Source organism: Amycolatopsis suaedae (assembly GCF_004214935.1).
Lineage (GTDB): Bacteria > Actinomycetota > Actinomycetes > Mycobacteriales > Pseudonocardiaceae > Amycolatopsis > Amycolatopsis suaedae.
This window is the reverse complement of sequence record NZ_SFCC01000020.1, coordinates 112,481-155,412: the sequence shown is the minus strand read 5'-3', so window position 1 is coordinate 155,412 and position 42,932 is coordinate 112,481. Positions and strand designations below refer to the sequence as shown.

Here is a 42,932-nt window from a genome sequence, read left to right as displayed (position 1 = left end):
GCCTGATCAGACCGGTGACAAACTCGATGGTGGACTTCGATACCGGCAGGGCGCTCTGGTAGACAGTGGGGCCGGAGCCCTCAGAGTGCTGATCTTGGGTCACATCTTGATCAACATCTGAGGGCTCCACCTCGTTCCAGCGAGCACCGCTGACACCCCTCCACCCCGTTCCCGCGCAACGGTTACCGCGAATGTCACCGCACTGACCAGCACAATCAGGATGAAAAATCCCCATTGGGGGAGGTTGCCGGGTCTCTTTCGTGGTGGCTGCTGGGTCTGCTGGGTCGGGTGTGACTGGTGAGGCCGCGACCCCAGGACGGGATGTTCGTGAAGGCCACCTTCATCACGTGAGACGACAGAAACTCGGCCTTCACACCGAACGACGGGCTATCCGCCCACGTGTCCGTGGCAAGCATGCCGTGAAGGGGGCCCTCACGGCATCAGACGCCGTGAGGGCCCCCTTCACGGCATCACGTGTGCCGGGCCGCCGGGCAGCTCCGGCCGGGCCGCTCGTTACCCTTGAGGCATGCTGAACCGTGCCGACCTGCGTGGTCGTATCCCGTCCGCCGCCGAGCTGCGCGCCACCCTGCCGCGCGCCGAGGTCGACGTGGACGCGGTCCTGCATCAGGTCCGGCCGGTCGTCGACGCGGTTCGTGACCGCGGCGTCGAGGCGGTCCTGGAGTACACCGAGCGGTTCGACCGGGTACGGCCCGGCCGGATCCGCGTCGAGCCCGCCGAGCTGACCCGGGCGCTGGACGAGCTGGACCCGGCCGTGCGCGAGGCGCTGGAGGAGTCCATCGAGCGGGCCCGCAGGGTGCACGCCGACCAGCGGCGCACCGACGTCACCACGACCGTCGCCGACGGCGGCACGGTCACCGAGCGCTGGGTGCCGGTCGAGCGGGTCGGGCTGTACGCGCCGGGCGGGCTGGCCGTGTACCCGTCCACGGTGGTGATGAACGTCGTGCCCGCGCAGCAGGCAGGCGTCGACACGCTGGTGGTCTGCTCACCGCCGCAGGCGGAGTTCGGCGGACTGCCGCACCCGACGATCCTGGCCGCCGCCGCGCTGCTCGGTGTCGACGAGGTGTGGGCCGTCGGCGGGGCGCAGGCGGTCGCGTTGCTGGCCTACGGCGGCACCGACACCGACGGCGCCGAGCTGACCCCGGTGGACATGGTCACCGGCCCCGGCAACATCTACCTCACCGCGGCCAAGCGCCTGCTGCGTGGCCTGATCGGGATCGACTCCGAGGCCGGTCCCACCGAGATCGCCATCCTCGCCGACGAGACCGCCGACCCCGGCCACGTCGCCGCCGACCTGGTCAGCCAGGCCGAGCACGACACGCTGGCGGCCAGCGTGCTGGTCACCACCTCGGAGGAGCTGGCCGACGCCGTCGACGCCGAGCTGGTGCACCGGGTGAAGCAGACCAAGCACACCGAGCGCGTCACCGAGGCGTTGCGCGGCAGGCAGTCCGGCATCCTGCTGGTGTCCACTGTGGACGACGGACTGCGGGTGGTGAACGCCTACGCCGCCGAGCACCTGGAGATCCAGACCGCCGACGCCGCCCGGGTCGCCGAGCGGGTACGCAACGCGGGCGCCGTGTTCGTCGGCCCGTACTCGCCCGTGTCGCTGGGCGACTACTGCGCCGGGTCGAACCACGTGCTGCCCACCGGCGGCTGCGCGCGGCACTCGTCCGGGCTGTCGGTGCAGAGCTTCCTGCGCGGAATCCACGTCGTGTCCTACGACGAGACCGCGCTGCGGGCGGTCGCGGACAAGGTGGTCGCGCTGGCCGACGCCGAGGACCTGCCCGCCCACGGCGAGGCCGTGACGGCCCGCTTCGGAGGTGCCTGATGGACGCCGTGACACTCGCCGACCTGCCGCTACGCGAGGACCTGCGCGGCCGCACGCCGTACGGCGCGCCGCAGCTGGAGGTGCCGGTCCGGCTCAACACCAACGAGAACCCGTACCCGCCGCCCGCCGAGCTGGTCGCCGACGTGACCGAGGCCGTCCGCGAGGTGGCCGCCGGCCTGCACCGTTACCCCGACCGGGACGCGGTCGCGCTGCGGCAGGACCTGGCCGCCTACCTCGCCGGCTCGACCGGGGTCGCGCTGACCGAGCGGAACCTGTGGGCCGCCAACGGTTCCAACGAGGTGCTGCAGCAGATCCTGCAGGCGTTTGGCGGTCCCGGCCGGACGGCGCTGGGGTTCGAGCCGTCGTACTCCATGCACCCGATCATCGCGGCCGGCACGCGCACCGACTGGGTACCGGCGCCGCGGCGCGCGGACTTCAGCCTGGACACCGAGGCCGCGGCCCGGATCGTCACCGAGGCGGCGCCGGACGTGGTGTTCCTGACCAGCCCGAACAACCCGACCGGTGGCTCGATCCCGCTGCCGGAGCTGGAGAAGGTGCTGCGGGCCGCCCCGGGGATCGTCGTCGTCGACGAGGCCTACGCCGAGTTCTCGTCGCGGCCCAGCGCGGTCACGCTGCTGGAGCGTTACCCGGCGAAGCTGATCGTGTCCCGCACGATGAGCAAGGCGTTCGCGTTCGCCGGCGGCAGGCTGGGCTACCTCGCCGCCGCACCGGCCGTGGTGGACGCCCTGCAGCTGGTCCGCCTGCCCTACCACCTGTCCCTGCTCACTCAGGCCGCGGCACGGGCCGCCGTGCGGCACGCGGAGGCGACGCTGGCCAGCGTCGCGAAGCTGGCCGCCGAGCGGGACCGGGTCGCCGAGGCGCTGGCCGGGTTCGGGTTCACCCCGGTACCCAGCGACGCGAACTTCATCCTCTTCGGACGGTTCGCCCACGCCAGGGCGGTGTGGCAGTCCTATCTGGACGCGGGTGTGCTGATCAGGGATGTCGGAATCGAAGGGCACCTGAGGGTGACCGTCGGGACACCGGAGGAGAACGATACGTTCCTCGAGGTGTCCAAGGACGTAGCGAGCACGGAGGTGCGCGGATGAGCCGCGTCGGCAAGGTGGACCGGACCACCAGGGAGTCGTCCATCTCGGTCCAGCTGGACCTCGACGGCACCGGTGAGGTGGAGGTTTCCACCGGCGTGCCGTTCTACGACCACATGCTGCACGCGTTCGGCGTGCACGGGTCGCTGGACCTCAAGGTGGAGGCGACCGGCGACGTCCACATCGACGCCCACCACACCGTCGAGGACACCGCGATCGTGCTCGGCCAGGCCATCCGGCAGGCGCTGGGTGACAAGAAGGGCATCCGCCGCTTCGGCGACGCGTTCATCCCGATGGACGAGACGCTGGCGCATGCCGCCGTCGACGTCTCCGGCAGGCCGTTCTGCGTGCACCTCGGCGAGCCCGAGCAGTTCAACGCGTTCACCATCGGCGGCAACTACCCGTTCGTGCTGACCCGGCACGTGTTCGACTCGCTGTCGTTCCACGCGCAGATCGCGCTGCACGTGCGGGTGCTGCACGGGCGCGACCCGCACCACATCGCCGAGGCGCAGTACAAGGCGGTGGCCAGGGCGCTGCGGGCGGCCACCGAGGCCGACCCGAGGGCGGCAGGCGTTCCGTCGACGAAGGGTGTCCTCTAGCGATGTCGAAGGAGCTGGTGGCCATCGGCCTGCTGGCGCTGGCCGGGTTCCTCGCCGGTGGCGTGTACAGCACCTGGAAGACCGCGCGGGTCATCTCCGTCCTGCTCGCCGTCGCCGCGGCACTCGCCATCGGCGGCGGCGTGGTCTGGCTGCTGAGCTGACGGGGTCGTAGCGTCTGGATTATGGCATCGAGCGGTTCGGCCATGGACCGTCTCGCCGCCGTGTTGTTGACTCGGTTCCGGTCCGGGCGCACTGGGCGCCGGACCGCGAACCGAGGGAGCCGACCATGTCCGGGCTGCACAGTGCCGTGCTGGTGATCGCCACGCTGACCACCGGCCTGTCCGCGGGGTTGTTCTTCGCGTTCTCCTGCTCGGTCATGCCGGGCCTGCGGCACAGCGACGACCGCTCGTTCGTCCAGGTGATGCAGTGGATCAACCGCAAGATCCTCAACCCCTGGTTCCTCGGCGTCTACCTGGGCGCGCTGATCCTCGACGTCCTCGCCGTGGTGCTGCGCTGGGGTACCGCCGAGCTGCCGTGGCTGCTGGCCGGGGCGGTGCTCTACCTCGTCCTCGTCGTGATCACCGCCGCGATCAACGTCCCGCTGAACAACCAGCTCGACGCCGCCGGTGAGCCCGAGCGTCCCGCCGAGGTGCGGGCGGCCTACGAACCGCGCTGGGTGCGCTGGAACCTGATCCGCACGGTCGCGGTGGTGGCGTCGTTCGCCGCGATGCTCGCCGGGCTGGTGGCGGCATAGAGACCTGGATCACACCCGCCGCCGGTCACACTCCCGCGATCCACCGTGTCAAGGAGGTAGAGACACACCAACGATCGCAAGGAGTTCACAATGGACGCTCGACTGAACCTCTTCGAGAACCCCGTGCTGAGCGAGGTCGTCAAGCGCATCGTCGCGGCCGGTCAGCCCGTCGCCGAGTCGTCGCTGCCGATCGAGGTGCGGCACCTGGTGGAGATCCGCGCGAGCCAGATCAACGGTTGCGCCTTCTGCACCGACATGCACACCAAGGAGGCCGCGCACCACGGGGAGAGCTCGGTCCGGATCAACCTGGTCGCCACCTGGCGGGAGGCCACGGTGTTCACCGAGGCCGAGCGGGCGGCGCTGGAGCTGACCGAGGTGGCCACCCGGATCGCTGACGCCGCGGGCGGCGTCAGCGACGAGGTGTGGGCGAACGCGGCCAAGCACTTCGACGAGGAGCAACTCGGTGCGCTGACCGCGAGCATCGCACTGATCAACACCTTCAACCGGCTCAACGTCGTGCTGCAGCAGCCCGCGGGGGACTACAAAGTCGGCCAGTTCGGCTAGTCGCCACCTTCCATCGACGGCTTGAGGCCGCGGGCTCCGGAACCGAAGGCCGCGGCCCTGTCGTCGGTGTTGTACAGCCCGCAGACCCGCAGCGAGAGGCAGCCGCAGCCGACACATCCGGTGAGGCGGTCGCGCAGCCGCTGCAGTGCGTCGATGCGGGCATCCAGCTCGTCCTGCCAGTTCCGCGACAGCCGCGTCCAGTCGGCCTTGGTCGGCGCGTGGTCGCTGGGCAGTGTCGCCAGTGCGTCGCGGATCTGCTCCAGGCTCAGGCCGACCCGCTGGCCGGCGCGGATGAACGCGATGCGGCGCAGCACGGACCGGGAGTAGCGGCGCTGGTTGCCCGCGGAACGCTCGGAGGAGATCAGTCCCCTGTCCTCGTAGAACCGCAGCGCGGTGTGCGGAACCCCGCTGCGCTCGGACACCTGTCCGATGCTGAGATGGTCGGCGAGCCTGGTCACGGCGTCAGGCTACCCGAACTTAGACCTAGGTAGAGCTGTGATGTGGCTCAGCCCTCGTAGTCGATCACGACGCAGGTGATGTTGTCCGGTCCGCCGCCGTCGTTGGCCAGCTCGACGAGCCTGCGCGCGGCGGCCTCGGGGTCGTCCTCACCGGCGAGCGGGCCGACGATCTCGGTGTCGGGCACGACGTCGGTCAGCCCGTCCGAGCACAGCAGGTACCGGTCGCCTGGCACGGCCTCGTCGTGCAGCAGGTCGGGTTCGGAGGCCGAGCCGGCCTGCAGTGCGCGCACCAGGATCGCCCGGCGGGGGTGGTGGAAGGCCTCCTCCGCCGTGATGCGGCCCTCGTCGAGCAGGTCCTGGACCAGCGTGTGGTCCCGGCTGAGCTGTTCGAGGTCGCCGTCGCGCAGCCGGTAGCACCGTGAGTCGCCGAGGTGGGCGAGCACGAACCGCGGCCCGGACCAGAGCAGGGCGGTGAGCGTGGTCCCGGCGCCCGCCGGGGCCTGTTCGTCCAGCCTGCGCCCGATCTCGGCCACCGCCTCGGTGAGCGCGGCGGCCGGGTCGGCACCGTCGTGTCCGTCCAGTTCGGACAGAACGGCGATGGCGATCCCGCTGGCCACCTCGCCACCCGCGTGCCCGCCCATGCCGTCGGCCACCGCCTGGAGCCGCTCGCCGACGTAGGCCGTGTCCTCGTTGTCGCGTCGGCGCCGGCCGACGTCGGTGACGACCGCGGTGCGCAGCACGTGTGTCATGCCTCCAGTAGACCACCTGTGAAGTGAGTTCACAAGATGGTTGGCTGTGCATTATGCTCCGAAACATGACCGACGACTCCCTGGTGAACGCGGGGGACATCGCGCGGCTGGTCGACGTCGGCCGCGCCGCGGTCAGCAACTGGCGCCGGCGGCACTCGGACTTCCCCCGCCCGGTGGGCGGCACGGCGTCCAGCCCGCTGTTCTCGCTCGGCGAGGTCGAGCTGTGGTTGCGCCGTAACGGAAAGCTCGACCGGGTGTCGCTCGCCGACCGGGTGTGGCAGCGGCTGCGGGCGTCCGGGGACGATCTCGACCTCGGCGGGCTCGTCGCGGCCGCGGGTGCCCGGCTGATCGACGGCGTGGCCGACGCGGATCTCGCCGAGCTGGCGGCCGAACGCGGCGAGCGGGCGGCGTTCGAGTTCCTCTGCGACCGCTACCTGCAGGCACACTCCCGGCGGATCTCGATCACCCCGCCTGAGCTGGCCGCCGTGATGACCCGGCTGGTCGGCGCGGGTCCCGGCACCGTGTTGTTCGACCCGGCCTGCGGGCTGGGCACGCTGCCGCTTGCCGCGCCGCTGGCCCGGGTGTGGGCGCAGGAGGCCGACCCCGCGGCGGCCGGGATCACCCGCGTACGCCTGCGGCTGCATGGGATAGCGGCCCGGGTGGTGGCCGGGGACTCCCTGCGGGACAACGGGTTCGGCGGCAGGCAGGCCGACGCGGTGGTGTGTGATCCGCCGTTCGGCGACCGGGCGTGGGGTTACGACGACCTGGTCGGCGACCCGCGCTGGGAGTACGGCCTGCCGCCGCGTGGTGAACCGGAGCTGGCCTGGGTCCAGCACTGCCTCGCCCACGTGCGACCCGGCGGGCGGGTGGCCGTGCTCATGCCCGCCGCGGCGGCCGGCCGCAGGCCGGGCAGGCGCATCCGGGCGAACCTGCTGCGTACCGGGACACTGCATGCCGTGCTGACCCTGCCGGAGCAGGGCAGGGACCTGTGGTTGCTGCGCCGCCCGGCGCCGGGTGACCGGACGCCCTCCACCGTGCTGCTGCTGGAAACCGAACAGTCCACACTGGACTCGCTGCGGCCGTGGGACCGGGCGCTCGGGGTGCCGATCGTCGACCTGCTCGACGACGACGTCGACCTCAGCCCGGCACGGTACCGGCGTTCCGACGACGCCGCGGCCTTCGCGGCGGCCAGGGACGGCTTCGGCGCGTTGTCGCTGGCCGCGCCCGCGGTCCGGGTGGCGACGGCACCGGCCGAGTGGCCGGTCAGCAGCGTCGCCGACCTGCTCAAGGCCGGTCTGGTGACGCTGGTCGACGGCGAGGTGCGCAGCACCGACCCGGACCGGCTCGACCCGGACTTCCTCGCCGGTGTGCTGCGGGCCGGCCTGGAACGGGCGGCGACCGGTTCGACCAGGGTGGACGTCCGGCGTACCCAGGTCCCCCGGCTGCCGCCGGAGCGGCAACGACGGCTCGGCGCGGCGTTTCGCAGGCTGTCCGAGCTGGAACGCGAGCTGGGCGACGCCGCCGCGCTGGGCGAGACACTGGTCCGGTTAGGCTTCGCCGGGCTGGCCGACGGCCGCCTCGAGCCCGAGCTGTAGGAGGGGTCCGTGCTCATCGCCGATCGGTACGAGCTCGACGAGCTGCCGCTCGGCCAGGGCGGGATGGGAGCGGTGCACCGCGGCCACGACCGGCATCTCGACCGGCGGGTGGCCGTCAAGTTCCTGCGCCTGCCCGGCGGGCCGGACGACGAGCTGGAACGGCGGTTCACCAGGGAGGCCCGCATCCTGGCGCGCCTGGAGCACCCCGGCGCGCCGGTGCTCTACGACTTCGGCCGCACCGACCACCGGCTGTTCCAGGTCATCCAGTTCATCGACGGGGTCACGATCGCCGATCTGGTCGGGGAGTACGGCCCGCTGCCGGTGCCGTGGGCGGCCAGCGTCGCCGCGCAGGCCTGCGCCGTCCTGTCCGCGGCCCACGCGCTGGACATCTGCCACCGCGATCTCAAGCCCACCAACCTGATGCTCTGTCCCGACGGCAGTGTGAAGGTGCTCGACTTCGGGCTCGCGCTGCTGCGGGAGGCCGACGTCGCGCAGTTCACCAGGGCCGGGCAGCTGCTCGGCACCCCGGCGTACATGGCGCCCGAGCAGATCCAGCGTGGTGCGGCGGGCCCGCGCAGCGACCTGTACGCGCTGGGGTGCGTGCTGCACGAGATGCTCACCGGGCGTCAGCTGTTCGCCGGACCGACCGCGTACGCCGTGTTCGACCAGCAGGTCAACCGGCCGCCCGACCCGGTGCCCGGCGTGCCGGACGGGCTGGCGGCGCTGCTGGAGCGGGTGCTGGCCAAGGACCCGGCCGCGCGTCCCGCCAGCGCCACGGAGCTGTTCGACGCGCTGCAGCCGTTCGCGGTCGACCTGCCGCCGCTGCCGGGCTTCCTGGAGCCGCCGGACCAGCCGAGCCCCGGGCGGATGTACGCCTACGTGGCGGGCAGGGCGAACGTGCGGCGGTAGTCGCTCGGCGTGACGCCGACGACGCGCTGGAAGTGGTGCCGCAGCAGGGCCGCGCTGCCGAACCCCGCCTCGGCGGCGACCTGTTCCATGCTCAGCGTGGTGTCCTCCAGCAGGCGGCGTGCGTGCAGTACGCGCTGCGTCGCCAGCCAGCGGGCCGGTGTCGTGCCGGTCTCCGCGGCGAACCGGCGGGCGAACGTGCGCTCGGACATGTTGGCGCGCCTGGCCAGTTCGGGGACCGTGTGCTCGCCGGCGAGGTTGCCGAGCAGCCAGTCCAGCACCGGCTGCATGCTCTCGCCCGAGCACTCCGGGATGGGCAGTTCGACGAACTGGCGCTGACCGCCCTCGCGCTGCGGCGGCACCACCATGCGGCGGGCGATGACGTTGGCCGCCGCCGAACCCAGCTCGCGGCGGACCAGGTGCAGGCAGGCGTCGATGCCCGACGCGGTGCCCGCGCTGGTGACGATGTCGCCGTCGTCGACGAAGAGCACGTCGGGATCCAGTGCCACGGTGGGAAAGCGCTCGGCGAACCGGGTGGCCTGGCGCCAGTGCATCGTGCAGCGCCTGCCGTCGAGCAGGCCCGCCGCGCCGAGCACGAAGACCCCGCTGCAGACCGACAGCAGCGTGGCGCCACGGGCGTGGGCGGCCCGCAGGGCGTCGACGATCGCGGGCGGGTACTCGTCGCGGACCGTCGTCGCGGGTACGGCGATCAGGTCGGCGCCGTCGAGGGCGTCGAGGCCGAGCGGCGGCGTGACCGACATGCCGACGCTGGCGGGCAGCGGCACCCCGGGGTGCTCGCCGCAGACCCGGTAGTCGATAGGCGGCACACCGTCGTCCACCCGGTCGACGCCGAAGACCTCACACAGCACGCCCAGTTCGAAGGGCGCGACATCGTCCATCAACACGACGGCGACCGAACGCAGCATGCCGGCCAGCGTACGTGGCGGGATTTTGTGGAACAAGGGCGGATCCGCCACTCGTGGCAGAAAGTCTATGTTGCGAAGATTTCTGCCATGATGACCTGGTTGATTCCGTTGCTCCTGCTGGTGCTCGTCGCCTACGGACTCCAGCGCAACCGTGTGCGGCCCCTCGGTACGGGACCGTGGCCGCCCGTCGAGGACCGTGACGCCGAGCGGGTGGAACACGACCTGCGCGCGGCCCGCTGACTGTCGGTGGGCGTGGCTACTGTGGCGTCATGGCAACGATGGTGACGTTCCACGCCCACCCCGACGACGAGTGCATCCTGTGCGGTGGCGTCATGCGCAAGGCCGCCGACGAGGGGCACCGCGTGGTGCTGGTGGTGGCGACGAGGGGTGAGCTGGGGGAGGTGCCGGACGGGTTCCTCGCCGACGGCGAGCAGTTGTGGCAGCGGCGGGTGGCCGAGACCCACGCGGCCGCGGAGGTGCTGGGCGCCCAGCGCGTGGAGTTCCTCGGCTACACCGACTCCGGGATGATGGGGGAGCCGACCAACGACGCGCCCGGCACGTTCTGGACCGCGCCGGTGGAGGAAGCGGCGCAGCGGCTGGCCGAGATCCTGCGTGAGGAGAACGCCGAGGTCCTCACCATCTACGACGACAACGGCGGGTACGGCCACCCGGACCACATCCAGGTGCACCGCGTCGGCCGTCGCGCGGCCGAGCTGGCCGGGACGCCTCGCGTCTACCAGGCCACGCAGAACCGCGACGACATGCGGCGGCATCTGGAGGCGGCCGCCGCGGCAGGCGAGGAGTTCCCCGACGAGCTGCTGGAGATGGAGATCGGCAAGCCGGAGGCGGAGCTGACCGCGCGGGTCGACGTCGCCGAGTACCTGCCGGCCAAGCGTGCCGCCATGCGGGCACACGCCAGCCAGATCGCCGAGGACTCGTTCTTCCTCGCCCTGCCCGACGAGGCGTTCGCGGCCCAGTTCGGCGTCGAGTGGTTCATCCGCGAGGGCGAGGGCCCCGGCGTCACCGAGAAGGACCTGCTGGCGGGCCTGTAGCCCCGCGCGAGTCGTACGTTCTCCCGCGCGAGTCGTAGGTTCCCACGCGCGAGTTCGCGATTCCCGCCGCGCGAGCGGACCGTTCGTGCACGCCGGAACGTACAACTCGGCCGTCAGAACGTACGACTCGCGCGCCGGAACGTACGACTCGTGGCTAGCGGAACGCCGGGATGCCGGTGACGGCCTGGCCCAGCGACAGCGCGTGCATCTCCTCGGTGCCCTCGTAGGTGAGCACGGTCTCCAGGTTGGCCATGTGCCGCATCACGGGATACTCCAGCGAGATCCCGTTCGCGCCCAGCATCGAGCGGGCCGTCCGGGCGACGTCCAGCGCCGAGCGCACGTTGGCCAGCTTGCCGAAGCTGACGTGGTTGTGGTGCAACGCCCCGGCGTCCTTCAGCCTGCCGATCTGCATCGCCACCAGCCCGGCCCGGTTCACCTCCACCAGCAGGTCGGCCAGCTTGCGCTGGGTGAGCTGGAACGCGGCCAGCGGCTTGCCGAACTGCTCGCGGCTCAGCGTGTACTCCCGCGCCGACTCGTAACACGCCCGCGCCGCGCCGACCACGCCGAACAGGATCCCGAACCGGGCCTCGTTCAGGCAGGACAACGGTCCGCGCAGTCCGGTCACGTCCGGCAGCGCCGCGTCGGCGGGCAGCCGCACCCCGTCGAGCACCAGCTCGGCGGTCAGCGACGCCCGCAGCGACAGCTTGTGCTTGACCTCGTTGGCGGTGAACCCCGGCGTGCCGGTCGGCACCACGAAGCCACGCACGCCCTCGTCGGTACGCGCCCAGACCACGGCGACGTCGGCCACCGTGCCGTTGGTGATCCACATCTTCGTGCCGGTCAGCACCCAGTCCGACCCGTCCCGCACCGCCCGGGTGCGCATGCTGGCCGGATCGCTGCCCGCGTCCGGCTCGGTCAGCCCGAAGCAACCCAGCTTCTCGCCCGACGCCATCGCGGGCAGCCACTGCCGCTTCTGCTCCTCCGAGCCCCAGCGGTGGATGGCGTACATCGCCAGCGAGCCCTGCACCGACACGAAGCTGCGCAGGCCGGAGTCGATCGCTTCCAGCTCGCGGCAGGCGATGCCGTACGCGACCGCGCTGGTGCCCGCGCAGCCGTAGCCCTCCAGGTGCATGCCGAGCAGCCCGATCCCGCCGAACCCCTTCGCCAGCTCGGCAGCGGGCAGCGTCCCGGTCTCGTACCAGTCGGCGACGTGTGGCGCCAGCTGCTCGGCCGCGAAGTCCCGCACCGCGTCGCGGATGTCGCGCTCGTCGCCGGACAGCTGGCTGTCCAGATCGAGGAAGTCGTGCGGATCGGGTCCGGCGCTCAAGCTCATGGTCTGGCAACTCCCTCGTTCGCCTCCGGTGACCCCTCATAATGGACCCGATGTACTTCCAGCCGGCAGTGGCCCCGACCACACCCACCCCGGAACCGAAGCCACCCCGGCGGACGTCGCGCTGGCTGGTGCCCGCGTTGCTGCTGCTCGTCTGGCTCGCGGTCGGGGCCGTCGGCGGGCCGTTCGCCGGCAAGCTCAGCGACGTCGCCGAGAACGACAGCGCCGCGTTCCTGCCAGCCTCGGCGGAGGCCACCGAGGTCGGTGAGCTGCAGCGACGGTTCGCGGGCAGCCAGGCGATCCCTGCCATCGCCGTCGCCGAACGGTCCGGTGGCGTCACCCCGGCCGACGAGACGTTCCTCACCGAACGGGCCGACGCGCTGGCAGGCATCCCCGGGGTGGCCGCGCCGCCGGTGCAGCCGGTCACCTCCCCGGACGGTCAGGCACTGCAACTGGTCGTCCCCATCGCCGCCAACGGCAATCCCGCCGACACCGTCGACGAGGTCCGCGCGGCACTGGCCGGCGCACCCGACGGCCTGACGGTGCTGGTCACCGGACCAGCCGGGCAGATCGCCGACCTGGTCGAGGCGTTCAGCGGCGTGGACGGACTGCTGCTCCTGGTCGCGGGTGGGGTCGTCGCGCTCATCCTGGTACTGGTCTACCGCAGCCCGCTGCTGCCGGTGGCCGTGCTGCTCAGTGCCGTGTTCGCGCTCGGCCTGGCCAGCCTCGTGGTCTACCTGCTCGCCGACTCCGGCGCGCTCGAACTCAACGGCCAGAGCCAGGGCATCCTGTTCATCCTCGTCTTCGGCGCCGCGACCGACTACGCGCTGCTGCTGGTGTCCCGGTTCCGCGAGCAGCTACGCGACACCGAGGACCGGCACACCGCGCTGCGCATCGCCTGGCGCGCCACGATCGAGCCGGTCGCCGCATCGGCTGGCACCGTCATCCTCGGCGTGCTCTGCCTGCTGTTCAGCGACCTCAACTCCAACCAGAGCCTCGGCCCGGTCGCGGCCATCGGCATCGGCGCGGCCCTGCTGGCGTCGACCACGTTCCTGCCGGCCGTCCTGGTCCTGCTCGGCAGGGCGGCGTTCTGGCCGTTCTCCCCGAAACCGGGCTCGGCGCACCCCGAACGCTCCGGGCTGTGGGGCCGGGTGGCCGCGGCGGTCGGCAGGCGGCCGAGGGCCGTCTGGTTCGGCACCACGCTGATCCTGCTGCTCGGCGTGGCGTTCGTGCCGCAGCTCAAGGCCGACGGCACCAACCAGTCCGACGTCTTCCTCACCGACGTCGACTCGGTCGCCGGCCAGCAGGTGCTGTCCCGGCACTTCCCCGGCGGCGCGGGCTCGCCGACGGTCATCATCGCCGCCGCGGACAAGGCCGACCAGGTGGTGGACGCCGTCCGCATGCCCGGCGTCGCGCAGGCGACCCTGGGTGGCGGCAGGCAGATGATCGACGGCCTGGTGCAGATCGACGTCGTCCTCACCGATCCCGCCGACTCCGGCGAGGCCAGGGAGACGGTGCGGCGCATCCGCGACGTCGTGCACGACGTGCCCGGCGCGCAGGCGAAGGTCGGCGGGCCGACGGCCGTGCAGCTGGACACCCAGGACACCTCCGCCCGCGACCGGGCGGTGATCATCCCGATCGTGCTGGTGGTGATCTTCGCTGTGCTGGCGCTGCTGCTGCGGTCACTGCTCGCGCCGTTGCTGCTGATCGCCACCGTCGTGCTGTCGTTCGCCGCCACCATGGGCGTGTCGGCGCTGGTGTTCAACGACCTGCTCGGCTTCCCCGGCGCCGATCCGGCCGTTCCGTTGTTCGGGTTCGTGTTCCTGGTGGCGCTGGGGATCGACTACAACATCTTCCTGATGACCCGCGTCCGCGAGGAGGCACTGCGGCACGGCACCCGCGAGGGCACGCTGCGTGGCCTGTCGCTCACCGGCGGGGTGATCACGTCGGCCGGGGTCGTGCTGGCGGCGACGTTCGCCGCGCTGGCCGTGCTGCCGATCCTGTTCCTCGCCCAGATCGCGTTCATCGTCGCGTTCGGTGTGCTGCTCGACACGCTCATCGTGCGCTCGCTGCTGGTGCCCGCGCTGAGCGTGGACATCGGCAGGCGGGTGTGGTGGCCGTCGCGGCTGGCCCGGACGGGCGCCGACTAGGCTGGTGGGCGTGCCACGTGTCGTGATCCTGGACTACGGTTCGGGCAACCTCCGCTCCGCCGAGCGCGCCGTACGCCGCGCCGGTGCCGACGTCGAGGTCACCGCCGACGCCGACGCCGCGCTGAACGCCGACGGCCTCGTCGTGCCCGGCGTCGGCGCGTTCGCCGCCTGCATGACAGGCCTGCGCTCGGTGCGCGGCGAGAAGATCATCGGTACCCGGCTCGCCGGTGGACGGCCGGTGCTCGGCATCTGCGTCGGTATGCAGATCCTGTTCGAGCGGGGCGTCGAGCACGGCGAGGAGGCCGAGGGCGCGGGCGAGTGGCCGGGGACGGTCGAGCAGCTGCACGCCGACGTCCTGCCGCACATGGGCTGGAACACCGTCCGCGCACCCGCGGACTCGGAGCTGTTCGCCGGCCTGGACGCGGACACCCGGTTCTACTTCGTGCACTCCTACGCGGTGCGGAAGTGGCAGCTGGAGTCCGGGCTGGCCGGCCGCCAGCCGAAGGTCACCTGGGCCCACCACGGCGAGGACTTCGTCGCCGCGGTGGAGAACGGTCCACTGTGGGCGACCCAGTTCCACCCGGAGAAGTCCGGCGACGCGGGCGCCCACCTGCTGCGGAACTGGATATCCACCTTATAGTGGCGCCGTGACTTTCACCCTCCTCCCGGCCGTGGACGTGGCCGACGGCCAGGCCGTGCGGCTCGTCCAGGGCGAAGCCGGCACCGAGACCTCATACGGCGACCCGCTGGACGCCGCGCTGGCGTGGCAGCGTGACGGCGCCGAGTGGATCCATCTGGTCGACCTGGACGCGGCGTTCGGGAAGGGGTCCAACCGCGAGCTGCTGGCGGCCGTGGTCGGGAAGCTGGACGTGCAGGTCGAGCTGTCCGGTGGCATCCGCGACGACGAGTCGCTGCGCGCGGCGCTGGCTACCGGTTGCCGCAGGGTGAACCTGGGCACGGCCGCACTGGAGAACCCGGCCTGGTGCGCGAGGGTCGTCGCCGAGCACGGCGACCGGGTGGCGATCGGCCTCGACGTGCGCATCACCGAGGCGGGTCACCGGCTCGCGGCGCGGGGCTGGACCTCCGACGGCGGCGACCTGTGGGAGGTGCTCGACCGGCTGGACGCCGACGGCGCCCAGCGTTACGTCGTCACCGACGTCAGCAAGGACGGCACGCTGCAGGGGCCGAACCTGGAGCTGCTGCGGGACGTGACCGCCCGCACCGACGCCGCCGTCATCGCCTCCGGCGGGGTGTCCAGTGTGGACGACCTGCGGGCACTGGCCGGGCTGGCCCGCGACGGGGTCGAGGGTGCGATCGTCGGCAAGGCGCTCTACGCCGGCGCGTTCACCCTGCCCGAGGCGCTGGCCGCCGTTCGCTGACGGGCTGACCACTTTCGTGGCGTTTCGCGATCCACGAAAGTTGATTCGACCGCGCCTGCGGGCCTCCTCGGCGCTAGCTTGCCGGTATGAGGCTGTTCACATCAATGCTGGTGGCGTCGCTGGCGCTGGCGGCGTGCTCCGCAGAGTCCACTTCGGACCCCACGCTGGTGCGTGTCTCGGCGGGTGAGGTCCGTGGGACGGAGAGCGGGAACGTCCGGACGTTCCAGGGCATCCCGTACGGCGCCGCCGGACGGTGGGAGCCCACCGGCCCGGCCGCGCCGTGGCAGGGCGTTCGCGACGCCACCAAGCCCGGCAACATGTGCCCGCAGGGCGGGACCCAGTACGCGCAGACCACCAGCACCACCGAGGACTGCCTGGTGCTCAACGTGACCGCACCGCGAACGGCCACAAAGGACAGTCCGAAACCGGTGATGGTGTGGCTGCACGGCGACGGCGGAGTCGGGGCCGGGCACCTGTTCGACGCCAGGGCACTGGCCGAGACCGGTGACGTCGTGGTGGTCACGGTGAACTACCGGCTGGGGATCTTCGGCAACTTCAGCATGCCGGGGATGGATGTGCCGGGCTCGTTCGGGCTGCTGGACCAGCAGGAGGCGATGCGCTGGGTGCGCCGCGAGATCGCCGCGTTCGGCGGAAAACCCGACAACGTCACCCTGTTCGGCGAGTCCTACGGCGCCCAGTCGGCCAGCGCCCACCTGGTCTCGCCGCAGGCGCGGGGACTGTTCGACCGGGTCATCCTGCAGAGCGGGTTCGCGTTGATGGACATGCCGGCCGGTTCGCTGCTGCCGGATCTGGAGGCGCAGCCCTGGTGGGGCTGGCGGACGGCCGAGGAGCAGTCCCAGCTCGCCGCGGCCAGCATCGGGCAGGTGGGCTGCGCCGACCTGAACTGCCTGCGTGGACTGCCTGCCGACAGGTTGTTCGGACTGATGCAGCCGTTCCAGTCGTTCGCCTACGGCAACCAGGTCCTGCCGAAGGCGCCCGCGGAGGCGTTCGCCGCCGGCGAGTTCCATCCCGTGCCGGTGCTGATGGGTGCCACCCGGGACGAGCACCGCGGGTTCACCGGGCTGTTTTTCGACCTGCTGGGCACGCCGGTGACGGCCGAGCAGTACCCGCGGCTGCTGGACAGGGCCTTCGGCGACCGGGCAGCCGAGGTGGCGCGGGAGTATCCGCTGACGGCGTTCGAGAGCCCGAGCATCGCGTGGGCCACGGTGCTCACCGACCGCATGTGGGCGCGTTCGACCGACCGGTTCGCGCGGGCGGTCGCCAAGCGCGCCGCCGTCCACTTCTACGAGTTCGCCGACCGGGCGGCGCCGTCGTTCCTGCCGTTCCCGCCCACGTTCCCGCCGGGCGCGTTCCACGCGGGTGACCTGCCCTACGTCTTCCCGGACGAGGAGTTCACGGCGAAGTCGACGCCGGAGCAGAAGGAGCTGTCCGGGCGGATGATCCGCTACTGGGCAGGCTTCGCGCACCGCGGCGACCCGAACGGCGCGGGGCTGCCGCGGTGGCCCGCGTTCGGCGAGGGCGGGCACGTGCAGTCGCTGGGCACCGGCCCGGCAGGCGTCGGCCCGGCCGACTACCGCGCCACCCACAAGCTGGACTTCTGGGACCGGATGCCCGGCTGAGTGTCAAAGCACGTGAAGGCCACCTTCATCACGTGTGACGTGATGAAGGTGGCCTTCACGTGCTCTCGTCGAGGCGGACGGCGATGCCGAGGGTGCGCTTGCGGCCGCCGCGCAGGCGGCTGCCGAACATCACCAGTCGGCCGGTGATGCCGTACTTGCGGGCGATCAGCGAGCGCACCCGGTCGCTGGCCTCGTCGTCGAGCAGGCGCGCCTGCCCGGTCACCACCGGGCCTTCCGGCTTCTTGCCACTGAAGTCGCTGGCCTGCACCTCGACCCGGCCGTCACGGCGGATCCGCTTGACCTTGCCGGAGTCGCGCGGCGTCCACACCAGCAGGTCGGTGTCGTCGGCGGCCGCCCACAGCGGGGTCGGCACGGGCGTGCCGTCCTTGCGGAACGTGGTGAGCACGACGTAGCGCTGCGCGCCGAGGCGGTCGAGTTCGGATGCCATGGACGCCACGGTAGTCACTGAACGTAGGCTGGACCGCATGTCGGTAGCGGTGAGGGTGATCCCGTGTCTCGACGTGGACGCGGGACGGGTGGTGAAGGGCGTCAACTTCACCGACCTGCGTGACGCGGGAGACCCGGTCGAACTGGCGCGTGCCTACGACGCGGCCGGCGCCGACGAGCTGACCTTCCTGGACGTGACGGCGTCGTCGAGCGACCGGGAGACCACCTACGACGTCGTGCGGCGCACGGCGGAGCAGGTGTTCATCCCGCTCACCGTCGGTGGCGGGGTGCGGGAGAACGCCGACGTCGACCGGCTGCTGCGGGCCGGGGCCGACAAGGTCAGCATCAACACCGCCGCCATCGCCCGGCCGGAGTTCCTGCACGAGGCGTCGCGCCGGTTCGGCTCGCAGTGCATCGTGTTGTCGGTCGACGCCCGGCGCGGCGGTGGCACCGAGTCCGGCTTCGAGGTCACCACCCACGGCGGCAGGCGAGGGACCGGCATCGACGCCGTCGAGTGGGCCGCCCGCGGCGAGGAACTGGGCGTCGGGGAGATCCTGCTCAACTCCATGGACGCCGACGGCACCAAGGCCGGGTTCGACCTGGAGCTGATCGGCCTGGTGCGCAAGGCGGTCCGGGTGCCGGTGATCGCCAGCGGCGGGGCGGGTGCCGTCGAGCACTTCCTGCCCGCGGTGACCTCCGGTGCGGACGCGGTGCTCGCGGCCAGCGTGTTCCACTTCGGCGAGCTGAGCGTCGGCGAGGTGAAGGCCGCCCTGCGGGCGGGAGGAGTGGTGGTGCGATGAACGCGCGACGCTGGGACGTGATGATCGAGGTCAAGGTCGTCGTGGCGCTGATGCTCGGCGTCGGCCTGGCCGACGTGCTGGTGGCCGCGGTGCTGTACACGGCGCCGCACGCGTCGGCCGCGGTCTTCCTGGTGCCCGCGACCAGCCTGATCCTCGGCGGACTGGTGGCCGCGGGACTGGTGCTGCGCATGCGGTCCTCGCGGTTCGCGGGCTACGGCGTGGCGATCCTGTTCGCGCTGATCCACGCGTTCCTGATGCTGGGCGCGCAGTTGTGGTGGATCAAGGTGATCTGCGGCCTGGCCGCCGCCGCGCACATCTACGCCGTCGTGCTGCTGGCCAGCGGCCCGGTGCTGCGGCACGTGGGGAGCGCCCGCGCGTGAGCCTGGACCCCGAGCTGGCCGCCCGGCTCAAGCGCAACGCCGACGGCCTCGTCTGCGCGGTGGTGGTCGACCACGCCACCTCCGACGTGCTGATGGTCGCCTGGATGAACGACGAGGCACTGCACCGCACGCTGACCACCCGCCGCGGCACGTACTTCTCCCGCAGCCGGGGAACGTTGTGGGTCAAGGGGGAGACGTCCGGGCACGTCCAGCACGTCCGCGAGGTGCGGCTGGACTGTGACGCGGACACGGTGCTGGTCCGGGTGGACCAGACCGGGCCCGCGTGCCACACCGGCACCCGCACGTGCTTCGACGGCGACGACCGCCTCCTGCTGGCGGACGGCCCCGCCTGATCAGACGCGGGTGACCGCGCCGGTGGTCAGTTCGTAGGTCGCCGACACGATCTTCACGCCCCGCTCGGCGATCGCCTTCGTGACGATGTCCGAGCGCTCCTTGAGCAGCACCGCCGTGCGGCGGGCCTGCTCGGCAACGCAGGCGGCGAGGAACGCGGCCGGGTCCGGGTTCGGCGGGGTGGCCCGCACGGCAGGCTCGACGGCACGCACCAGCGTCGAGATGTCCCCGGACAGGTGCGCGGTGCCGCGGACCAGGTCGACGGCCGCGCTCACGGCTCCGCAGCTGGCGTGCCCGAGGACGACGATCAGCGGCACCCCGAGGTGCTCGACGGCGTACTCGATGCTGCCGACGACGCTGGTGTCCAGGACCTCACCCGCCGAGCGGATGACGAACATGTCGCCGAGCCCCTCGTCGAAGACCAGCTCCGGGGGGACGCGGGAGTCGGCACAGCCGAGGATCACCGCGAACGGATGCTGGCCCTTGACCAGCGACTCGCGCCACTTCAGCGACTCGTGCGGGTGCTTCTGCCTGCCTGCGACGAAGCGGGCGTTGCCCTCGCTGAGGATGCGCCACGCCTGGTCGGCCGTGATCGGCGTGCTCTGCCCGCCGCCGTCCGGGGTGGGCGGCGGCGCGGGCGGGGCGGTCGCGGCCGCGGCGGGGGCAGTGCCCGCGGCGAGGGCGGCGGCAGCTCCGGCGGTCAGGCCGAAAAGAGATCTTCTTCGTAACGCTCCGGAATCTCTATCACTCATATAGGGGAGCTTATGAGTGTTTCTTCATGAAGAAGTGCAGCTCTGACCACGAAAAACGGACACATACGGTGAAACGGATGTGATGCGTGTCGCTCATTCGGTGGGCGGGCCGATGTCGCCCGTCAGATACCGCTGCAGGGTGGGCGCGATGGCGGGCACGAGGGTGTCGATGTCGGCGGAGGCGAACGGCTCGAACTTGACCACGTAGCGGATCATCCCCATGCCGATCATCTGCGACGCGCACAGCGTGGCACGCAGTTGCGGCCGGTCGTCGACCGCCCGCTCCTGGATGCGGCCGAACAGCCGCTTCAGGAACAGCTCCCGCATGATCTGCGTCGCCTGCTCGTGCGAGGTCACGCTGCGCACCAGTGCGGTGAACACTCCGCCGCCGGTGGCGTCCCAGAGTGTCAGGAACTTGCGGACGATGCGCTCGCCGAGCTGCTCGGCCGGGCCGGTCAGCAGAGTGCTCACCAGCTCCTCCGGGTCGAACGGCAGTTGCAGGATCGCCTGGGCGAACAGGTTCTCCTTGCTGCCGAACCAGTGGTTGACCATGGCGGCGTCGACGCCGGCCCGCCCGGCGATCCCGCGTACGGTCGCGCCGTCGTAGCCTGACTCGCTGAACACCGCCCGCGCGGCGTCGAGCAGCAGGGTACGCGTGTCCTCCCCGGCGGGACGGCGGCCGCGGCGCCGGGGGCGATCGGTCGAGGGACTGGTCACCCGACCATCATGCATGTCCGGGCAAACAATTCAATAGTTGATGAAATAAGCCACTCGCGGGTGGCGACAGCGGCGGCGGCACAATAGCCGCCATGGCGACCCCCCGCACCGACACCGCAGCCGCCACCGCCGGCCTCGGCGCGGTGACCCCTTCACTGGAGGACTTCCGCGCTCTGGCGGCCGACCGCAGGGTCATCCCGGTGGTCCGCAGGCTGCTGGCCGACGCCGAGACCCCGGTCGGGCTCTACCGCAAGCTCGCGGCAGGCAGGCCCGGCACGTTTCTGTTCGAGTCGGCGGAGAACGGCGAGTCCTGGTCGCGATGGTCGTTCGTCGGCGTGCGCAGCCCGGCCGCGCTCACCGTGCGCGACGGCGAGGCGGTGTGGGTCGGCACCCAGCCCGCCGGCCTGTCCTCCGGCGGCAACCCGCTCGACGTCCTGAGCGAGGCACTGCGCGAGCTGCACACCGAACCGCTGCCCGGAATGCCGCCGCTGACCGGCGGGATGGTCGGCTACATCGGCTACGACGCCGTGCGCTGGCTGGAACGGTTGCCCGAGCACGCCACCGACGACCTGCGCATCCCCGAGCTGACCATGCTGCTGGCGACCGACCTGGCGGCACTGGACCACCACGAGGGCACGGTCACGCTCATCGCCAACGCGGTCAACTGGGACGACTCGCCCGAGCGCGTCGACGCTGCCTACGCCGACGCGGTCGAGCGCCTGGACCGGATGACCGCCGAGATGGCGGCGGCAGCACCCGCCACCAACGCCGTGTTCGAACGGCCCGCGCCGGAGTTCACCCGGCGTACCGCCGAGGCCGACTTCCACTCGATGGTGACCACGGCCGTCTCGGCCATCCACGCCGGCGAGGCGTTCCAGGTGGTGCCCTCGCAACGGTTCGAGATCGCCACCGGCGCCGACCCGCTGGACGTCTACCGGGTGCTGCGTACCTCCAACCCCAGCCCGTACATGTACCTGCTGCGGATGGACGGCTTCGACATCGTCGGGTCCAGCCCGGAGGCGCTGGTCACCGTGCGGGACGGGCGGGCGACCTCGCACCCGATCGCGGGCACCCGCTGGCGTGGGGCCGACCCGGATGAGGACGCCCAGCTGGCCAAGGACCTGCTGGCCGACGAGAAGGAGCGGGCCGAGCACCTCATGCTGGTCGACCTCGGCCGCAACGACCTCGGCAAGGTGTGCGCGCCGGGCACGGTGCACGTCGTCGACTTCTTCCACATCGAGCGCTACAGCCACGTCATGCACATCGTGTCCACGGTGACCGGGGAACTGGCCGAGGGACGGACGGCGTTCGACGCGGTCACCGCCTGTTTCCCGGCCGGAACCCTGTCCGGGGCGCCGAAGGTCCGGGCGATGGAGCTGATCGAGGAGCTGGAGCCCACCCGCCGCGGGCTCTACGGCGGCGTCGTCGGCTATCTCGATTTCGCGGGCAACGCCGACACCGCCATCGCCATCCGCACCGCCCTGATGCGGGACGGGACGGCCTACGTGCAGGCCGGGGGCGGCGTCGTGGCCGACTCCGATCCGCACTACGAGGACACCGAGTCGCTGAACAAGGCGCGCACGGTGCTGTCGGCCGTCGCGGCGGCCGAGACGATGCGGGCGGCTGGTCCGGATGCCTGAGACGCCCGCGGCCGAACGGCCCAGCAGCAAGCGTCCACTGTGGATCGCCGTGGTGTTGCTGCTGCTCGGCGCGGGCGGGCTGTGGGGGTCGTCGCGGCTGATCTGGTTCGCCGAGTTCCGCGACGCAGGCGTGCGCGGAATGGTGCTCTACAGCGAGAACGGCGCGACCAGGGCCGTCGCGCTGGTACCGCTGGCGATTCTCGCGTTGGCCGGTGTGGCCGGGGTGGTGGCGACCGGCGGCTGGCCGCGGCGGATCCTGGCGTTCGTGCTGGCGGCGGCCGGGGTGGCGGCCTGCTGGGTGGCCGTGGACGGCGTGCGGTTCGGCGGCTACGCCGACGGCGTGCCGGCCGCGGAGATTCTCACCGGGCGAGGACTCGCCTTCCTGGCGGGAATGTTCTTGGCCGCCGGAGGGTTGGTAGCGGCCAAGGGCGCCGGCCGGATGCCGCGACTCGGTGCCCGCTACACGACACCGGGGGCCAAGCGGGCGGCACGCGAGGCCCGCGATCCCGACACCCAGCTCTGGGAGGCACTGTCCGATGGCACTGATCCGACGCGGGGTCCCACGACCGGGCGATGAGGGTTGACGGACCCGGAACCGGTCCATCCGGACAGGCGGGTTAGCATCCTTCAGGCGGGAAGGGGAAGGTTTTTGTGATCGGGCTTGCGACACGAGAAGTGGACGCGGCGACGGGCGGGGTCGTGCGGTGAGTGTTCTCGACGAGATTGTCGACGGGGTCAGGGCGGACCTCGCCGAGCGTGAGGCTGCGCTGTCCTTCGACGAGTTGAAGCGCCGCGCGGCGGACGTGGCGCCCCCGCGCGACGTCATGGGCGCGCTGAAGGAGTCCGGAATCGGCGTCATCGCCGAGGTCAAGCGGCGCAGCCCGTCCAAGGGGCAGCTGGCGGAGATCCCCGACCCGGCCGCGCTGGCGCGCGACTACGAGGACGCCGGGGCGCGGGTGATCAGCGTGCTCACCGAGCAGCGCCGCTTCGGCGGTTCACTTGCCGACCTTGACGCGGTTCGCGCGGCGGTGGACATTCCCGTGCTGCGCAAGGACTTCATCGTCAGCCCCTACCAGGTGCACGAGGCCCGGCTGCACGGCGCGGACATGGTGCTGCTGATCGTCGCCGCGCTGGAGCAGAACGCGCTCGTCGCGCTGCTGGACCGGGTGGAGTCGCTGGGCATGACGGCGCTGGTGGAGATCCACAACGCCGAGGAGGCCGACCGCGCGCTGGAGGCGGGTGCCTCGGTGATCGGCGTCAACGCCCGCAACCTGCACACGCTCGAGGTCGACCGCGACGTGTTCTCCCGGCTCGCCCCCGGCCTGCCGATGGACGTGTTCAAGGTCGCCGAGTCCGGCGTCCGCGGTCCGGGCGACCTGATGGCCTACGCCGGTCAGGGTGCCGACGCGGTCCTGGTCGGCGAGGGGCTGGTCGCCTCCGGTGACCCGAAGGGTGCCGTGGTCAAGTTGGTCACGGCCGGTTCGCACCCCGCGTGCCCGAGGCCGTCGCGGTGACACCCGACCCGCACGAGCGCACCTCGCACGACCCGGACGAGCGCGGCTACTTCGGCGGGCGCTATGGCGGCCGGTTCATGCCGGAGGCGCTGATCGGTGTCGTCGACGAGGTCGCGGCCGAGTACGACAAGGCCAGGACCGACCCGGAGTTCAACGCCGAGTTCAACCGGCTGCTGCGGGACTACGCGGGCAGGCCGTCGCTGCTCACCGAGGCGCCGCGGTTCGGTGAGCACGCAGGTGGCGCGCGGATCTTCCTCAAGCGCGAGGACCTCAACCACACCGGCTCGCACAAGATCAACAACGTGCTGGGCCAGGCGCTGCTCACCCGGCGCATGGGCAAGAAGCGGGTGATCGCGGAGACCGGCGCCGGCCAGCACGGCGTCGCCACGGCCACCGCCTGTGCCCTGCTGGACCTCGAGTGTGTCGTCTACATGGGCGAGGTCGACACCCAGCGGCAGGCGCTCAACGTCGCCAGGATGCGGCTGCTGGGTGCCGAGGTGATCCCGGTGAAGACCGGGTCGCGCACGCTCAAGGACGCGATCAACGAGGCGCTGCGGGACTGGGTGACCAACGCCGACACCACGCACTACCTGTTCGGCACGGCCGCCGGGCCGTCGCCGTTCCCGGTGATGGTGCGCAACTTCCACAAGATCATCGGCATCGAGGCCCGCGCGCAGATCCTGGAGCAGGCAGGCAGGCTGCCGGACGCGGTCACCGCCTGTGTCGGCGGTGGGTCCAACGCCATCGGCATCTTCCACGGGTTCATCGACGACCCGCAGGTCCGGCTCGTCGGCATGGAGCCCGCGGGCGACGGGATCGAGACCGGGCGGCACGGGGCGACCATCACCGAGGGCAGCCCGGGCAACCTGCACGGCGCGATGTCCTACCTGCTGCAGGACGAGGACGGCCAGACGATGGAGTCGCACTCGATCTCGGCCGGCCTGGACTACCCGGGCGTCGGACCCGAGCACGCGTGGCTGGCCGACAGCGGGCGCGCGGAGTACCGGCCGGTGACCGACGCCGAGGCCATGGACGCGTTCCAGCTGCTGTCGCGCACCGAGGGCATCATCCCGGCCATCGAGTCGGCACACGCGCTGGCCGGCACCCTGAAACTGGGTCGTGAGCTGGGGCCGGACGGCCTGATCGTGGTGAACCTGTCCGGCCGCGGCGACAAGGACATGGACACCGCCGCCAAGTACCTCGGGCTGGTGGGGGAGGACTCGTGAGCGGGCTCGCCGAGCTGTTCGAGCGGACGAAGGCGGAGAACCGGGCGGCGCTGGTCGGCTACCTGCCCGCCGGTTACCCCACCGTCGACGAGTCCAAAGACCTGCTGGCCGCCACCATCGACGGCGGCGCGGACCTGGTCGAGGTCGGCATCCCGTACTCGGACCCGGTCATGGACGGGCCGACCATCCAGGCCGCGGCCGACGCGGCCCTGGTCGGCGGTTTCCGGCTGCGCAACCTGTTCGAGGTGGTCGAGTCGGTGTCCGCCCGCGGCGGTCGCGCCGTGGTGATGACCTACTGGAACCCGGTGCGCCGCTACGGCGTCGACGCGTTCGCCCGCGACCTGGCGTCGGCCGGCGGGCTCGGCATGATCACCCCGGACCTCATCCCGGACGAGGCTGACGACTGGATGGCCGCGTCCGAGCAGCACGGGCTGGACCGCATCTTCCTGGTGGCGCCCTCGTCGTCGGAGGAGCGGATCCACCGCACGGTGCGGGCGGCGTCCGGGTTCGTCTACGCCACCGCGGTGATGGGCGTGACCGGCGCGCGGGACCGGGTCGGCGCGGGTGCGGCCGAGCTGGTGCGGCGCACCAGGGCACACACCGACCTGCCGATCGGCGTCGGGCTGGGGGTGCGTTCCGGTGCGCAGGCGGCCGAGGTCGCCGGGTTCGCCGACGCGGTGATCGTCGGGTCCGCGCTGGTCACCAAGGCGGCCGAGGGTGCCGACGCGGTGCGTGAGCTGGCGGCCGAGCTGGCCGAGGGCGTGCGCCGCACTCCGGCACCGGCCTGATGGAGATCACCGGCGGCGGTGATCCCGCGCGCAGCCTCGCGCTGTTGTGGCGTACCAAGGAAACCGCCAGCCGCAAGGGCAAACCCGATCTGAGCGTCGACCGGATCGTGCGGGCCGGTATCGAGCTGGCCGACGAGCACGGGATCGGTGCGCTGTCCATGCGCAGGGTGGCCGAGCGGCTCGGCGTCGGCACGATGTCGCTCTACACCTACGTTCCCGGCAAGGCCGAGCTGATCGACGTCATGGTCGACACGGTCAACGGCGAGACCGAACGTCCCGAGGACGTGCCCGGCGGCTGGCGCGGCAGGCTGGAGCAGGTGGCCAGGCAGAACTGGCTGCTGTACCGGCGGCATCCGTGGCTGCTGCAGGTGGCCACCATCCGCGCCGTGCTCGGGCCGCACGTGGCCGCGAAGTACGACTACGAGCTGCGGGCCGTCGACGGCATCGGGCTGTCCGACGTCGAGATGGATTCGGTGCTCACGCTCGTCGTCGGGCACGCGCAGAACGCGGCCCGCGGCGCGGTCGAGGCCGAGCAGATCGAGCAGCGGACCGGGCTGTCCGACGAGCAGTGGTGGGACCGGCACGGCCCGCTGCTGGGCCAGATGGTGGAGCCGGGCCGCTTCCCGATGGCGTCGCGGGTCGGCGAGGCGGCGGGCCGCGCGCACAACGCCGCGTACTCCGCCGAGCACGCGTTCGAGTTCGGCCTGGCCCGGGTGCTGGACGGCATCGAGGCGTTCATCCGAGCCCGGAGAGATAGGGGTCACTCGTAGGGGCTACGGTGTCGGCGTGAACACGGCCTTCCTCGCGAACATCCCGAGTCCCGACCGTGGCGTGTGGGAGCTGGACCTCGGCTTCCTGACCCTGCCGATCCGCGCCTACGCGCTGTGCATCATCGCGGGCATCGTCATCGCCATCTGGCTGGGCGAACGCAGGTGGATCGCCCGCGGCGGGACCAAGGGCACCATCGTCGACATCGCCGTGTTCGCGGTGCCGTTCGGCCTGGTCGGCGGCCGGCTGTACCACGTGATCACCGACTACCACCAGTACTTCGGCGAGGGCAAGGACCCGCTGAAGGCGCTGCGGATCTGGGAGGGCGGCCTCGGGATCTGGGGCGCGATCGCGCTCGGCGGTGTCGGTGCGTGGATCGCCTGCCGCCGCCGAGGTATCCCGCTGCCCGCGGTGGCCGACGCCATCGCGCCCGGCATCGTGCTGGCCCAGGCCGTGGGGCGGCTCGGCAACTACTTCAACCAGGAGCTGTACGGCGCGCACACCGAGGTGCCCTGGGCGCTGGAGATCTACCACCGGGTCAACGCGCAGGGCGACCCGGACACGCTGAACGGGATCGCGCAGAACAACATCCCGCTGGACACCGTGCATCCGACGTTCCTCTACGAACTGCTGTGGAACGTGGGCGTCGCGCTGCTGGTGATCTGGGCGGACCGGCAGTTCCGGCTGGGCCACGGCCGGGCGTTCGCGTTGTACGTCGCCGGCTACACGCTGGGCCGCACCTGGATCGAGCTGATGCGGACCGACCCGGCCACGCCGGTGTTCGGTGTGCGGGTCAACGTGTGGGTGTCGATCCTGGTCTTCCTCGGCGCGGTGGCCTACCTGTTCATCGCCCGCTCGCGGGGCGACCGGGAACCGCCGGAGTCCCTGCGCAACAAGGACGACCGCCCCGACGACGACGCCGAGGCGCCCGAGCCCGAGCGAGAGTCCGAGGCCGAGCGGGCCGACGAGGCCACCGACACTCCGGCCGCGGCGGACCCGGCCGAGCCCGGGCCGGTCAAGCGCGCCGACTGACGTTCCCAATGCGGCTTTCGTTGCGTTCAAGTACCCCAATGTGGCATTGGGGTACTTGAACTCCCCCAATGCCACATTGGGGGAGTTCAAGTTCAGGAAGCCGGACGCCGGGGCGCGACGGTCAGCTGCCCGGCGCTGGTGGTGAGGATCTCCGTGTCGGCCGCGTAGTGGCGGGCCAGCAGCTCGGGCGTCAGGACGTCGGCAGGCGGGCCGGCCGCGACGACGGCGCCGCCGTCGAGCAGCACCAGGCGGCCCGCGTACTGGGCCGCCAGCGTCAGGTCGTGCAGGGTCGAGATGACCGTCGTCCCGTCCTCGGTCCGCAGCCGGTCGACCAGTTCCAGCAGCGCCTGCGCGTGCCCGATGTCCAGGCCGGTGGTCGGCTCGTCGAGCAGCAGGATCCGGGTGCGTTGCGCCAGCGCCCGGGCCAGCACCGCGCGCTGCCGCTCGCCGCCGGACAACGTCCGCAGCGCCCGCCCGGCCAGGCCGCCGAGATCCAGCCGGGACAACACCTCGTCCACAATGGACAGATCGGCGCCACTCTCCCTGCCGAGCAGCCCCAGGTGCGGCGTGCGGCCGAGCAGGACGTAGTCGGTCACCGTCAGCCCGTCGGGCAGGATCGGCGACTGTGGGGCGTAGCCGACGAGTCGCGCCCTTTCCTTGCGGGACAACGACTCCAGCGCCCGCCCGCCGACGGTCAGCTCGCCCCGCGCCGGTACCAGCCCCGCCATGGCCTTGAGCAGGGTCGACTTGCCCGCGCCGTTGGGGCCGACGATGGCCAGCCACGCCCCTTCGGCCACCGACACCGACACCTCGTGCAGCACGGGCCGCGCGCCGTAGCCCGCGCTCACCCGGGTCAGGTCCACCGCCGTCACGTCAGCCGCCCCTTCGACGTGCGCAGCACCAGCAGGAAGAACGGCGCGCCGGTGAACGCGGTCACCACTCCCAGCGGCAGCTCGCCGGGCAGCGCCGTCCGGGCGATGTGGTCGGCGACCACCAGGAACGTGGCCCCGCCGATCAACGACATCGGCACGATCACCCGGTAGCTCGCCCCGGCCAGCAGCCGCACCAGGTGCGGCACGACGATGCCGACGAACCCGATCAGCCCGCTCACCGCGACGGCCGCCGCCGTGGCCAGCGACGCCGCCAGCAGCACGACCAGCCGGACCCGTCCGGGCCGCACGCCCAGCGCGGCGGCCTCGGCGTCGCCCAGCGTCAGCACGTCCAGCAGCCGCGCGCACAGGCACAGCACGACGCCGGCCAGCGCCGTGTACGGCAGCGCCAGCCACACCTCCTGCCAGCCGGACACGTTCAGCCCGCCGAGCATCCAGGTGTAGACCTGCTTGAGACTGTCGGTGTTGAGCTGCTGCGCGAACGTCTGCACGGCGGTCAGGAACGCCGCCACGGCGACGCCGGCCAGCAGCAGGGTCGCCGTGCCCGTCCCGCCGGCGGATCGTCCCAGCAGCCAGCTCAGGCCGACCCCGGCCAGCGCGCCGGCGAACGCGGCCAGCGGCAGCGGCCCGATCACCCAGCCGGTGACGTCCGGGGCGAACACGACGACCAGCGTCGCCGCCATGCCCGCGCCCGCGGCCGCGCCGAGCAGGTACGGGTCGGCCAGCGGGTTGCGGAACACGCCCTGGAACGCCGCTCCGGCGCTGGCCAGGGCGGCGCCGACCAGGGCAGCCACCAGCACGCGCGGCAGCCGCAGCTGCCAGATGATCGCCGCCTCGCGGTCGGACAGCGGCGACGTGCCGCCGGTGACCTGGGCGACGATCTCGCCCAGCACCCGCTGCCAGCCCAGTTCACCCGCGCCGAGCAGCAGGGCGGCCAGCACGCTGACCAGCAACAGCACCAGGCCGGCGGCGACGGTCCGCGGCCGCAGCCGCGTGACCGTGGCCACGGAGGGCACTACTTGCCGGCCTTGGCCACCGCCGCCCCGACGGCACGGGCCAGCTCGACGATGCGCGGGGTCCACCGGGACGCCACGTCGTCGTTGAGGGCGACCACGTTGCCGTTCTTCACGGCGGTCAGCGTGTTCCAGCCGGGCCGTTGCGCGACGGTCTGCGGGCTCTGCCCGCAGCACTTGGTGTCGGCGAGGAAGATCAGGTCCGGGTTGGCCTGCAGCACCTTCTCCGACGACAGCTGCGGGTAGTCGCCGACCCCGCCGCCGTCGGCGATGTTGGCCAGGCCGAACTTCGCGTAGACCTGCCCGATGAACGTGCCCGAGGTGACGGAGTAGAACGTCTGGTCCACCTCGTGGTAGTAGCGCAGTGGTTTGGCGGGCTTCGGTGTCTCGGCGACGATCTTGTCCAGATCCTCCCTGGTCCGCCGGGCGACGTCGGCACCCTCGGCGGCGTGGCCGGTCGCCTTGCCCAGCAGCTCGATGTGGCTGTAGGCCTCGTTCAGGGTCTTGGCGTCCGGCACGACCAGCGTCGTGACCCCGGTCCGCTGCAGGGCCGCGGCGAGCTTGCCGTCCCGGTCCGCGCTGACCACCACGAGGTCGGGGTTGTGGCCGGCGATGGCCTCCGGGTCGGGGGAGAGGCCGGACAGCGGCGTCTTGGGAACCTCCGGCGGGAAGTCCGACGCCGAGTCGACGGCCACCACCTGGGAGCCCGCGCCGACGGCGTAGAGCACCTCGGTGACCGTCGGCGACAGCGCGACGATCCGCTCGGGGCGCTTGGCCACCGTGACCGACGGTGCACCGGCGGGGGACAGCTGCACGGGGAAGGCCCCGTCCTGCTGCGGCCCCGGAGCCGGTGCGGGCTCACGGTCGGCGCAGCCGGCCAGTACCAATCCAACCAACAGGAACAGGACGCTCAACCGCCTCGACATGGCGGGGAAGCTACCAGCGGTCACCGGTCAGCGCTGGGAAGCGGGGGCCGGTAGAATCGGTGGGCTGAACGGGCGACTACAATTAGCAATCCGAAGCAATCCGCTCCCATCAAGAACGATGTCGTTCCCTGCGTTCAGATCGTTACGCTTCGACGTGGTAAATCACTCGTCGAACCGGTGCCAACACGTTTCCGGGATGTTAAAGTCGCGTCAACGAGCGGGCCATCGTCGTCCCGTGCCAGCAAGAACGGGGAGTTTTCCCGCCTGAGCACGACACGACGAGGGAGGTCCCCTGATGATCTTCTCCGCCACCCCCGCCGCCCAGGGTTTGTACGATCCCACCACCGAGCGGGACTCCTGTGGAGTCGCCATGGTCGCCGACGTCCGTGGCCGCCGTTCCCACGGCATCGTCACCGACGGCCTGACCGCACTGGCCAATCTGGAGCACCGCGGAGCCGCGGGCGCGGAGCCCACCAGCGGCGACGGAGCGGGCATCCTCCTGCAGCTGCCCGACGAGCTGCTGCGGGCCGAGGTCGCCTTCGATCTGCCCGAGCCCGACGAGCGCGGCAGGCACCGCTACGCGGCGGGCATGGTGTTCCTGCCGGTCGACGAGGACGAGCGCCGCAAGGCCGTCGAGGTCATCGAGCGTGTCGCCGGCGAGGAGAACCTGGAGGTCCTCGGCTGGCGTGACGTGCCGGTGGCCCCCGAGGACGCTGGCGTCGGCCCGACGGCCCGTTCGGTCATGCCGCACTTCGCCATGCTGTTCGTGGCCGGTCTCGCCGGCGCGTCCGGCGACCGGCCGGCCGGCCTGGAGCTGGACCGGCTGGCGTTCTGCCTGCGCAAGCGGGCCGAGCACGAGACGGCCACCGCCGCCGGGGAGGGTGTCTACTTCCCGTCGCTGTCCGCGCGGACGTTGGTGTACAAGGGAATGCTCACCACCGAGCAGCTGCCCGCGTTCTTCACCGACCTCACCGACGAGCGGCTGGCCAGTGCCATCGCCGTGGTGCACAGCCGGTTCTCCACCAACACCTTCCCGTCGTGGCCGCTGGCGCACCCGTTCCGGTTCGTGGCGCACAACGGCGAGATCAACACGATCCGCGGCAACCGCAACCGCATGCGGGCACGCGAGGCCCTGCTGGAATCCGGCCTGATCCCCGGTGACCTGAGCAGGCTGTACCCGATCTGCTCGCCGGAGGCGTCGGACTCGGCGTCCTTCGACGAGGTCCTCGAACTGCTGCACCTCGGCGGCCGGACGCTGCCGCACGCGGTGCTGATGATGATCCCCGAGGCGTGGGAGAACCACGCCACCATGGACCCGGCCCGCCGCGCCTTCTACCAGTTCCACGCCAGCCTGATGGAGCCGTGGGACGGCCCGGCCTGCGTGACGTTCACCGATGGCTCGCTGGTCGGTGCGGTGCTGGACCGCAACGGCCTGCGGCCGGCGCGCTGGTGGCGCACCGCCGACGACCGCGTCGTGCTGGCCAGCGAGGCAGGCGTTCTCGACGTCGCGCCGGACCAGGTCGTCGCCAAGGGCAGGCTGAAGCCGGGCCGGATGTTCCTGGTCGACACCGAAGCCGGCCGCATCCTGGACGACCGCGAGGTCAAGGCCGGGCTGGCCGACGAGCTGCCCTACGGCGACTGGCTGCACGCCGGCCTGCTGCAGCTGGCCGACCTGCCCGACCGCGACCACGTGGTGCAGAGCCATGACTCGGTGCAGCGCAGGCAGCAGTCCTTCGGCTACACCGAGGAGGAGCTGAAGATCCTGCTCTCGCCGATGGCGGTCAAGGGCGCCGAGCCGATCGGCTCGATGGGCACCGACACCCCGCCCGCGGTGCTGTCCAAGCGGTCCCGGCTGCTCTACGACTACTTCAAGCAGGGCTTCGCGCAGGTCACCAACCCGCCGCTGGACGCCATCCGCGAGGAACTGGTCACCTCGATGGCCCGGATCATGGGCCCCGAGCAGAACCTGCTGGAGCCGGGCCCGGCGTCGTGCAGGCACGTGCAGCTGCCGTACCCGGTCATCGACAACGACGAGCTGGCCAAGCTCATCCACATCAACGACGACGGCGACCTTCCCGGCTTCGCCTGCACCGTCCTTTCCGGACTGTACGAAGTAGACGGTGGCGAGGAGGCGCTGGCCGCCGCGATCGAGCGGGTGCGCCGGGAGGCGTCCGAGGCCATCGCCGCGGGGGCCCGCACGCTGGTGCTGTCCGACCGCGACTCCGACCACCGCATGGCGCCGATCCCGTCGCTGCTGCTGGTCTCCGCCGTGCACCACCACCTGGTGCGCACCAAGGAACGGCTGCGGGTCGCGCTGGTCGTGGAAAGCGGTGACGCCCGCGAGGTGCACCACATCGCGCTGCTGCTGGGCTACGGGGCGGCCGCGGTCAACCCGTACCTGGCCTTCGAGAGCATCGAGGACCTGATCGGCCAGGGCGCGATCACCGGCATCGAGCCGGCCAAGGCCATCCGCAACTACGTCACCGCGCTGGTCAAGGGCGTCCTGAAGATCATGTCCAAGATGGGCATCTCGACGGTCGGTGCCTACACCGCCGCACAGGTCTTCGAGTCGCTCGGGCTGTCCCAGGACCTGCTCGACGAGTACTTCACCGGCACCAGCTCGAAGCTGGGCGGCGTGGGGCTGAAGGTGCTGGCCGAGGAGGTCGCCGCCCGCCACCGCCGCGCCTACCCGGACAACCCGACCGACCGGGTGCACCGCAGGCTGGAGACCGGTGGCGAGTACGCCTTCCGCCGCGAAGGTGAGCTGCACCTGTTCACCCCGGAGACGGTGTTCCTGCTGCAGCACGCGAGCAAGACCCGGCGCGAGGAGGCCTACCGCGCCTACTCCGACGAGGTGCACCGGCTCAACCGCGAGGGCGGCGTGCTGCGCGGCCTGTTCCGCTACCGCACCGAGGGCCGCGAGCCGATCCCGGTCGAGGAGGTCGAGTCGGTCGAGTCGATCTGCAGGCGGTTCAACACCGGTGCCATGTCCTACGGCTCCATCTCCATGGAGGCGCACCAGACGCTGGCCATCGCGATGAACATGATCGGCGGGCGGTCCAACACCGGTGAGGGTGGCGAGGACCCGGAGCGGCTCTACGACCCCGAGCGCCGCAGCGCGATCAAGCAGGTGGCCAGCGGGCGGTTCGGGGTGACCAGCGAGTACCTGGTCAACGCCGACGACATCCAGATCAAGATGGCGCAAGGCGCCAAGCCGGGCGAGGGCGGTCAGCTGCCGCCGAACAAGGTGTACCCGTGGATCGCGCGGACCCGGCACTCGACGCCGGGCGTCGGGCTGATCTCCCCGCCGCCGCACCACGACATCTACTCCATCGAGGACCTGGCGCAGCTGATTCACGACCTGAAGAACGCCAACGAGCGGGCCCGGATCCACGTGAAGCTGGTCAGCTCGCTCGGCGTCGGGACGGTGGCAGCGGGCGTGTCCAAGGCACACGCCGACGTCGTGCTGATCTCCGGGCACGACGGCGGCACCGGCGCGTCGCCGCTGAACTCGCTCAAGCACGCCGGGACGCCGTGGGAGATCGGGCTGGCCGAGACGCAGCAGACGTTGCTGCTCAACGGGTTGCGTGACCGCATCACCGTGCAGGTGGACGGCGCCATGAAGACCGGCAAGGACGTGGTGACCGCGGCGCTGCTGGGTGCCGAGGAGTTCGGTTTCGCCACCGCGCCGCTGATCGTGGCCGGCTGCGTGATGATGCGGGTCTGTCACCTCGACACCTGCCCGGTCGGCGTCGCCACGCAGAACCCGGACCTGCGAAAGCGGTACACCGGTCAGGCCGAGCACGTGGCCAACTACTTCCGGTTCGTCGCCCAGGAGGTCCGCGAGACGCTGGCTTCGCTGGGGCTGCGCACGATCGACGAGGCCGTCGGCCGGGCCGACCTGCTCGACGTCGACGACGCCGTCGAGCACTGGAAGGCCAAGGGGCTCAACCTGGAGCCGGTGTTCGCCGTGCCCGAGCGCACGCCCTACGGCGGTGCGCGGCGCAAGGTGCGCGAGCAGGACCACGGTCTGGAGCACGCGCTGGACCGCACGCTGATCCAGCTGGCGGAGGCGTCGCTGGAGGATGCCCACCCGGTGCGGCTGGAGTTGCCTGTGCGCAACGTCAACCGGACGGTCGGCACGCTGCTCGGGTCGGAGATCACCCGCCGCTACGGCGGCGAGGGGCTGCCCGAGGACACGATCCACGTGCTGCTGACCGGATCGGCGGGCCAGTCGCTGGGCGCGTTCCTGCCCAGGGGCGTCACGCTGGACATGGTCGGCGACGCCAACGACTACGTCGGCAAGGGGCTGTCCGGCGGCCGGATCATCGTGCGCCCGCACCCGGAGGCGAAGTTCGCCGCCGAGCAGCAGGTCATCGCGGGCAACACGATCGCATACGGCGCCACCGGCGGCGAGATCTTCATCCGCGGCCAGGTGGGCGAGCGGTTCTGTGTCCGCAACTCCGGCGCCGTCGTGGTGTCCGAGGGCGTCGGCGACCATGCCTTCGAGTACATGACCGGCGGCCGCGCGGTCGTGCTCGGGCCGACCGGCCGCAACCTGGCTGCCGGGATGTCCGGCGGTGTGGGCTACGTGCTGGACCTGGACGCCGATCAGGTCAACGGCGCGATGGTCGACCTGGTCAAGCCGAACTCGGAGGACCTGGCCTGGCTGAAGAAGACCGTGCAGCGCCACCACGACCTGACCCGGTCGGCCGTGGCGGCCTCGCTGCTCGGCGACTGGCCGCGACGCTCGGCGTCGTTCACCAAGGTGATGCCGCGGGACTACCAGCGGGTGCTGGACGCGGCGAAGGCGGCTCGCGCGGCGGGCCGCGACGTCGACGAGGCGATCATGGAGGAGGCGTCCCGTGGCTGACCCGACCGGTTTCCTGAAGCACGAGCGGGCCGAACCCGCCAAGCGGTCGCACGCCGACCGGCTCGCCGACTGGCGAGAGGTGTACGCCGACGTTGACTCCGGTGAGCGCAACCAGCAGGTGCGTACGCAGGCCACGCGCTGCATGGACTGCGGAATCCCGTTCTGCCACTCGGGGACGGCAGGCTGCCCGCTGGGCAACCTGATCCCGGAGTGGAACGACCTGGTGCGCCGTGGCGACTGGGCCGCGGCCAGCGACCGGCTGCACGCCACCAACAACTTCCCCGAGTTCACCGGGAAGCTGTGCCCCGCGCCGTGTGAGGCGGCGTGCGTGCTGTCGATCTCGCCGCTGTCCGGCGGCCCGGTGGCCATCAAGCGCGTCGAAGCGACGATCGCCGACCAGTCCTGGGAAGCCGGGTACGTGAAGCCGCAGGAGGCGGCGGTGGCCTCGGGCCAGCGCGTCGCGGTCGTCGGCTCCGGCCCGGCCGGGCTGGCCGCGGCGCAGCAGCTCACCCGGGCCGGGCACGAGGTCACGGTGTTCGAGCGGGACGACCGGCTCGGCGGCCTGCTGCGGTACGGGATTCCCGAGTTCAAGATGGAGAAGAAGGTCCTCGACCGCAGGCTCGCGCAGCTGCGGGAGGAGGGCACGACGTTCATCACCGGCTGCGAGGTCGGCGTGGACCTGACCGTGGAGGACCTGCGTGAGCGGTTCGACGCGGTGGTGCTGGCGGTCGGTGCGCTGCGTGGCCGGAACGACACGGTGACCCCCGGTCGGCAGCTGAAGGGCATCCACCTGGCGATGGAGCACCTGGTGCCCGCCAACCGGTACGTCGAGGGCGACGGCCCGGCCGAGATCGACGCCGCCGGCAAACACGTGGTGATCATCGGCGGCGGCGACACCGGCGCGGACTGCTACGGCACCGCGACCCGGCAGGGGGCGTTGTCGGTGACGCAGCTGGACCAGTACCCGATGCCACCGTCCACACGGGACGATGACCGGTCGCCGTGGCCGACCTGGCCGTACATCCTGCGTACCTACCCGGCACACGAGGAAGCGGGCGAGCGCAAGTTCGGCGTGGCGGTCAGCCGGTTCGTCGGTGACGACGACGGCAACGTGCGGGCCGTCGAGCTGCGGCGGGTCAAGGTGTCGCGGGATCCGGAGACCGGTCAGCGGCAGGTTGTCCCGGTCGGCGACGAGGTCGAGGAACTGCCCGCGGACCTGGTGCTGCTGGCGATCGGCTTCGAGGGCGTCGAGCACATGCCGTTGCTGGACGGGCTCGGCCTGGAGCTGACCCGGCGCGGCACGCTGTCCTGCGGCACGGACTGGCAGACGTCGGCCCCCGGCGTGTTCGTCTGCGGCGACGCGCACCGGGGCGCCTCGCTGGTGGTGTGGGCGATCGCGGAGGGCCGCTCGGTGGCCAACGCCGTCGACGCCTACCTCACCGGCGCGTCCGACCTGCCCGCCCCGGTGCACCCCACCGCCCTGCCGCTCGCGGTGGTGTAGTCCCGGTCAGAGCACGTGAAGGCCACCTTCATTACGTGAGACGTAATGAAGGTGGCCTTCACGTGCTTTTGCCCGGCCGGAACTGCGGGTCAGCGCGCGTGGGCGAACCAGTCGCGCACCTTCGGCAGCGACCGGAACCACGAGCCGAAGTGGTCCACCGCTCCCGCGTCCATCACCCGAGCGGGCGCGCCTGAGGAACGCAGGTCGGCCGCGCAGTTCTCGGCGTTGGCGAACGGGACGTCGGTGTCGTTACGCCCCGCGAACAGCAGCACCGGCACGCCCGGCCGCCAGTCCGCGCAGGTGCCGTCGGTGTCCCTGATCACCCGCAGCAGCACCCCGGAGGGGGCACGCAGCCGTGCCATGAACGACTCGGTGAACAGCTCCGCAGGCGTCGCGGGCAGGGCCTCCATGATCTGCCGTTCGCTGGTCTCGTTGTCGAACAGCTTCTCCACCACGGCGGCGTACGGCTCGCGGAACACCTCGGCGGGATCGCGGTAGATCGGGTACAGGCGGTTCATCGAGACCGTGTAGTAGGCCAGGTAGAACATCGCAGACCGCGGGTTGACCCTGCCGTCGAAGATCCCCGGCAGCTCGGCGTGCTCGATGTCGTAGGGACCGGCGATCGGGGCGAGTGCGCCCAGCCGGAAGTGCCGGTCGGCGCCGGAGCGCAGTGCGCGGCCCACCGCCATGGCCGCCTTGCCGCCCTGGGAGAACCCGGTCACCCGCACCCGGGGGTCCAGCCACACCCCCTTGCGCCTGGTGAGTTCCCTGGCCGCCCGCAGCAGGTCGACCGACGCCGTCGTCTCCGACGCGGTGTGCATGTAGGGGTGCTTGCCCGGTCCGGTGCCCAGCCCGAGGTAGTCGGGTGCGGTCACGACGTCGCCGGCGGCGGCGAGCAGCAGGGCGCTGGTCCGGTCGAGGTTGTCCTGCACCGACGCCACGTCGTGCCGGGACGCGCGGGTCCCGTGCAGGTAGGACACGACGTCCAGGCGTCGCTGCGTGGTGCGGGGCAGGACGACCAGGCCGCTCGCCGTCGTCGCCTTTCCGTGGGGGTCGATCGTGCGATAGGTGACGCGGTAGGAGTCGACGCCGTGCTCGGCGCGCTGGCCCGCGAGCGGTCCCTTCGCCAGCTTGCCGGTCAGCTCCTCGGCGGTCAGCCCGCCGAGGTCCACTGTAGACAGCAGCTCGCCGCGTGAGTGACCCGTCGCGGACGCGGGAGTGGCGACCAGCGTCACGGCGAGGGCCGCCCCCAGTGTGGCGGCGAGGATTCTTCGTTTCGTCATGAAATCGAGACTGCCGGTTGCCTGCCGGTTCGGCCAGGGCGCAGACCACCGGTGTGCTGGGGTGGCTGGCCCCACCGCTGCGCCGTCCGGCGCAGTCGTGCCCGCCGAATGCTGGCTTGTCCGGCTGTAATCGGGTACTTACTGTCGGTTTGTTCGATTGGCGTTACGACAATTCACCCCTCAGGCGGAAGGTGGCGTCATGCGAAAACTCCTGCTCGGGCTGGTGGCGGCCGGTCTCGCGACGACGGTGCTCACCGCGCCTGCCGCGGCGGCACCGTCGACCATGCGGGCGGCGGCCGACACCGTCGCGGAAGCCACCGCGGTCGCCGACTTCTGGACGCCGGAGCGAATGCGTTCGGCGATCCCGATGGAACGGCTGCTGAAGCCGGCGAAGTTCGCCCCCGCCGACGTCGCCGCAGGCCTGCCCACGGTGATCGAGCCGACGGCGTTTCCCAACGGCGGTTCCGCGTGGACCGGTGGCGGCGAGGTGACCAAGACCGCCGGGCGGGTGTTCTTCACCATGGGCGGGCGGCAGGCATCCTGCAGTGGTGACGCGGTGACCAGTGGCAACCGCAGCGTCGTCATCACCGCGGGGCACTGCGTCAAGTACCAGGGCGCGTGGCACACCAACTGGATGTTCGTGCCCGGCTACAACGCGGGCAACGCCCCGTACGGCGAGTGGACGGCGCGGGCCACCCTCGCCCCGCCGCAGTGGGTGTCCAATGAGGACATGAACCACGACGTCGGCGCGGCCGTGGTCAACCAGGTCGGCGGCCGGTCGCTGACCGATGTCGTCGGCGGTCAGGGGCTCGCGTTCAACCAGCAGCGCAACCAGCCGATGTACTCGTTCGGCTACCCGGCGGCGGCCCCGTACGACGGCTCGAAGCTGATCTACTGCAGCGGTCCGACGACGACCGACTTCCTGCTGACCCGCGACCACGGCATGCGGTGCAACATGACCGGCGGCTCCAGCGGCGGCCCGTGGTTCCTGCGGTTCGACGAGAGCACCGGCACCGGTGTGCAGGCGTCGGTGAACAGTTTCGGTTACGTGTTCCTGCCGGGCACCATGTTCGGCCCGTACTTCGGCGCCGAGGCGCAGGCCCTCTACAACCAGGCGCAGGCGGCCTGACCCGGCCGGGTCAGAAGGTGGCGATGGGGTTGACCGGGCTGCCGGAGGTGCCCGCGAAGCGGACCGGCGCCACCGCGAGCTGGAAGTCCCACTGGCCGAGTTCGGCGGCCGTCGCCGCGCACCCCTCCAGGTCGCAGTTGTCGAGCAGCCACAGGCCCATCGCGACGAGACCGACAGCGTGCACCGGCATCAGCACGTCGTCGTACCCGGACGGCTGCACGTCCTGAGGGGTGTCGGCGCCGATCAGCGCGACGTCCCGTTCGTGTAGCCACGGCAGGCAGGACACGTGCCAGCCGGCCTGCATGAAGCCGTCCGCCACACCGGCCTCGTGCCGGGCGCGGCCGTAGCCGGTGCGCAGGAGTACCGCGTCGCCGGGGCGCACCCGCACGCCCTGGCGACGCTCGGCCTCCTCGAGATCCTCGGGGAACACACCCTGCCCCGGCTCCAGCCACGGCACGTCGCGCACCCGCGCGATGTCCAGCAGGACACCACGCGTGACGATCCCGTTCGCCGCCGCCGTGACGGCCGCCCACACCGATCCCGTCTCGGCGTCGACCAGGGAGTGCGAGCGCCCGTTGTACATCGTGCCGTCCCAGAACAGGTGACACGGGGAGTCGACGTGGGTGATGGTGTTGCCGTGGAACATGATGCCGAGCCGCTCGTTCGAGAAGCCCCAGCGCCGGTCGTTGCGGAACCCGGGCAGCGGCATGTTCTCGGCGCCCGGCATGTCGGCGGCACACGGGCAGGACGTCGTCGACCGCTCCATCTCCTCCGGCACGGCGATCTCCCACGCACACGACACGCTCCGGCCGTGCCGCACGGCCCGCGCCGCCGCCAGCCGGACGTCGTCGGTGATGTGGTTCAGCGTGCCGAGTTCGTCGTCCTCGCCCCACCGTCCCCAGTTCGACAGCGTGTCGAAGTACCCGAGCACGTCCTCCTGGGTGGGCACCGTGGTCAGGACCGCAGCATCTCGGCGACCAGGAACGCCAGCTCCAGCGACTGCTGGGTGTTCAGGCGCGGGTCGCAGGCCGTCTCGTACCGGCCGGACAGGTCGAGGTCGGAGATGTCCTGCGCGCCGCCGAGGCACTCGGTGACGTCCTCACCGGTCAGCTCCACGTGGATGCCGCCGGGGTAGCTGCCCAGCTTGCGGTGCACCTCGAAGAAGCCCTGGACCTCGTCGACGATGCGGTCGAAGTGGCGGGTCTTGTAGCCGGTCGACGACTCGTGCGTGTTGCCGTGCATCGGGTCGCACTGCCAGATGACCTTGTGCCCGGACGCCTCGACCTTCTCGACGATCGCGGGCAGGACCTCGCGGACCTTTCCGTTGCCCATGCGGGAAATCAGCGTCAGGCGGCCGGGCTCGCAGCGCGGGTCCAGCCGCTTCACGTACTCCAGCGCCTGCTCGGGCGTGGTGGTCGGGCCGATCTTGAGGCCGATCGGGTTATGCAGCAGCTCCGCGAACGCGATGTGCGCGCCGTCCAGCTGGCGGGTGCGCTCGCCGATCCACAGGAAGTGCGACGAGAGGTTGTACAGCTTGGGCTGGGCCGCGTCGGCGTTGTCCAGCCGCAGCAGCGCGCGCTCGTAGTCGAGCAGCAGGGCCTCGTGGCTGGCGAAGATCTCGGTGGAGTGCAGCGAGGTGTCGGTGACACCGCAGGCCGACATGAACCGCAGGCCGCGGTCGATCTCGGCGGCCAGCGCCTCGTACCGCTCACCGGCGGGCGAGGTGCGGACGAAGTCCTTGTTCCAGTCGTGCACCTGGGCGAGGTCGGCCATCCCGGCGCCGGTCAGCGCGCGGACCAGGTTCATCGCGGCGCCGGCGTTGGCGTAGGCGCGGATCATCCGGCCCGGGTCGGGCACCCGCAGCTCCGGCTTGGCGACCAGCGAGTTGACGATGTCGCCCCGGTACACCGGCAGGCCGAGCGAGTCGGTGGTCGCCGAGCGCGGCTTGGCGTACTGCCCGGCGATCCGGCCCACCTTCACCACCGGCAGGCTGGCGCCGTAGGTCAGCACGACGGCCATCTGCAGCAGCGTGCGCAAGTTGGCCCGGATGTGCGGCTCGGTGTTCGACTCGAACGTCTCCGCGCAGTCGCCGCCCTGCAGCAGGAACGCCTCGCCGTTGGCGACCATCGCCAGCCGCTGCTTGAGCCGGTCGACCTCGGTCGGCACCGTGATCGGCGGGACGCTCTCCAGCACCGTGCGGACCCGCCTGGTCAGCTCGGGATCCGGCCACTCCGGCTGCTGCGCGGCAGGCCGGGCCAGCGCGTCGTCCAGCTTGTCGCGCAGGTCGGGGGCCAGCGGCGGCAGTTCGGGCAGGGTGTCGACGGGGACGTCGACCGTCCACGAGGTGGAGCTGTGGCCGAGCAGAGCGGCCGCGACGGCGTCGTGTGGGCTGGACACGCGCCTCAGGCTACCGCCTCCGAGCCGCCCCGCTTGCGTTGACCTGCGCCCCTGGTGACCTGGCTCTCCCGGCACAAGGACTTTGCAAGCGGGTGAGCTTACAGTCGCCCCGTTTTCGTCACACCGGGGAAATGGGGACACCGTGGGGTCGAGATGGATTCTCGCGTTCGATGGTTCGTGTGGTGCCTGCCGGAGGATGTCGGCCGCGGTCGCCGAGGCCAGCGGCGGCAGGCTGGAGATCCTGCCGCTGACCGATCCGGACGTACGGGGATGGCTCGGCAACGACGCGCCCTGGGAGCCCACGCTGCTGCGGGTCGACGGTGCCGCCGTGCGGTCCTGGACCAGGCTCGGGATGGCGCTTCCGCTGGTGCGCAGGCTGGGCGTGCGGGCCACCGGTGCGGTCCTGCGTGCTCTCGGCCAGGTCCGGCACGAGATGACCCGGCGCCACGAGCCCGCCGGGATCGACCGCAAGCAGTTCCTGCGTCTCGGTGCGGGTGTCGTGGTGGCCGGTGGGCTGGTGCTGAGCGGCAGCACCCCGGCGTTCGCGGCGAATCCCTACGCCAAAGCCATAGAGTGGACGCGGCGCAACCGTGACGCCCTGCCGGCCACGCTCGACGAGTTCACCAGGTACAGCGCAACCTACCGGCGAGCCATCCACGCCGAGCTGGCCCCGGCCGTGCGCAGCCGGCTGTGGAGTGAGCACGTGCGGCGCTACCGTGCCGCGCACGCCGGTCTCACGGCCGAGCAGTCGGCGGTGCTGGACCGGCTGCGGGACTTCTTCGGCGATCCGGCGAACCTGCGGTTCGTCGATCCCGCCGAAGCCGAACGCATCGCGCGGATCGACGCCCTGCGAACGGCCACCGAGTCCGCCTTCGGTGAGAGCGGGGCCAGGACGCTCCTCGTCGACCTGGGCGGCCCGACGGCTCAGGCGCCGCTCGGCTACTGCCGGTGCAGCACGGCCAGTGACTACTGCTCCGCGACCTCGGGCGGCCACTGCGTCCAGACCTCCGGTCCGCTGTGCACCGTCACCCCTCCCGGTTGCGGGTTCGGGGGGCTGTTCGTCTGTGACGGCCTCTGCTTCCCCTGACGGCCGGTCATCCGGCGAGGGTCAGGCAGGTCCTGGTCCGGTCGGCCAGCTCCGCGGCCACCGCGAGTTCCCGGTGGCCGTCGGTGCCGCCGAGGACGTCCACCGCGGCCTCGGCCCAGTGCAGTGCCTCGGTCGGCCTGCCGAGGCGGTCCAGCGCCAGCGCCATGCCGGTGTGCGTCAGCCCGCGACCCCAGCTCTCGCCCAGCCGCAGGTAGACCTTGCGGGCCTGCCGGTAGTGGTTGAGTGCCGCGGCGGGCTGACCGAGGTACAGCGACAGCGCGCCCAGTGCGCACAGGGTCGCGGCCTCGTTGACCGGCCCGTCGGCGGCGCGGAACAGCTCGAGGGCCCGCAGGTGGTACTGCCGTGC

42 protein-coding genes (1 of these 42 cut by a window edge) are annotated in these 42,932 nt (G+C 71.6%); 28 read left to right on the top strand and 14 right to left on the bottom strand.

The features are described from left to right. Positions 1 to 526: 526 nt before the first annotated feature. The 6 genes from hisD to EWH70_RS31890 all read left to right on the top strand — a co-directional run bounded on the left by hisD (position 527) and on the right by EWH70_RS31890 (position 4,866). Complete coding sequence (gene hisD, locus EWH70_RS31910) at positions 527 to 1,846, top strand: histidinol dehydrogenase (RefSeq protein ID WP_130479294.1); 1,320 nt, start codon at positions 527 to 529, stop codon at positions 1,844 to 1,846. Continuing rightward, positions 1,846 to 2,952 carry a histidinol-phosphate transaminase gene (locus tag EWH70_RS31905; RefSeq protein ID WP_130479293.1) on the top strand — a complete coding sequence of 369 codons (1,107 nt, stop codon included), beginning with the start codon at positions 1,846 to 1,848 and terminating at the stop codon, positions 2,950 to 2,952. The genes hisD and EWH70_RS31905 overlap by 1 nt, the downstream gene beginning before the upstream one ends. Then, complete coding sequence (gene hisB / locus EWH70_RS31900) at positions 2,949 to 3,548, top strand: imidazoleglycerol-phosphate dehydratase HisB (RefSeq protein WP_130479292.1); 600 nt, start codon at positions 2,949 to 2,951, stop codon at positions 3,546 to 3,548. Before EWH70_RS31905 ends, hisB begins: the two co-directional genes overlap by 4 nt. 2 nt (positions 3,549 to 3,550) lie before the next feature. Beyond that, positions 3,551 to 3,709: a hypothetical protein gene (locus tag EWH70_RS35670; RefSeq protein WP_165436501.1), complete on the top strand. Its 159-nt coding sequence runs from the start codon at positions 3,551 to 3,553 to the stop codon at positions 3,707 to 3,709. A 125-nt stretch (positions 3,710 to 3,834) separates the two neighbouring features. Then, positions 3,835 to 4,302 carry an anthrone oxygenase family protein gene (locus EWH70_RS31895; RefSeq protein ID WP_130479291.1) on the top strand — a complete coding sequence of 156 codons (468 nt, stop codon included), beginning with the start codon at positions 3,835 to 3,837 and terminating at the stop codon, positions 4,300 to 4,302. Between the two features lie 90 nt (positions 4,303 to 4,392). Next, positions 4,393 to 4,866: a carboxymuconolactone decarboxylase family protein gene (locus EWH70_RS31890; protein WP_130479290.1), complete on the top strand. Its 474-nt coding sequence runs from the start codon at positions 4,393 to 4,395 to the stop codon at positions 4,864 to 4,866. Here the strand turns inward: EWH70_RS31890 and soxR are convergent. Further along, complete coding sequence (gene soxR, locus EWH70_RS31885; protein WP_130479289.1) at positions 4,863 to 5,324, bottom strand: redox-sensitive transcriptional activator SoxR; 462 nt, start codon at positions 5,322 to 5,324, stop codon at positions 4,863 to 4,865. The two genes, EWH70_RS31890 and soxR, sit on opposite strands and share 4 nt — an antisense overlap. 47 nt (positions 5,325 to 5,371) lie before the next feature. Then, positions 5,372 to 6,073, bottom strand: coding sequence for a PP2C family protein-serine/threonine phosphatase (locus EWH70_RS31880; protein ID WP_130479288.1), 702 nt, complete (start codon positions 6,071 to 6,073; stop codon positions 5,372 to 5,374). 65 nt (positions 6,074 to 6,138) lie between these two features. On the opposite strand from EWH70_RS31880, the gene EWH70_RS31875 reads away from it, so the two are divergent. Together EWH70_RS31875 and EWH70_RS31870 are read left to right on the top strand one after the other, a co-directional pair. Then, positions 6,139 to 7,668 (top strand): N-6 DNA methylase, encoded by a 1,530-nt coding sequence (locus tag EWH70_RS31875; protein ID WP_130479287.1) that lies wholly within the window; start codon positions 6,139 to 6,141, stop codon positions 7,666 to 7,668. 9 nt (positions 7,669 to 7,677) lie between these two features. Continuing rightward, complete coding sequence (locus EWH70_RS31870; RefSeq protein WP_130479286.1) at positions 7,678 to 8,577, top strand: serine/threonine-protein kinase; 900 nt, start codon at positions 7,678 to 7,680, stop codon at positions 8,575 to 8,577. Here the strand turns inward: EWH70_RS31870 and EWH70_RS31865 are convergent. Continuing rightward, positions 8,544 to 9,500, bottom strand: coding sequence for a GlxA family transcriptional regulator (locus tag EWH70_RS31865; protein ID WP_130479285.1), 957 nt, complete (start codon positions 9,498 to 9,500; stop codon positions 8,544 to 8,546). The genes EWH70_RS31870 and EWH70_RS31865 overlap by 34 nt on opposite strands. A gap of 87 nt (positions 9,501 to 9,587) precedes the next feature. On the opposite strand from EWH70_RS31865, the gene EWH70_RS35665 reads away from it, so the two are divergent. Both EWH70_RS35665 and EWH70_RS31860 read left to right on the top strand, forming a co-directional pair. Further along, complete coding sequence (locus tag EWH70_RS35665; RefSeq protein WP_165436500.1) at positions 9,588 to 9,740, top strand: hypothetical protein; 153 nt, start codon at positions 9,588 to 9,590, stop codon at positions 9,738 to 9,740. A gap of 29 nt (positions 9,741 to 9,769) precedes the next feature. Beyond that, positions 9,770 to 10,552, top strand: coding sequence for a PIG-L family deacetylase (locus EWH70_RS31860; RefSeq protein ID WP_130479284.1), 783 nt, complete (start codon positions 9,770 to 9,772; stop codon positions 10,550 to 10,552). Positions 10,553 to 10,706: 154 nt separating this feature from the next. On the opposite strand, the gene EWH70_RS31855 is transcribed toward EWH70_RS31860, so the two are convergent. After that, positions 10,707 to 11,879: an acyl-CoA dehydrogenase family protein gene (locus EWH70_RS31855; protein ID WP_130479303.1), complete on the bottom strand. Its 1,173-nt coding sequence runs from the start codon at positions 11,877 to 11,879 to the stop codon at positions 10,707 to 10,709. Positions 11,880 to 11,935: 56 nt separating this feature from the next. On the opposite strand from EWH70_RS31855, the gene EWH70_RS31850 reads away from it, so the two are divergent. From EWH70_RS31850 to EWH70_RS31835, 4 genes are all read left to right on the top strand, one after another. Further along, positions 11,936 to 14,032, top strand: a complete 2,097-nt coding sequence (locus EWH70_RS31850) for an MMPL family transporter (protein ID WP_130479283.1) — start codon at positions 11,936 to 11,938, stop codon at positions 14,030 to 14,032. 10 nt (positions 14,033 to 14,042) lie between these two features. Beyond that, on the top strand, positions 14,043 to 14,672 hold the full coding sequence (gene hisH, locus EWH70_RS31845; protein WP_130479282.1) for an imidazole glycerol phosphate synthase subunit HisH: 630 nt from the start codon (positions 14,043 to 14,045) through the stop codon (positions 14,670 to 14,672). Between the two features lie 7 nt (positions 14,673 to 14,679). Further along, positions 14,680 to 15,411, top strand: a complete 732-nt coding sequence (gene priA / locus EWH70_RS31840; protein WP_130479281.1) for a bifunctional 1-(5-phosphoribosyl)-5-((5-phosphoribosylamino)methylideneamino)imidazole-4-carboxamide isomerase/phosphoribosylanthranilate isomerase PriA — start codon at positions 14,680 to 14,682, stop codon at positions 15,409 to 15,411. Between the two features lie 86 nt (positions 15,412 to 15,497). After that, positions 15,498 to 17,051 (top strand): carboxylesterase/lipase family protein, encoded by a 1,554-nt coding sequence (locus EWH70_RS31835; protein WP_130479280.1) that lies wholly within the window; start codon positions 15,498 to 15,500, stop codon positions 17,049 to 17,051. A gap of 55 nt (positions 17,052 to 17,106) precedes the next feature. Here EWH70_RS31835 and EWH70_RS31830 read toward each other — a convergent pair whose 3' ends face one another. Next, positions 17,107 to 17,499, bottom strand: coding sequence for a PPOX class F420-dependent oxidoreductase (locus tag EWH70_RS31830; protein WP_130479279.1), 393 nt, complete (start codon positions 17,497 to 17,499; stop codon positions 17,107 to 17,109). 37 nt (positions 17,500 to 17,536) lie between these two features. On the opposite strand from EWH70_RS31830, the gene hisF reads away from it, so the two are divergent. From hisF to hisI, 3 genes are read left to right on the top strand one after another with little or no spacing between them, the layout of a single operon-like run. Further along, positions 17,537 to 18,298: an imidazole glycerol phosphate synthase subunit HisF gene (hisF, locus tag EWH70_RS31825; protein ID WP_130479278.1), complete on the top strand. Its 762-nt coding sequence runs from the start codon at positions 17,537 to 17,539 to the stop codon at positions 18,296 to 18,298. Continuing rightward, on the top strand, positions 18,295 to 18,678 hold the full coding sequence (locus EWH70_RS31820; protein ID WP_130479277.1) for a hypothetical protein: 384 nt from the start codon (positions 18,295 to 18,297) through the stop codon (positions 18,676 to 18,678). The genes hisF and EWH70_RS31820 overlap by 4 nt, the downstream gene beginning before the upstream one ends. Further along, entirely contained in the window at positions 18,675 to 19,031 is a 357-nt protein-coding gene (hisI, locus tag EWH70_RS31815) for a phosphoribosyl-AMP cyclohydrolase (protein ID WP_130479276.1), read from the top strand. Before EWH70_RS31820 ends, hisI begins: the two co-directional genes overlap by 4 nt. Here hisI and EWH70_RS31810 read toward each other — a convergent pair whose 3' ends face one another. Together EWH70_RS31810 and EWH70_RS31805 are read right to left on the bottom strand one after the other, a co-directional pair. Next, a complete protein-coding gene (locus EWH70_RS31810) occupies positions 19,032 to 19,781 on the bottom strand; it encodes a carbonic anhydrase (RefSeq protein WP_130479275.1) in 750 nt (249 codons plus the stop codon). It abuts the gene before it with no gap. Between the two features lie 93 nt (positions 19,782 to 19,874). After that, a complete protein-coding gene (locus EWH70_RS31805; RefSeq protein ID WP_240687333.1) occupies positions 19,875 to 20,498 on the bottom strand; it encodes a TetR/AcrR family transcriptional regulator in 624 nt (207 codons plus the stop codon). Between the two features lie 92 nt (positions 20,499 to 20,590). On the opposite strand from EWH70_RS31805, the gene EWH70_RS31800 reads away from it, so the two are divergent. From EWH70_RS31800 to lgt, 7 genes are all read left to right on the top strand, one after another. Next, complete coding sequence (locus tag EWH70_RS31800) at positions 20,591 to 22,138, top strand: anthranilate synthase component I (RefSeq protein WP_130479273.1); 1,548 nt, start codon at positions 20,591 to 20,593, stop codon at positions 22,136 to 22,138. Further along, complete coding sequence (locus EWH70_RS31795) at positions 22,131 to 22,715, top strand: Trp biosynthesis-associated membrane protein (protein WP_130479272.1); 585 nt, start codon at positions 22,131 to 22,133, stop codon at positions 22,713 to 22,715. The genes EWH70_RS31800 and EWH70_RS31795 overlap by 8 nt, the downstream gene beginning before the upstream one ends. A 127-nt stretch (positions 22,716 to 22,842) precedes the next feature. After that, on the top strand, positions 22,843 to 23,652 hold the full coding sequence (gene trpC / locus EWH70_RS31790) for an indole-3-glycerol phosphate synthase TrpC (protein ID WP_130479271.1): 810 nt from the start codon (positions 22,843 to 22,845) through the stop codon (positions 23,650 to 23,652). Further along, positions 23,631 to 24,878: a tryptophan synthase subunit beta gene (gene trpB / locus EWH70_RS31785; RefSeq protein ID WP_130479270.1), complete on the top strand. Its 1,248-nt coding sequence runs from the start codon at positions 23,631 to 23,633 to the stop codon at positions 24,876 to 24,878. The genes trpC and trpB overlap by 22 nt, the downstream gene beginning before the upstream one ends. After that, entirely contained in the window at positions 24,875 to 25,666 is a 792-nt protein-coding gene (gene trpA, locus EWH70_RS31780) for a tryptophan synthase subunit alpha (RefSeq protein WP_130479269.1), read from the top strand. Before trpB ends, trpA begins: the two co-directional genes overlap by 4 nt. Next, complete coding sequence (locus tag EWH70_RS31775; RefSeq protein ID WP_130479268.1) at positions 25,666 to 26,436, top strand: TetR/AcrR family transcriptional regulator; 771 nt, start codon at positions 25,666 to 25,668, stop codon at positions 26,434 to 26,436. The genes trpA and EWH70_RS31775 overlap by 1 nt, the downstream gene beginning before the upstream one ends. 16 nt (positions 26,437 to 26,452) lie before the next feature. Next, the gene (gene lgt, locus EWH70_RS31770; protein WP_130479267.1) at positions 26,453 to 27,466 is read left to right on the top strand and encodes a prolipoprotein diacylglyceryl transferase; all 1,014 of its coding nucleotides are present in this window, start codon (positions 26,453 to 26,455) and stop codon (positions 27,464 to 27,466) included. Between the two features lie 92 nt (positions 27,467 to 27,558). On the opposite strand, the gene EWH70_RS31765 is transcribed toward lgt, so the two are convergent. Genes EWH70_RS31765 through EWH70_RS31755 form a run of 3 tightly spaced genes read right to left on the bottom strand, consistent with a single transcriptional unit; the run spans position 27,559 to position 30,295 of the window. Beyond that, entirely contained in the window at positions 27,559 to 28,338 is a 780-nt protein-coding gene (locus tag EWH70_RS31765) for an ABC transporter ATP-binding protein (protein WP_130479266.1), read from the bottom strand. After that, positions 28,335 to 29,363 (bottom strand): FecCD family ABC transporter permease, encoded by a 1,029-nt coding sequence (locus EWH70_RS31760; RefSeq protein WP_130479265.1) that lies wholly within the window; start codon positions 29,361 to 29,363, stop codon positions 28,335 to 28,337. Before EWH70_RS31760 ends, EWH70_RS31765 begins: the two co-directional genes overlap by 4 nt. An 8-nt stretch (positions 29,364 to 29,371) precedes the next feature. Continuing rightward, positions 29,372 to 30,295, bottom strand: coding sequence for an ABC transporter substrate-binding protein (locus EWH70_RS31755; RefSeq protein WP_130479264.1), 924 nt, complete (start codon positions 30,293 to 30,295; stop codon positions 29,372 to 29,374). A gap of 295 nt (positions 30,296 to 30,590) precedes the next feature. Here EWH70_RS31755 and gltB point away from each other — a divergent pair, with 295 nt between their 5' ends. Beyond that, positions 30,591 to 35,168: a glutamate synthase large subunit gene (gene gltB, locus EWH70_RS31750; protein WP_130479263.1), complete on the top strand. Its 4,578-nt coding sequence runs from the start codon at positions 30,591 to 30,593 to the stop codon at positions 35,166 to 35,168. Continuing rightward, the gene (locus EWH70_RS31745; RefSeq protein WP_130479262.1) at positions 35,161 to 36,669 is read left to right on the top strand and encodes a glutamate synthase subunit beta; all 1,509 of its coding nucleotides are present in this window, start codon (positions 35,161 to 35,163) and stop codon (positions 36,667 to 36,669) included. Before gltB ends, EWH70_RS31745 begins: the two co-directional genes overlap by 8 nt. An 89-nt stretch (positions 36,670 to 36,758) precedes the next feature. Here EWH70_RS31745 and EWH70_RS31740 read toward each other — a convergent pair whose 3' ends face one another. After that, positions 36,759 to 37,952 (bottom strand): alpha/beta hydrolase family protein, encoded by a 1,194-nt coding sequence (locus EWH70_RS31740; protein WP_130479261.1) that lies wholly within the window; start codon positions 37,950 to 37,952, stop codon positions 36,759 to 36,761. Positions 37,953 to 38,151: 199 nt separating this feature from the next. Here EWH70_RS31740 and EWH70_RS31735 point away from each other — a divergent pair, with 199 nt between their 5' ends. Further along, positions 38,152 to 39,081 carry a trypsin-like serine peptidase gene (locus tag EWH70_RS31735; protein WP_130479260.1) on the top strand — a complete coding sequence of 310 codons (930 nt, stop codon included), beginning with the start codon at positions 38,152 to 38,154 and terminating at the stop codon, positions 39,079 to 39,081. 10 nt (positions 39,082 to 39,091) lie between these two features. Here EWH70_RS31735 and EWH70_RS31730 read toward each other — a convergent pair whose 3' ends face one another. Beyond that, the gene (locus tag EWH70_RS31730) at positions 39,092 to 40,030 is read right to left on the bottom strand and encodes a cyclase family protein (RefSeq protein WP_130479259.1); all 939 of its coding nucleotides are present in this window, start codon (positions 40,028 to 40,030) and stop codon (positions 39,092 to 39,094) included. 5 nt (positions 40,031 to 40,035) lie between these two features. Then, on the bottom strand, positions 40,036 to 41,445 hold the full coding sequence (locus EWH70_RS31725) for a class II 3-deoxy-7-phosphoheptulonate synthase (protein ID WP_130479302.1): 1,410 nt from the start codon (positions 41,443 to 41,445) through the stop codon (positions 40,036 to 40,038). A 229-nt stretch (positions 41,446 to 41,674) separates the two neighbouring features. Here EWH70_RS31725 and EWH70_RS31720 point away from each other — a divergent pair, with 229 nt between their 5' ends. Beyond that, a complete protein-coding gene (locus tag EWH70_RS31720) occupies positions 41,675 to 42,565 on the top strand; it encodes a bacteriocin fulvocin C-related protein (protein WP_130479258.1) in 891 nt (296 codons plus the stop codon). A 7-nt stretch (positions 42,566 to 42,572) separates the two neighbouring features. On the opposite strand, the gene EWH70_RS31715 is transcribed toward EWH70_RS31720, so the two are convergent. After that, a protein-coding gene (locus EWH70_RS31715) for an AfsR/SARP family transcriptional regulator (RefSeq protein WP_165436497.1) crosses the window boundary here: on the bottom strand, positions 42,573 to 42,932 show its 3' end. It continues 2,178 nt past the right edge of the window; only the last 360 of its 2,538 coding nucleotides appear in the window; its start codon lies off the right edge, out of view — the gene reads right to left on this strand; its stop codon occupies positions 42,573 to 42,575.

What these genes read in the sequence shown, in the direction of transcription:
- hisD (WP_130479294.1), top strand. Translation starts at nt 527, where the DNA reads ATGCTGAACCGTGCCGACCTGCGTGGTCGTATCCCGTCCGCCGCCGAG.
- EWH70_RS31905 (WP_130479293.1), top strand. Translation starts at nt 1,846, where the DNA reads ATGGACGCCGTGACACTCGCCGACCTGCCGCTACGCGAGGACCTGCGC.
- hisB (WP_130479292.1), top strand. Translation starts at nt 2,949, where the DNA reads ATGAGCCGCGTCGGCAAGGTGGACCGGACCACCAGGGAGTCGTCCATC.
- EWH70_RS35670 (WP_165436501.1), top strand. Translation starts at nt 3,551, where the DNA reads ATGTCGAAGGAGCTGGTGGCCATCGGCCTGCTGGCGCTGGCCGGGTTC.
- EWH70_RS31895 (WP_130479291.1), top strand. Translation starts at nt 3,835, where the DNA reads ATGTCCGGGCTGCACAGTGCCGTGCTGGTGATCGCCACGCTGACCACC.
- EWH70_RS31890 (WP_130479290.1), top strand. Translation starts at nt 4,393, where the DNA reads ATGGACGCTCGACTGAACCTCTTCGAGAACCCCGTGCTGAGCGAGGTC.
- EWH70_RS31880 (WP_130479288.1), bottom strand. Translation starts at nt 6,073, where the DNA reads ATGACACACGTGCTGCGCACCGCGGTCGTCACCGACGTCGGCCGGCGC.
- EWH70_RS31875 (WP_130479287.1), top strand. Translation starts at nt 6,139, where the DNA reads ATGACCGACGACTCCCTGGTGAACGCGGGGGACATCGCGCGGCTGGTC.
- EWH70_RS31865 (WP_130479285.1), bottom strand. Translation starts at nt 9,500, where the DNA reads ATGCTGCGTTCGGTCGCCGTCGTGTTGATGGACGATGTCGCGCCCTTC.
- EWH70_RS35665 (WP_165436500.1), top strand. Translation starts at nt 9,588, where the DNA reads ATGATGACCTGGTTGATTCCGTTGCTCCTGCTGGTGCTCGTCGCCTAC.
- EWH70_RS31860 (WP_130479284.1), top strand. Translation starts at nt 9,770, where the DNA reads ATGGCAACGATGGTGACGTTCCACGCCCACCCCGACGACGAGTGCATC.
- EWH70_RS31850 (WP_130479283.1), top strand. Translation starts at nt 11,936, where the DNA reads ATGTACTTCCAGCCGGCAGTGGCCCCGACCACACCCACCCCGGAACCG.
- EWH70_RS31835 (WP_130479280.1), top strand. Translation starts at nt 15,498, where the DNA reads ATGAGGCTGTTCACATCAATGCTGGTGGCGTCGCTGGCGCTGGCGGCG.
- EWH70_RS31830 (WP_130479279.1), bottom strand. Translation starts at nt 17,499, where the DNA reads ATGGCATCCGAACTCGACCGCCTCGGCGCGCAGCGCTACGTCGTGCTC.
- hisF (WP_130479278.1), top strand. Translation starts at nt 17,537, where the DNA reads ATGTCGGTAGCGGTGAGGGTGATCCCGTGTCTCGACGTGGACGCGGGA.
- EWH70_RS31820 (WP_130479277.1), top strand. Translation starts at nt 18,295, where the DNA reads ATGAACGCGCGACGCTGGGACGTGATGATCGAGGTCAAGGTCGTCGTG.
- EWH70_RS31810 (WP_130479275.1), bottom strand. Translation starts at nt 19,781, where the DNA reads ATGAGTGATAGAGATTCCGGAGCGTTACGAAGAAGATCTCTTTTCGGC.
- EWH70_RS31800 (WP_130479273.1), top strand. Translation starts at nt 20,591, where the DNA reads ATGGCGACCCCCCGCACCGACACCGCAGCCGCCACCGCCGGCCTCGGC.
- EWH70_RS31795 (WP_130479272.1), top strand. Translation starts at nt 22,131, where the DNA reads ATGCCTGAGACGCCCGCGGCCGAACGGCCCAGCAGCAAGCGTCCACTG.
- EWH70_RS31775 (WP_130479268.1), top strand. Translation starts at nt 25,666, where the DNA reads ATGGAGATCACCGGCGGCGGTGATCCCGCGCGCAGCCTCGCGCTGTTG.
- EWH70_RS31755 (WP_130479264.1), bottom strand. Translation starts at nt 30,295, where the DNA reads ATGTCGAGGCGGTTGAGCGTCCTGTTCCTGTTGGTTGGATTGGTACTG.
- gltB (WP_130479263.1), top strand. Translation starts at nt 30,591, where the DNA reads ATGATCTTCTCCGCCACCCCCGCCGCCCAGGGTTTGTACGATCCCACC.
- EWH70_RS31740 (WP_130479261.1), bottom strand. Translation starts at nt 37,952, where the DNA reads ATGACGAAACGAAGAATCCTCGCCGCCACACTGGGGGCGGCCCTCGCC.
- EWH70_RS31735 (WP_130479260.1), top strand. Translation starts at nt 38,152, where the DNA reads ATGCGAAAACTCCTGCTCGGGCTGGTGGCGGCCGGTCTCGCGACGACG.
- EWH70_RS31720 (WP_130479258.1), top strand. Translation starts at nt 41,675, where the DNA reads ATGTCGGCCGCGGTCGCCGAGGCCAGCGGCGGCAGGCTGGAGATCCTG.